The sequence below is a fragment of the Streptomyces sp. NPDC059695 genome (genome assembly GCF_042733785.1).
Classification (GTDB): domain Bacteria; phylum Actinomycetota; class Actinomycetes; order Streptomycetales; family Streptomycetaceae; genus Streptomyces.
In genome coordinates this window covers 31,443-87,590 of the sequence record NZ_JBHWFF010000020.1, presented here as the reverse complement: position 1 = coordinate 87,590, position 56,148 = coordinate 31,443, and the positions used below count along the sequence as shown (strand labels likewise).

Here is a 56,148-nt window from a genome sequence, read left to right as displayed (position 1 = left end):
GCCCCCTCCCCGTCGGGGAGGGGGCAGCGCCCTTCGGTGTGGTGCTCCGTGCGCTCCGGGTCAGCGCGCGAACTTCTTGCTGACCATCTCGTGCACGGCCTTGCCGCCGCGCCCCAGCTGCGGTCCGGCGAGCCAGCCGTTGCCGCCGGCCGGGCCGATCGACGTGTTCGACACCAGCGCCGTCTTGCCGTTCGGGAGCACGCGGAACCAGCCGCCGCCCGAGGAACCGCCGGTCATCGTGCAGCCGATCCGGTACATCGTCGGCGTGGCCGCGGCCGTGGTGAGCCGCGTCGGCCGGTCGAGGCACTTGTGCATGATCATGCCGTTGTACGGCGGCGCCGCCGGGTAGCCCCAGGCGCCCATCGTCCCGGACTGGGCGGCCGTCGGCGCGGAGAAGTCGACCGGCAGGGCCGCGCCGACGGTCTCCTCCAGGGACTTCCCGCCGCGCTCCGGCTGCACGTGCAGCACGGCGTAGTCGTACGGCCAGGCCTGGTTGGTGCCGCCCTGGTTGATCCACTCGCCCGAGGTCACGGCCCAGTCGGCCCAGAACTGGCCGTACGGGTACACCTCGTGCGGCTGCGCGTTCTGCAGCGCGGCGGGGGACTTGCCCAGGTCGTTGAAGGCCGGGACGAAGGTGATGTTGCGGTACCAGCCGCCCTTCTTGCCGGCGTGGACGCAGTGGCCGGCCGTCCAGACCAGGTTCGACTTGCCGGGACGCCGCGGGTCCTTCACGATCGTGCCGGAGCAGACCATGGAGCCCTGGGGCGAGTCGAAGAAGATCTTGCCGACCGGGGCTGCGTAGTTGTGGTACGGCGTCTTCTCGCGCTGCGCCTTGACGGGACGGGGCGTCGGGTCGGTGCCGCCGGCGCCGGCCTGCGCGGTGATCGTCTGGTCCGGGCTCTTCGCCGACTGCATGCGGGCGGGGTCCCAGAGGCCCTCGATCACGGGGTTGACGAAGTCCTGGGCCTCACGGAGCCAGGTGTCCTGGTCCCAGTTCTTCCACTCGCCGTTCTTCCACTTGTCCAGGTCGACGCCGTGCTTCTTGAGCTTGTCGGCGAGGTCCTTGGTGAGGTCGGCGCCGGCGTCGCCGCCGGTGTCCGAGGAGCTGCTCGCTCCGGCGGACGGCTTGGCGTCGCCCGCAGGGGTCTCGGTGGGGCCGCAGGCCGTGGTGGTCAGCGCGAGCGCGGTGACCAGGCCGAGGGCGGCGGGTATGAGTCGTACGGAACGCATGGATGTATTCCCCGTTGGTGTTGCCATGGACGTGTCATGAGCGGTGCACAGTATGCCGGTCGTGCCGGGCGCGGGGGGAGGCAGGACCCGATGGTCCCGCCTCCGTTCGGTGCCGCGCCCAGGGGCCGGCGTACTGCGCGTTGAGCGGTGCCGCGCCCTGGGGGCCGGCGTATGTCGCGCTGAGCGGTGCCGTTCCCCTAGGGGGCCGGCGTAGATCGAGCTGGGCGGTGCCGTGCCTGTGGGCCGGCCTGCTCCGCGCCCGGCGGTGCCGTGCCTACTGGCCGGCGTACTTCGCGCTGACCTCGTCGTAGATGGCCTTGGCCTCGGGGCCGAAGCGCGGGCCCGCGAGCCAGCCGGCCGTCGACGGGCCGATCGAGGTGTTCGACACCAGCGCCGGCTTGCCGTCGGCGCCCTTGGCGACCCAGCCGCCACCGGACGAACCGCCGGTCATCGTGCAGCCGATCCGGTACATCGTCGGCTGCTCGGCCTTCAGGGACAGCCGGCCCGGCTTGTCCTGGCACTGGAACGCCTTCTGGCCGTCGAACGGCGGCGCCGCCGGGTAACCGGTCGCCGTCATGCCCGCGATCTTCGGCACGGCGGGGGCGTTGAAGTCCACCGGGAGCGCCGAACCGACCGTCTCCTCCAGCGACTTGCCCGAAGAGCCCTTCTCCGGGGTCACCTTGATGACCGCGAAGTCGTAAGGAGCGCCGGCACCACCGGTGGACGCGCCCTCGGAGATCCACTGGTCGGAGGTCTTGACCCAGTCCGCCCACCACACGCCGTACGGGGCGATCTGCTCCCGCGTCGCCTTCTCCAGCTGGGCGGTCTCCATCGCGGCGTCGTTGTACGAGGGGACGAAGGCGATGTTGCGGTACCAGCCGCCCTGCTTGCCCTTGTGGACGCAGTGCCCGGCCGTCCAGACCAGGTTCGACTTGCCCGGGTGCGCCGGGTCCTGCACGACGGTGGCCGAGCAGACCATCGAGCCCTCGGGGCTGTCGAAGAAGACCTTGCCGGACTCGGGCACGCTGTCGTGGTACTTCGCCGCGACGGCCTTCGCCTTCACCGGCTCCGGCGTCGGGTCGGTGACACCCTTGTCACCCGAGATGTCCTCCTCCTCGACCGGCTTGTCGGGCCGCTCGGCCTCGCGCATCCGGTCCGGGTCCCAGAGGTCCTCGATGATCGGGTTGACGAAGTCCTTGGCCTCACGAAGCCACTTGTCGCGGTCCCAGTTCTTCCACTCGCCGTTCCGCCACTTGTCGAGGTCGATCCCGTGTTCCTTCAGGCGCTCCTTCAGGTCCTCCGGAATCTTGATCTTGTCCGGGTCCAGGCTGACGGGCGCGACGGGCTTGTCCCCTCCCGCGTTCTCCTCGCTCGGACCGCAGGCAGTGACGGTGAGCGTCAGCGCCGCGACGGCGGAAGCCGCCATCAGCAGCGGACGAATCGATCGCATCTCGTGATCCCCCTGGGACTACGTCTACTTGTGCATCTTCTTGTGCATCTTCTTGCCGGGACGAACAGCGGCCGGGCCCTCGCGGACACGACCGACGGCCCCCACTATGCCGGTGCCGGAGGGGACGGTACGCGCCCCGTCCACGGTTCCGGGCATCGATCAGCCGTTGCCGTGCCGTGATCCGGGACACGCCAACTTCCTGCCTCCCGGCCCGTGATCCCCGGCAGTTCCCGTCGTTGGTACGTACGGGGGACACAACGGCGGCGATCTGGACGGCCCTTGAGGCGGCTCCACGACGCCCCGATGTGCAACGCAACTGTTACAGCGGGAGGACACCGAGCCGTGGCCGTGACCGAACCAGCTCCGGCCGTCCCACCGGCCGCGCGCACGCAGACCCGGCCGACGGATCAGCGCGACCAGGGGGGCGGGACGGACCCGAGGGACCGGCAGGACGAACAGCACCTGCGGGGCCGGAAGAGCGGCGACCACGAGGGGATCCTGCGCCGCCAGGCCCAGCGCGAGTCCGCCGCACGCACCTATGCCCGCTCGCTGCCGATCGTCCCCGTGCGGGCCCGGGGGCTGACCATCGAGGGCGCCGACGGCCGCCGCTACCTGGACTGTCTGTCCGGTGCGGGGTCCCTCGCCCTCGGCCACAACCATCCCGTGGTCCTGGAAGCCATCAGGAAGGTCCTCGACTCGGGGGCACCCCTCCACGTCCTCGACCTCGCCACCCCCCTCAAGGACGCCTTCACCACCGAGCTGTTCGCCACCCTCCCCGGCGCGCTCGCGGACGACGCCCGCATCCAGTTCTGCGGACCGGCGGGCACGGACGCGGTCGAGGCGGCCCTCAAACTCGTCCGGACGGCCACCGGCCGGAGCGGGCTCCTCGCCTTCACCGGCGCCTACCACGGCATGACGGCCGGAGCCCTCGACGCCTCCGGCGGCGCGACGGACGTCCGTGTGACCCGGCTGCCCTACCCCCAGCAGTACCGCTGCCCCTTCGGCGTCGGCGGCGAGCGCGGCGCCGAACTGGCGGCCCGCTGGACCGAGAACCTCCTCGACGACCCCAAGAGCGGGGTCACCACCCCCGCCGGGATGATCGTCGAGGCCGTCCAGGGCGAGGGCGGGGTCATCCCCGCGCCCGACGCGTGGATGCGCCGGATGCGCCGCATCACCGCCGAGCGCTCCGTCCCCCTGATCGTCGACGAGGTCCAGACCGGCGTCGGCCGCACCGGCGCCTTCTGGGCCGTCGAGCACAGCGGCGTCGTCCCCGACGTGATGGTCCTCTCCAAGGCCATCGGCGGTTCCCTCCCGCTCGCGGTCATCGTCTACAGGTCGGAGCTCGACGCCTGGGAACCCGGCGCCCACGCCGGCACCTTCCGCGGCAACCAGCTCGCCATGGCCGCGGGAACGGCCACCCTCGCGTACGTCCGCGAGAACAGGCTCGCCGAGCGGGCCGGCACCCTCGGCGCCCGCATCCTCGGCCGGCTCCAGGACCTCGCCGCCGCCCACCCCTGCGTCGGCGACGTCCGCGGCCGGGGCCTGATGCTCGGCGTCGAACTCGTCGACCCCGAAGCGGCCGGACCGGACGACCCCGTCCCGCCCCCCGCCCCCGCCCTGGCCCTCGCCGTGCAGCAGGAGTGCCTGGCCCGCGGACTCATCGTCGAACTCGGCGGCCGGCACTCCGCCGTGGTCCGGCTCCTGCCCCCGCTCACCCTCACCGACGAGCAGGCATCCGCCGTGCTGGACCGCTTCGCCGACGCCCTGGCCGCGGCCGAACGGGCCCACACCCCCCACCTGTCCGCCTCCCACCGGGCCATGGCCCCCCGGAACGCCTCCGGACCGTCCCTCTGACCCCGGACCGCCCCGGCCCCCACCCCCAAGGAAGCCCCCGTGAACGCCACCCCCACCACTCCGACCCCCACGACCGAACCCCCCCACCCCGGACACCCCCACACCCTGACCCCCCACCACCCGGAGTCCCTGCACGGCGAGACGCTCCGCCCGAAGGCCCTCCACGCCGAGCGGCGGAACACCCAGGCGGCCCTCCCGGGAACGCTCAGGTCCGGGGCGCTCGGTACGGCGCCGCTCGGCGCCGATGCCTTCGGGCAGGCACCGTTCGGCGTCGAGGAGCCCGGAGCGGATCCGTTCGGCCCCGTGGAGCCCGGAGCGGATCCGTGCGGCCCCGTGGAGCCGACCGTCCCGCACCAGCACGCCCGGCCGCACGAGCCCCGGCCCCAGCGCCCGGCCGGAACGCCCGACCCGCTGGACGACCCCGACCCGCAGCGCGCCGCCGACGCCGCCGCCGTCGAGAACCTCCTCCGCTGCTGGGTCCGGGAGAAGAACCTCCCGGACCCCGGATCCACCACCCTGCGCATTCCCCTCGACGCCAGCGGCACCGCCCTCCTCGTTCCCGTCCGCTACTGGTCCCCCACCGGCTGGCACCGCTTCGGCGCCCCCGTCCTCGAAGGGCTCCCGGCCTCGGCGCCGGCCGCCGACGCCGTCACGGTGGCCGCCCTGCTCAGCCGGGAGAGCGGCCGCTCCGAGGGCACCGACCTGGTCGGCCGCGTCGCCGACTCCGCCCGCCGCACCGCCGACTTCCTCACCGAGCGCCGCCGCCGTCCCGAGCCGCACCCGGACGCCGACCTCTTCCTCGCCGCCGAGCAGTCCCTGCTGCTCGGACACCCCCTCCACCCCACCCCCAAGAGCCGCGAAGGACTCTCCGAGGCCGAGAGCCGGCTCTACTCACCCGAACTGCACGGCGCCTTCCCCCTCCACTGGATCGCCGTCGACCACACCCTCCTCGCCACCGACTCCGCCTGGACCGAACAGGGCCGGCCCGTCACCGCCGAACAACTCGCCTCCGGCCTCGCCGAAGGACTCACCCTCCCCACCGGCACGGCACCGCTGCCCGTGCACCCCTGGCAGGCCCGCGAGCTCCTGCACCGCCCCGACGTCCGGGCCCTCCTGGACGCGGGCCTCCTCCACGACCTGGGCCTCCACGGCAGTCCCTGGCACCCCACCTCCTCCGTCCGTACCGTGCACCGCCCCGGCGCACGGGCGATGCTCAAGCTCTCCCTCGGCCTGCGCATCACCAACTCCCGCCGCGAGAACCTCCGCAAGGAACTCCACCGCGGTGTCGAGGTCCACCGGCTGCTCCGCACCGGCCTCGTCGACGAGTGGCAGGCCTCCCACCCCGGGTTCGACATCGTCCGCGACCCCGCCTGGCTCGCCGTCGACGCCCCGGACGGCACCCCCGTCCCCGGCCTCGACGTCATGGTCCGCCACAACCCCTTCGGCCCCGGCGACGACGCCGTCTGCATCGCCTCCCTCACGGCGCCCCGCCCCTGGCCCGGTGCCACCGCCATGCGCTCCCGGCTCGCCGACGTCGTCGGACGGCTCTCCGCCCGCACCGGCCGCCCCGTGACCGCCGTATCCGCCGAATGGTTCCTCCGCTACCTCGACCAGGTCGTCCGCCCGGTCCTCTGGCTCGACGGCCACGCCGGCATCGCCCTGGAGGCCCACCAGCAGAACACCCTGGTGCTCCTGGACCCGGACGGCTGGCCCGTCGGCGGCCGCTACCGCGACAACCAGGGCTACTACTTCCGCGAGTCCCACCGCGGCGAACTGGAGAGCCGCCTCCCCGGCATCGGAGACGACAGCGACACCTTCGTCTCCGACCAGGTCACCGACGAGCGCTTCGCCTACTACCTCGGCATCAACAACGTCCTCGGCCTGATCGGCGCCTTCGGTGCCCAGCACCTCGCCGACGAGCGCGTCCTGCTCGCCGCCTTCCGCAGCTTCCTCACCTCCGCCACCAGCCTGGGCTCGCCCCTCCCGCACCGGCTCCTCGAAGCGTCGACCCTGCGCAGCAAGGCCAATCTCCTCACCCGCCTGCACGGCCTGGACGAGCTCGTCGGACCCGTCGACACCCAGTCCGTCTACGTCACCGTCACCAACCCCCTCCGTACCTGAACCCGCCGGAGCCCCGCACCCGACCACACCGCCGAGAGGAGAGCGACCGTGTCACCCACCCGCCCACCGGCCGACCCGCCCGGGGACGACACCCTGGACCTGAGGGTCGACGACCTCGTCGCCCTCCTCGACGGCGACCTGCTGGACTCCGTCGCCGCCTGGAGCCCCGCCGACACCACCGTCGGCTCCTTCCGCCTCGTACCCGTACGACTCGAACGGGACCTGCCGCTGATCACCGGATGGATGAACGACCCCGCGGTCGCCGCCTTCTGGGAGCTCGCGGGACCGGACACCGTCACCGCCGAGCACGTCCGCGCCCAGCTCGAAGGCGACGGCCGGAGCGTCCCCTGCCTCGGCGTCCTCGACGGCACGCCCATGAGCTACTTCGAGATCTACCGCGCCGATCTCGACCCGCTCGCCCGGTACTACCCGGCACTGCCGCACGACACGGGCGTCCACCTGCTGATCGGAGGCGTCGGCGACCGGGGCCGGGGCGTCGGCACCACGCTTCTGCGCGCCGTCGCCGATCTCGTCCTCGACCACCGTCCCCGCTGCACCCGCGTCCTCGCCGAACCCGACATCCGCAACACCCCCTCCGTCTCCGCGTTCCTCAGCGGCGGCTTCCGCTACGCGGCGGAAGTCGACCTCTCCGACAAAAAAGCCGCGCTCATGATCCGTGACCGGGCCCTCCGTCACGTTCTGTGAACACCTCTGTCTTGCCTGCACCCGCTCGCCCCACAGCGGTTCCCACCCCGAGGAGTCCTCGTGTCGACGTCCCCTGCACCTCACGACTCCGCACCACCCAGCCTCCCCGCTCCGACCCCCGGCACCGTCCCCGCCGCACCCCCCGGGCCGCCCGCACCCCCCGTGCCGTCAGCCTTCCCAGGGCCCTCGGCGCCCCCCGAGCTGCTCGCCCCGCCCGAGCTGAACGCCGCGGCCTGGACCCGGGCGTCCGCCCGGCTCCTCGCCAAGGCCCTCTCCGAGTTCGCCTACGAGGAGATCGTCGAACCCGTCCCCGCGCCCGGCGGCGAGCCCGACCGTCACGCCCTGCGGCTCGACGACGGCACCACGCTCAGCTTCCGTGCCCGCCGGGGCGCCTACGGCAGCTGGCACGTCACCGCCGGCTCGGTCACCCATGAGGGCCGCCCCTTCTCCGACCCCCTCGACTTCCTGGTCCGCGCCCGCCACCTCCTCCGGCTCGACGGCGCCACCCTGGGCCACCTCATCCGCGAGATGTCCGCCACCCTCGCCGCCGACACCCGCCTCGACCACACCGCTCTCGGTGCCGCCCGCCTCGCCGAGCTCTCCTACGCGGAACTCGAAGGCCACCAGACCGGCCACCCGTGGCTCGTCCTCAACAAGGGCCGCATCGGCTTCTCCGCGACCGACGCCGCCCGCTGGGCCCCCGAGGCCCGCCGCGCGACCCGGCTGCCCTGGATCGCCGTCAGCAACCGGCTCGCCGCCTACCGGGGCGTGCCCGGCCTCGACACCCCCGGCCTGCTGTACGCCCGCGAACTCGACCCCGAGGCGCACTCCTCCTTCCGTGCCGCTCTGACCGCCCGCGGCCACGAACCCGACGACTACCTCCTGCTGCCCGTCCACCCCTGGCAGTGGGACGAGGTCCTCCTGCCGCTCTACGCCCCGGCCATCGCCGCCGGGACCGTCGTCCCCCTCCCCGCGGACGGCGACCTCCGTCTGCCGCAGCAGTCCGTGCGCACCTTCCTCAACACCAGCCGCCCCGACCGGCACACCGTCAAACTGCCGCTGTCCGTGCTCAACACCCTGGTCTGGCGCGGACTGCCCACGGAGCGGACCCTCGCCGCGCCGGCCGTGACCGCCTGGGTCCAGGGCCTGCGCGACGCCGATTCCTTCCTTCGGGACGAGTGCGGGGTGATCCTCCTCGGCGAGGTCGCCTCCGTCACGGTCGAGCATCCGCTGTACGACCGGCTGCCCGAAGTCCCGTACCAGTACAAGGAACTCCTCGGCGCGATCTGGCGCGAACCGCTGCGACTGCCCCCGGGCGAGCGGGCCCGCACCCTCGCCTCGCTCCTCCACACCGACCCGGACGGGCGGGCCTTCGTCGCCGAACTGGTCGAGCGCTCGGGGCTCGCCCCCACCGTCTGGCTCCAGCGCCTGTTCACCGCTCTGCTCCCCCCGCTGCTGCACTTCCTCTACCGGTACGGCACCGTCTTCTCGCCCCACGGAGAGAACGCCATCGTCGTGTACGACGGCGACGACGTCCCGGTCCGGCTGGCGATCAAGGACTTCGTCGACGATGTGAACATCAGTGCCCAGCCGCTACCCGAACACGCCACCCTTCCGGATGACGTCCGTGACGTTCTGTTGACAGAAGAGCCCGGATTCCTGATCCAGTTCATCCACTCGGGGCTCTTCGTCGGCGTCTTCCGCTACCTGGCACCGCTCTGCGAGGAACAACTCGGCGTGCCGGAGGAGGCCTTCTGGGGGCTCGTCCGGGCGGAGATCCTGCGGCACCAGGCCCGCTTCCCCGAGCTGAAGGAACGCTTCGAGCTCTTCGACCTCCTCACCCCACGCATCGCGCGTCTCTGTCTCAACCGCAACCGTCTGCACCTGGACGGCTACCGGGACCGGCCCGAACGTCCGCACGCGGCCGTCCACGGGACGGTCCCCAACCCGCTCGCGTGACCCGGCTGTCAGTGCCGACCCGTAGGGTGGAAGCGCTATGACGAAGCCATCCCTCCCCGACCTCCTGCACGCCGCCGTCTCCGCCGTCGGCGGCACGGAGCGGCCCGGCCAGGTCACCATGGCCGAGGCCGTGGCCGAGGCCATCGACGACAACTCCCACCTCCTCGTCCAGGCCGGCACCGGCACGGGCAAGTCGCTCGGCTACCTCGTGCCGGCGCTGGCCCAGGGCGAGCGGGTGGTGGTGGCCACGGCCACCCTGGCGCTGCAGCGCCAGCTCGTCGAGCGCGATCTTCCCCGGACGGTCGACGCGCTGCATCCGCAGCTGCGCCGCCGCCCGCAGTTCGCCATGCTCAAGGGCCGGTCGAACTACCTCTGCCTGCACCGGCTGCACGAAGGCGTCCCGCAGGACGAGGAGGACGGCCTCTTCGACCCCTTCGAGGCGGCGGCGCCCACGAGCAAGCTCGGCCAGGACCTGCTGCGGCTCCGGGACTGGTCGGACGAGACGGAGACCGGCGACCGGGACGACCTGACGCCGGGCGTCTCCGACAAGGCCTGGGCCCAGGTCTCCGTCTCCTCCCGCGAGTGCCTGGGCGCGAGCAAGTGCGCGTACGGGCCGGAGTGCTTCGCCGAGGCGGCGCGCGAGCGCGCAAAGCTCGCGGACGTCGTCGTCACCAACCACGCCCTGCTCGCCATCGACGCCATCGAGGGCGCCCCGGTGCTCCCGCAGCACGAGGTGCTGATCGTCGACGAGGCCCATGAGCTGGTCTCCCGGGTCACGGGTGTCGCCACCGGCGAGCTCACGCCGGGCCAGGTCAACCGTGCCGTGCGGCGCGCCGCGAAGCTCGTGGACGAGAAGACGGCAGACCAGCTGCAGACCGCCGCGGAGGGCTTCGAGCGGGTCATGGAGCTGGCGCTCCCGGGCCGCCTGGAGGAGATCCCGGAGGACCTCGCGTACGCGCTGATGGCGCTAAGGGACGCGGCCCGCGCGGTGATCACGGCCCTGGGCAACACCCGGGACCGGGCCGTGCAGGACGAGGACGCGGTACGCAAGCAGGCCATGGCCTCGGTGGAGACCGTGCACGGCGTGGCGGAGCGGATCACGCACGGTTCCGAGTACGACGTCGTCTGGTACGAGCGCCACGACCGTTTCGGGGCCTCGCTGAGGGTCGCGCCGATGTCCGTCTCGGGCCTCCTCCGCGAGAAGCTGTTCACGGAGCGGTCCGTGGTGCTCGCCTCGGCCACGCTCAAGCTGGGCGGCGACTTCAACGGCGTCGGGGCCTCCCTCGGGCTGGCCCCCGAGGGCACCAGGGGGGACGACCTGCCCGTCTGGAAGGGCATCGACGTCGGCTCCCCGTTCGACTACCCGAAGCAGGGCATCCTCTACGTCGCCAAGCACCTCTCGCGCCCGGCGCGCGACGGGGAGCGGGGGGACATGCTCGACGAGCTCACCGAACTGATGCAGGCGGCCGGAGGGCGGACCCTCGGGCTGTTCTCCTCCATGAGGGCCGCGCAGCAGGCGGCGGAGGAGCTGCGCACCCGGATCCCCGAGCTGCCGATCCTGCTCCAGGGCGAGGACACCCTCGGCGAGCTGATCAAGAACTTCGCGGCCGATCCCAGGACCTGCCTCTTCGGCACGCTCTCGCTCTGGCAGGGCGTGGACGTCCCTGGGCCCAGCTGCCAGCTGGTCGTCATGGACAAGATCCCGTTCCCGCGCCCGGACGACCCGCTGATGAGCGCGCGGCAGAAGGCCGTGGAGGAGGCCGGGGGGAACGGCTTCATGGCGGTCGCGGCGACCCACGCGGCCCTACTGATGGCCCAGGGCGCCGGCCGGCTGGTGCGGGCCACGGGTGACCGGGGCGTCGTGGCCGTCCTCGACCCCCGGCTGGCCACCGCCCGGTACGGCAGCTACCTGAAGGCCTCGCTGCCCGACTTCTGGTACACCACCGACCGCAACCAGGTGCGCAAGTCGCTCGCGGCGATCGACGCCGCTTCGAAGACGGCCGACGCCTAGCGGGTGTCCTGTCGGTCAGGCAGTGCACGCGGCGCGATCGACAGGACACCCCTGGGGCGCGGGGACCGTGTCCTGACGGGCGGGAGAGCCCGGCCCGTCAGGACACGGCAGGGCCCCGGGACCGGCGCAGAGGGTCCCGGGGCCCGGTCAGAGCCGGCGGGGTGTGTCACACCCGCCGCAGTACCGCCACGACCTTGCCGAGGATGGTGGCCTCGTCGCCGGGGATGGGCTGGTACGCCGCGTTGTGCGGGAGCAGCCAGACGTGGCCGTCCTCCCGCTTGAAGCGCTTCACGGTGGCCTCGCCGTCGAGCATCGCGGCGACGATGTCGCCGTTCTCCGCGACGGGCTGGCGGCGGACGGTGACCCAGTCGCCGTCACAGATGGCGGCCTCGATCATCGAGTCGCCGACGACCTTCAGGACGAACAGCTCGCCGTCGCCGACCAGCTGGCGGGGGAGCGGGAAGACGTCCTCGACGGACTCCTCGGCGAGGATCGGACCGCCGGCCGCGATGCGGCCGACCAGCGGGACGTACGACGCGGCCGGCTTGCCGGTGGTGTCGGTCGGCTGGGTGCTCGGCTGGTCGGAGCCGCGGACCTCGTAGGCGCGGGGGCGGTGCGGGTCGCGCCGGAGGAAGCCCTTGCGCTCCAGCGCCATGAGCTGGTGCGCCACCGAGGAGGTGCTGGAAAGGCCGACCGCCTGCCCGATCTCGCGCATCGACGGCGGGTAGCCGCGCCGCTGGACCGAGTCGCGGATGACTTCGATGACCCTGCGCTGCCGGTCGGTGAGTCCGGAGCTGTCGGCGCGGATGCCTGGAGGTCGCCCGGGGAGGGCGCGGGCGGGTCGCCCGGGCTCCTCGCCGTTCATGCTTGCGTCATTCATGGCGTGCACCGGCTCGAGTCGGCCCTGGGAGCGGTCCTGGGCGGTGATGGTGGCACTGTCTGCGGTGGTGGTCACGTCGTCGGCCCCTCTCGAATGGTCTCCCTGGCTGGCACAACGGTAGTGGCTTTCGAAAGGTTGCGCCAAACACACGTTCGAGTGAAAATTCGCAGATTGCCTTACGTGCGTATGTGCGGGGGTGTATGAGCGCGCTCACTCCGCCGCCCCGAATCAGCCGTTGCGGTAGCCTTCGCCGCTGGGTCGGGAGGGGTCGGTGCACTGCCCCAGTGTCGCACCCGAGCGCGTGGATCCCAGGGAGCGTCCGGGCCGCGACACGCGGAGGGCCTCGATTGGGCCACAACCCAAGATCTAGTGGTTGGATGGCATCGACTGCCCAGGGGTAGTGGTCCCCGGTCTGCCGGGGGTGCACGCATCGCCTATGCTGGTGGTCGCTTCGCAGGGCCTTGACGGGCCGGTGAGGCTTGTCAGACGTGTCGTGAGAAGGGTCGGAACCAATGCACTGCCCCTTCTGCAGGCACCCTGACAGCCGCGTCGTCGACAGTCGCACCACCGACGACGGGACGTCGATCCGACGTCGTCGCCAGTGCCCCGACTGCTCCCGTCGTTTCACGACGGTGGAGACCTGCTCGCTCATGGTGGTGAAGCGCTCCGGCGTCACCGAGCCCTTCAGCCGTAACAAGGTCATCTCCGGCGTGCGCAAGGCGTGCCAGGGGCGACCGGTCACCGAGGACGCCCTCGCCAAGCTCGGCCAGCGGGTCGAGGAGGCGGTGCGCGCCACCGGCAGTGCCGAGCTGACCACCCACGACGTGGGCCTGGCCATCCTCGGCCCCCTGCAGGAGCTCGACCTCGTCGCGTACCTGCGCTTCGCGTCCGTGTACAAGGCCTTCGACAGCCTCGAAGACTTCGAGGCCGCCATCGTGGAACTCCGCGTGCGGCCTCCCGCTGAGAACAGCGGGACCGGTGTGACCCCCGAGGTCCCCGTTCCCGCCACCCCCGCCGACTGATCGGCGGGCCGGGCCGACGCAGGCCCGGCGACCGGCCGCCGCGCGGCCCTGCAGACGTGCCCCGGGTGACCCCTGTGGTCCCCGTGGCAGCAGTACAGAAGTGCGTACAGAAGACGGTGCCCTGGGACTATCTGGGCGCCAAAGTGTGTTTTGCCCGTATATGGGAGGCGGCATGACAGAGACGGCGAGCGGCCCGGCACGTGGTTCCCGCACCAAGGGAGCCAAGTCGGCGAGCAAGGGCCTGCGTATCGAGCGCATCCACACCACCCCCGGCGTGCATCCGTACGACGAGGTGGCGTGGGAGCGCCGTGACGTCGTCATGACCAACTGGCGCGACGGCTCGATCAACTTCGAGCAGCGTGGCGTCGAGTTCCCCGACTTCTGGTCGGTGAACGCGGTCAACATCGTCACCAGCAAGTACTTCCGCGGGGCCGTCGGCACCCCGCAGCGCGAGACCGGTCTCAAGCAGCTCATCGACCGGATCGTGAAGACGTACACGAAGGCCGGCGAGGACTACGGCTACTTCGCCTCGCCCGCCGACGCCGAGATCTTCGAGCACGAGCTGGCCTACGCCCTCCTGCACCAGATCTTCAGCTTCAACTCGCCGGTCTGGTTCAACGTCGGCACCCCGCAGCCCCAGCAGGTCTCCGCCTGCTTCATCCTGTCCGTCGACGACTCCATGGAGTCCATCCTCGACTGGTACAAGGAAGAGGGCATGATCTTCAAGGGCGGCTCCGGCGCCGGCCTGAACCTCTCCCGCATCCGCTCCTCCAAGGAGCTGCTCTCCTCCGGCGGCAACGCCTCCGGCCCGGTCTCCTTCATGCGCGGCGCCGACGCCTCCGCGGGAACGATCAAGTCGGGCGGCGCCACCCGTCGCGCGGCCAAGATGGTCATCCTCGACGTCGACCACCCCGACATCGAGGACTTCATCGAGACCAAGGTCAAGGAGGAGGAGAAGATCCGCGCGCTGCGCGACGCGGGCTTCGACATGGACCTGGGCGGCGACGACATCACGTCCGTCCAGTACCAGAACGCCAACAACTCCGTCCGCGTGAACGACACGTTCATGAAGGCCGTCGAGTCCGGCGGGACGTTCGGCCTCACCTCGCGCATGACCGGCGAGGTCATCGAGGAGGTCGACGCCAAGTCGCTCTTCCGCAAGATGGCCGAGGCCGCGTGGGCCTGCGCCGACCCGGGCATCCAGTACGACGACACGATCAACCACTGGCACACCTGCCCCGAGTCCGGCCGCATCAACGGCTCGAACCCGTGCAGCGAGTACATGCACCTGGACAACACGTCCTGCAACCTCGCCTCGCTGAACCTGATGAAGTTCCTCAAGGACGACGGCAAGGGCAGCCAGTCCTTCGACGTCGAGCGCTTCGCCAAGGTCGTCGAGCTCGTCATCACCGCGATGGACATCTCCATCTGCTTCGCCGACTTCCCCACCCAGAAGATCGGTGAGAACACCCGCGCCTTCCGCCAGCTCGGCATCGGCTACGCCAACCTCGGCGCCCTGCTGATGGCGACCGGCCACGCGTACGACTCCGACGGCGGCCGCGCCCTCGCCGGTGCCATCACCTCCCTGATGACCGGCACCTCGTACAAGCGCTCCGCCGAGCTCGCCGCGGTCGTCGGCGCGTACGACGGCTACGCCCTCAACGCCGAGCCGCACCAGCGCGTCATGCAGCAGCACGCCGACGAGAACACCAAGGCCGTCCGCGTGGACGACCTGGACTCGCCGATCTGGGCCGCCGCCACGGAGGCCTGGCAGGACGTGATCCGCCTCGGCGCCAAGAACGGCTTCCGCAACGCCCAGGCCTCGGTCATCGCCCCCACCGGCACCATCGGTCTCGCGATGTCCTGCGACACCACCGGCCTCGAGCCCGACCTCGCCCTGGTCAAGTTCAAGAAGCTCGTCGGTGGCGGCTCGATGCAGATCGTCAACGGCACCGTCCCGCAGGCCCTGCGCCGCCTGGGCTACCAGGAGGAGCAGATCGAGGCGATCGTCGCCCACATCGCCGAGCACGGCAACGTGATCGACGCCCCCGGTCTGAAGACCGAGCACTACGAGGTCTTCGACTGCGCCATGGGCGAGCGCTCCATCTCCGCGATGGGCCACGTCCGCATGATGGCCGCCATCCAGCCGTGGATCTCGGGCGCCCTCTCCAAGACCGTGAACCTGCCGGAGACGGCCACGGTCGAGGACGTCGAGGAGGTCTACTTCGAGGCCTGGAAGATGGGCGTCAAGGCGCTCGCGATCTACCGCGACAACTGCAAGGTCGGCCAGCCGCTCTCCGCCAAGAAGAAGGAGGACGAGAAGGCCGAGGTCACCGCGAAGTCCGAGGCGACGATCCGCGAGGCCGTCGAGAAGGTCGTCGAGTACCGTCCGGTCCGCAAGCGTCTGCCCAAGGGCCGCCCGGGGATCACCACCTCCTTCACCGTCGGCGGCGCCGAGGGCTACATGACCGCCAACTCCTACCCGGACGACGGTCTCGGCGAGGTCTTCCTGAAGATGTCGAAGCAGGGTTCGACCCTCGCGGGCATGATGGACGCCTTCTCCATCGCCGTCTCCGTCGGTCTGCAGTACGGCGTCCCGCTGGAGACGTACGTCTCGAAGTTCACCAACATGCGCTTCGAGCCGGCCGGCATGACGGACGACCCGGACGTGCGGATGGCGCAGTCGATCGTCGACTACATCTTCCGCCGCCTGGCGCTCGACTTCCTGCCCTTCGAGACCCGCTCCGCCCTCGGCATCCACTCGGCCGAGGAGCGTCAGCGCCACCTCGACACCGGCTCGTACGAGCAGCCCGAGGACGTCGACGTCGAGTCCCTGGCCCAGTCCGCGCCCCGCACCCCGGAGCTGAAGGCCGTCGCGGTCCCGGCCCCGAAGATCGAGGTCCCGGCCCCGAAGCAGGCCCACACCTCCGCGGAGCTCGTCGAGATGCAGCTCGGCATCAGCGCCGACGCCCCGCTGTGCTTCTCCTGCGGCACGAAGATGCAGCGGGCCGGCTCCTGCTACATCTGCGAGGGCTGCGGCTCGACCAGCGGCTGCAGCTGACACCGCCCGGTGCGCTGAGCGGCGGAAGCCGCTGAGCGCACCGGAGCGCCCGTGAAGGGGCGCCGACCACCGGTCGGCGCCCCCTTCGCGTGGGCCGGTGGGCTCAGGACGGTGCGGAGCCCAGAAGCGTGCCGAAGGTCTGCGGATCGGCGTCGAAGCCGCGGCTGATCGCGCGGTACGACCAGCCGTCCGCTCCGTCACGGGTGAACTCGACGACCGTGGCCGAACGGGCCCCGGGGACGTCCGCGAAGTCATGGGTCAGCAGATCGGTGTAGCCCTCACGGACCCGAATGCCCGTGTTCACTATGTCGCCGAAGGTCAACGGCCCGCCGCCCTGCTGTATGGCCACGCCCACGACCACGCGCGCGTACCGCGCGTCCAGCCGGTCCAGCTCCAGGGTCATGGCCTCGTCGTAGCCGAATCCCTGCCCCGTGCGGCTGTCGCGGTGCAGCGTGATCGTGCCGTCCGGGGAACGGCTGCCGAAGTGCACCAGCTGGGCCGGCGCACCGTACGGATCGCCGGCGGGGAACACCCCGGCGACCAGATCCAGGTCATGGGCCGGAGCACCGGCCTGCGCGGGGTCCCACTTGAGCGTGACCTCGACACGTCCCACCCCTTTGTTGAGTCCGCTCATGGTGCTTCCCCTCTCCGCGCACGCCCCCGCGCACGCCTGGCCTCGTACCGTCGACCCGTTCGGAAGACCGTGGTCGTGGGCTGGTTGCTCATGGTGTCATGTGGCTACGACAGAGGGCCCGTTGCTGGAGGGGGAGAGCGGTTTGTGGAGTGGTGAGGAGCTGGATCTCGACGCATATCTGGCTCGAATCGGTTACGACATCGGACGCGACGGGGAACTCGCCCCCGACCTGAGCACGCTGACGGCCCTTCACCGGGCGCACGTCACGGCCATTCCGTTCGAGAACCTCGACGTCGCCCTCGGACGGGACATCCCCCTGGACCTGAAGAGCGTTCAGGCGAAGCTCGTCGGGCGGCGCAGGGGAGGCTACTGCTACGAGCAGAACTCCCTCTTCGCGGCGGCCCTCGAGCGGATCGGCTTCCACGTGGCCGGACGCGGCGCGCGCAACCGCTCGCGAGGCGCGACCCTGCCGCCGGTCACGCACGCACTGCTCGCCGTCACCGTCGAGGGCGAACAGTGGCTCGCCGACGTCGGGTTCGGCTGGCAGGGCCCGATGGAGCCCGTGCCGCTGCGGGACGGCGCACGCGTGGAGCAGAGCGGATGGACGTTCGGGATCGCCGTGGAGGACGAGGGCGTCCACGTGCTGCGCTCACTGCGGCCGGAGGGCTGGACCGATCTGTACGCGTTCTCGCCGCAGAGCCTCTACCCGGGGGACTTCCTCATCATGAACCACTACAGCTCCAGCCATCCCCTGTCCCGCTTCCTCGGACAGGTCCTGGTCCAGCAGCCGGGTGCGGACGTGCGCGCGTCCCTGCTGCGCGAGAGGCTGTCCACCCTGCACGTGGACGGCGGCACCGGGGAACGGAACGTCGGCGTGGCCGAGTTGGCGGAGGTCCTGGAGGCCGAGTTCGGGATCGAACTGGATGACGAGGAGCGCGCGGGACTGGAGCACGTGCACGCCGCGGGAGTCTGAAGGGGTCTGCCGGGGCGCTCTTCCGCCCCGTACGATGGCGCGGTGCTGGTCAAGTGGATTCGCTGCACCGTGGTGGACCGTCGAGGGTTCGAGCGGGGACAGCGGAAATGGGCGGGGCTGCTCGGTGAGCCGGGATTCCGGGGCCAGGGCGGCGGGTGGAGCCGGGGTCGCCCGGACGTCGCCCACGTCTTCGCGTTCTGGGAGAGCCGCGCCTTCTACGACTCGTTCATGGCGCGGTCGCACGACCGACTGGCGGCGTCCCAGGCGGGCACGTTCAAGGACATCCAGGTCAAGCTCTTCGACCACCGCTTCGACGTGAAGACGGGCTTCGAGCCGCGCTTCGCCGACGCCGACGTGGCGAGGGTGGCGCACTGCCGGGTCCACGAGGACCGTGCCGAGCACTTCGCGCTCATGCAGGAGAAGGTGTGGAACCCGGCCATGGCCGGGTCTCCCGGCATGCTGCGGGGCCTGTTCGGCGAGGCGCCCGGCAGCGAGTTCCTGGTGCTCTCGATGTGGCAGTCGGCCGCCGAGCACGGAAAGTACCGGGTCGAGCGGGTGGAGCGGCTCGGGCTGCGGGCCCGTACCGCGGCCGACGTGGCGGCGCTGAACGGGGACGTGGTGCAGCTCGAACCGGCCTGGACGGTCTGAGCCGGCCGTCGCCTCCCGCGTCCCGGCACCTCCCCCGGACGGCGTCCGGGCACGGCCTCGGCTGAGCCTGCCGCGGAGCGGCGTTCTAGGGTCGAGGTATGGCACGACCGCGGCGCATCGTCCTCGTACGGCACGGAGAGTCCGAGGGCAATGCCGATGACACGGTGTACGAGCGCGAGCCCGACCATGCCCTGAGGCTGACCGAGACGGGATGGCGGCAGGCCGAGGAGACGGGGGAGCGGCTGCGGGAGCTCTTCGGGGAGGAGCCGGTCAGCGTCTACGTCTCGCCGTACCGCCGCACCCATGAGACCCTCCGGGCCTTCCGGCTCCCCGCGGAGCAGGTCAGGGTGCGGGAGGAGCCGCGGCTGCGGGAGCAGGACTGGGGCAACTGGCAGGAACGGGAGGACGTCCGGTTGCAGAAGGCCTACCGGGACGCGTACGGGCACTTCTTCTACCGGTTCGCCCAGGGCGAGTCTGGTGCCGACGTGTACGACCGTGTCGGCGCGTTCCTGGAGAGTCTGTACCGCAGCTTCGAGGCGCCCGACCACCCGCCCAACGTCCTCCTCGTCACACACGGGCTGACCATGCGGCTGTTCTGCATGCGCTGGTTCCACTGGACGGTCGCGGACTTCGAGTCGCTGTCGAATCCCGGCAATGCCGAGACCCGCTCCCTCCTGCTCGGAACGGACGGCCGGTACCGGCTGGACCTGCCGTTCGAACGCTGGCGTACCCCGGAACCGTACGGCCCCACCGGATAGAGTGGCAGACCGATGACCGCTGACTCCGCACCCGACCGGCGCTTCGACCGCGCCCTGGCCAGCCTGCGCGGGCTGTCCGTGGGAGACGCCCTGGGCTCCCAGTTCTTCGTACCCGCCCACTACCCCCTGCTGAAGCGGCGCGAGCTGCCCGCCGGGCCCTGGCAGTGGACCGACGACACCGAGATGGCCTGCTCCGTCCTGGCCGTCCTCGTCCACCACGACCGGATCGACCAGGACGCCCTGGCCCTGTCCTTCGCACATCACCACGACTTCGACCGGGGCTACGGCCCCGCGGTCAACCGGATGCTCCGGCTCATCCGGGAGGGTGGCGACTGGCGGGAACTGGCCGCCGCGCTCTTCAAGGGCCAGGGGTCCTGGGGCAACGGCGCCGCGATGCGGATCGCCCCGCTGGGCGCCTGGTACGCCGACGACCCGGAGCAGGCGACGCACCAGGCCGAGATCTCCGCGTACACGACGCACCAGCACCGGGAGGCCGTGGTGGGCGCCATGGCCGTCGCCGCCGCGGCCGCCCTGGCCGCCGATCCCGCCGGACCGCCGACGCCCGAGGCTCTGCTCGACGGTGTCATCGCCCTGGTCCCGCGGAGCGCGGTCGGCGCGGGCCTGCGCAGGGCCCGGGACATGCTCGACTACGGCGACGCGAACACGGTCGCCGCGGTGCTCGGCAGCGGACGCCGCACGAGCGCGCACGACACGGTTCCCTTCGCGCTGTGGTCGGCCGCGCGCGGGCTCGGTGATTTCGAGCGGGTGTTCTGGACGACCGCGCAGGTCGGCGGCGACGTCGACACGACCTGTGCCATCGCCGGGGGTGTGGTCGCCTCCACGACGGCCGGTGCGCCGCCGGAGGGCTGGCTGCGGCAGACCGAGGAGCTTCCGGGGTGGGTCCCGGACGGCAAGGTCTGACGCGACGAGGCACCCCGAGGCGTGAGCGGGACGCCGTGCCCCCTGCCCCCTTCAGGGGCGCGGGGGACACGGCCGCGATCGGGCCCCGTGCGCTCTTGGGCCGGGTGCTCTCAGGCAGTGTGCTCTCAGGCCGCCGGATCGGCCGCCTGTGTTCTCAGGCCATCGGAACGGCGGTCTGTGTTCTCAGGCCATCGGAACGGCGGTCTGTGTTCTCAGGCCATCGGAACGGCGGTCTGTGTTCTCAGGCCATCCGAACGGCGGCCTGTGCTCTCAGGCCATCGGACCGGCCGCCTCAGCGCGGCCGCTCAGTGCCTCCAGGTCGCTCTTGCGGACCCGGATCACCAGGACGGCCGTGACCAGCGCGATCAGCACCATGCCGACGGCGGCCGTGAAGGCCGTGGAGATGCCCGAGGTGAGCACCTCGTGGCCCCAGGGCGCGGGCAGCTCCTTCGTCTTCAGCGCCTCGGCCTGCTGCTCGGGCGTGGAGTGCGCGAGGAAGTCCGGCAGCTGCTTCTCGCCCTCCTCGCGACTGGCGGTGCCGAAGACGGTGACCAGGATGGAGAGGCCGAGCGAGCCGCCGACCTGCTGGGTCGCGTTGAGCAGACCCGACGCGGCGCCCGCCTCGTGCTGGGCGACCCCCGAGACGGCGGTCAGCGTGAGCGTCACGAAGTTGAGACCCATGCCGACGCCGAACACGACCATCGGACCGAGTACCCCGCCGAGGTAGCTGCTGTCCGAGGAGATGAACGTCAGCCAGAAGAGGCCGACGCCGGTGAGCGTCGCTCCCGTCACCATGAACGGCTTGGGTCCGAGCACCGGCAGCAGCCGCTGGGCGAGCCCCGCACCGACGCCTATCGCGACGGTCACCGGAAGGAAGGCGAGGCCGGCCTCGACCGGGCTGTAGCCCAGGACGTTCTGCACCCACAGCACGATGAAGAAGAACATGCCGAACATGGCGGCCGACAGGCTGAGCATGATGACGTACGTGCCCGAGCGGTTGCGGTCCGCGAACATGCGCAGCGGGGTGATCGGTTCCCTGGCCCGCGACTCGACGACCGCGAACGCCACGAGAAGGATCACCGCGGCGGCGAACGAACCGATGGTCAGGCTGTCCTTCCAGCCTTCCTCGGAAGCCCGGATGAAGCCGTAGACCAGCGCCGCCATGCCCAGCGTCGACGTCGCGGCGCCCGCGATGTCGAACCGGCCCGGGTGACGCTCGGACTCCGCGATGTAGCGCGGGGTGAGGAAGGCGATCAGGAGGCCGATCGGCACGTTGACGAAGAAGACCCAGCGCCAGTCCAGCCACTCCGTGAGCGCTCCGCCGGCGAGCAGACCGATCGCGCCGCCACCGGCGGAGACCGCGGCGAACACGCCGAACGCCCGGTTGCGCTCGGGCCCTTCGGGGAACGTCGTGGTGATCAGCGCGAGCGAGGTGGGCGACGCGATCGCGCCGCCCGCGCCCTGCAGGGCGCGTGCCGCGAGCAGCTGCCAGGGCTCCTGGGCGAAGCCGCCGAGCAGCGAGGCGAACGTGAAGAGCAGGATTCCGGCGATGAACACCCGGCGGCGGCCCAGGATGTCGCCGGCGCGGCCGCCGAGGAGCAGGAGGCCGCCGAAGGTGAGCGTGTAGGCGCTGAGCACCCACGACAGGTCGGTGGTCGAGAAGGAGAGCGCGTCCTGGATGTGCGGCAGCGCGATGTTCACGATGGTGGCGTCGAGGACGACCATCAGCTGGCAGGCGGCGATGACGGTCAAGGCGATGCCCGGCCGACCTGCGGCGCGAGCCGGCTCGTCCTTGGTCTGTGTGTCCACCGGAGAAGTTGTCACTATGGATCCCCCACGGAAGAATTAGTGAACGCACCCGTTCACTTTTCGCCACGGTAGTGAGTCCCCCTCAGTGAACGCAACCGTTCACTGGGCGCTGCCGAAGAATCGAATCGCGTCAACGGAGAGATCCTGATGGTTACTTCGCGCTCCACGGCCGCCGCCCGGCCGGAGGGGGCGGCGCTGCGGCGCCGCGGCCCCGTGCTCGAGCGGGCGATCCTGGAGGCCGCGCTCGACCAGCTCAGCAGTGTCGGCTGGAGCGGCCTCACGATGGAGGGTGTCGCGGTCGGCGCGCAGACCGGCAAAGCCGCGGTGTACCGGCGGTGGCCGTCGAAGGAAGACCTCGTCGCGGACGCCCTCCAGGCAGGGCTTCCGAAGCTCGACGAGGCTCCGGACACCGGTCGCGTGCGCGAGGACCTGTACGAGCTCTGCCTCCGGGTCCGGGACGTGATGTACTCCAAGCCCGGCTTCGCCCTGCGCGCAGTGCTTCACGAATGCGATGCAGAGGCGGCCGCCCGCTTCCACGGCCTGATCGAGACGGGCGTCGTCCAGCCTTCGAAGAACCTCTTCCGGGAGGTGCTGCGGCGTGGAATCGGGCGAGGTGAGGTGCGTCATGACGCGATCGACGATCTTGTGCTCGATGTCATTCCGGCGATGATGATGTACCGATCCAAGGTGTGCGGAAGCGAATGGCCGGACAGTGAGATCGCCGACGTGATCGACCGGATCATGGTGCCGCTGCTGCGCGCCTGAGGCGGAACGGAGCATTTGGAGGCGCCGTAGCGGTCTTTCGGCGCGTACTGGCGGACCGTGCCGGCGGGCTCCGGCGCGTGCCGGCGGACCGTGCTTGGGGGCCCGGTCTTCCGGCCTTCGGCGGGTGGTCGCGCAGGCTTTCGGGCGGCTGGGGCGAATCCGGGTATCGCGGGTGGCGTCAGGCGGCGTAACCTGTCTGGCGCCATGCCGTACGAACCTCCCACCCACACTGTCGAGCGGTCGCTCCGAGCCACCACCGGCGCCAAGATCGTCGCCGGGGTCGACGAGGTCGGACGCGGGGCGTGGGCCGGCCCCGTCACGGTGTGCGCGGCCGTCACCGGCCTGCGCCGCCCCCCGGAGGGGCTCACCGACTCGAAACTGATCACCCCGAAGCGCCGTACCGCGCTGGCCGCCGAGCTGGAGGGCTGGGTCACCGCGTACGCGCTCGGCGACGCCTCCCCGCAGGAGATCGACGACCTCGGGATGACGGCGGCGCTGCGGCTCGCGGCGATCCGGGCGCTCGAAGGGCTTCCCGTGAGACCCGACGCGGTGATCCTGGACGGCAAGCACGACTACCTCGGCAGCCCCTGGAAGGTCCGTACGGTGATCAAGGGCGACCAGTCCTGCATCGCCGTCGCGGCCGCTTCCGTCATCGCCAAGGTCCGGCGCGACGCCCTCATGGCGGAGCTCGAGGGCGAAGGCGGTCCGTACGCCGCGTACTCCTTCGGCGCCAACGCGGGCTACCCTTCGCCGGTCCACAAAGCGGCGCTCGAAGAGCTGGGGCCCACCCCGTACCACCGACTCTCCTGGTCGTACCTGGACGCGCTGCCCCGGTGGCGCCACCTCAAAAAGGTCCGCCTCTCCGCCGAGGCGGCCGCGCTGGAAAGCGGGGGCCAACTCGGCTTCGACTTCTGAACTTCCGGTCGCGGGAGGCCTGTCCATCGGCCGCCCACGCGTCCGGGGTGCACATGTGTGCCCACCCGCCGGTGCCTCGCGCAGCGGCGTTTGATAGACATCCATTCATGCCTCTCATCCCCGAGGAGCCTCAGATTCACGAGAGCGCCCAGGGTCCCCGCGCCACCGCGGCCGCCGGCCGCCCCGCGTCGACCCCCCGTCCCGTACCCGGCCCGCGTTCCGCGGCCTCCCCGCGCCCCGTACGCCCCGTTCCCGGTCCGGCCGGGCCCGTGGCACCGGCGCCGCGCCCCGGTGCCGGGCAGTCTCCGGCCCAGCGCCCGGAGAATCGTTCCGACCAGCGATCCACCCCGCAGCTCCAGCTGATCCCGGCCCCGGTCGACGGCGCGCTCGACGCCGCCGAGGAGGCCCTGGACCTGCTCCTGGACAGCGGACGCGCGCCCGGCGAGATCCTGGTGCTCACCACCGGCGACCCGCACCCGTGGGCGGCTCACGAGCTGTCCTTCGGCGAGGCCGCCTACTGGGCCCAGCAGGACACCGGCGACGACGTGTTCTTCGCGGACGCCTCCGCCGCGGAGCGGGCCGCCGCCCGTCCCGTGGTGATCGTCGCCGTCAACGGCGGCGACGAGGAGACGGCCGCCCGGACCCTCCCGACGGCGATGGCCCGCGCGGGTGTGCTGCTCGTCGTCTGCGGTGACCCGCAGCGCGTCACGGCGCTCCTCGGAGCCGGCGCCGGCGTCTGACCGACCGCTCCTCCGCCGGACCCCACGGGGGCCGGCGGAGGCCTGGTGGTTCGGGATCGGCGAGGTGCCTCGCCGTGCCGGGCGCGTCGTGATCAGCAGGCTGCCCGGCGCGTGAGGGCCTTCGAGATCGCGGCGCGTGAGGGTCTTGGAGATCGGCTGGCCGTCCTGGCCGTGAGGTTTGCGATCGACGGGCCGCCCTGGCGCGTCGGGGTCGCGTGATCAGCGTGCGGCGGCCCGGCGCAGCGGTTCGGTCGCGCCGCTCGCCGTTCTCGGTGAGAGCAGGCCGAGCTCGGCCGGCCCGTCCCCCAGCGGCAGGGGGCGCGAGTCGGAGCTCGGCCGACGGCCGCCCCGGCCCTCACCGAGCACCTGCCAGCCCCCTCCGGTCAGCGTGATGTACGCGCCGCAGCGGAGCCCGTGCAGCGTGCAGGCGTCCCGGAGCCCCCACATCCAGGCCCCGTCCTCCTCCGTCCAGCGCTCGTCGCCCTCGCGGCAGTACAGCAGGACCGCGGTCCGCACCGGCGTCCGTCTCCGGAGGTCGTGCGGAATGACCCGTCGCAGATGCGCGAGCAGCGCGTTCCGGAACTCCCAACCGTCCGCCGCCCCGGGGGGGGGGGCGAACGAGGCCGGGGCCGCGGTGCGGTGCTCGTGGTCCAGGCAGGGGACGACCGGCGGGGCGGGCGTGGGCGCGTGGCGCGAGTGGAGGCCGCTGACGACCTCACGCGGGTTGCTCAGCAGGGGAATCCCCGCCGCGGCCCACTCGGACGGTTCCAGCATCCGAGCGAGGCGGCTGGTGGACTCGGACGGCGATCTGAGCGAGGCGGCTGTGGGCGGAGCGAATCCGAGGGTCACGGTCCTCCCTTCGGATACGCGCCCGCTGGGCGGGCAAGGTCGGGTGAGGGCGCACCACAGCACAGTCCTTCCGGACCGCTGACGGGCCGTGCGGGGCGGTTTCCCAATTCTTGCGGGCCCGTGCGCGGGCGGCAACGAGCAATTGAGGCCGCTGACTGGATTGAGTCGGTATGCCTCTCATATCCCTGCCCAGTTGCCCATTGTTCACTCCCCGTTCTCCTTCCGGCTTCACCCCTGGACGGCGAGCACCAGCGGAAACACCCCTTCCGCTCCGGCCCGGCGCAGCAGCCGCGCCGCCACCGCCAAGGTCCATCCGGTGTCAGAGAGATCGTCCACGAGGAGAACCGGCCCGCCCGCGTCCGCGAGCCGCCCGGCCAGCTCGGGAGGGACCGTCAGCGTGCGCTGCAGACCGACGACCCGCTGGGCGCTGTTGGTCCGCGAGAGCCGGAGTTCCTCCGCCTCGGGCGCGTACTCCACCATTCCGAGCAGGGGCATTCTGCCGATCTCGGCGATCCGCTGCCCGAGCGAACCGACCAGCCGCGGCTTCCGGTGCGAGGCGACGGTGACCACGCCGGCGGGCCGTGGCGGTGCGTCAGGTGCCCCGGAGGCCCATCCCCCGGGCCCCTTGGCCCAGTCCGCGAGCACGTGCACCACGGCCTGCACGACGTCGTCCGGCACGGGCCCGTCCGGCGCGCCGTCCGCCAGCAGCGGCCGCAGGCGGTTGCCCCAGCCGATGTCGGAGAGCCGTCCCAGCGCCCGGCCGCCGGACGACTGCTCACCGGCCGGAATGCGGCCCTTCAGGTCGACCCCGACCGCGGCGAGCCCGGTGGGCCACATCTTCCGGGGCTCGACCTCCACCCCGGGCCGTCCCAGCTCGCCCTTGGCTGCGTCCAGCGCGGCCACGGACACCTTCGGATCGAACCGGTTCCCCGCGCAGTTGTCGCAGCGGCCGCACGGAGCGGCCTCCTCGTCGTCCAACTGGCGCCGCAGGAACTCCATCCGGCACCCGGTCGCCGCCGCGTAGTCGCGCATCGCCTGCTGCTCGGCCGCCCGCTGCCGGGCCACCCAGGCGTACCGCTCGGTGTCGTACACCCACGGCTGCCCGGTGCTCTCCCAGCCGCCCTTCACCCGTCGCACCGCGCCGTCGACGTCCAGGACCTTGAGCATCGTCTCCAGCCGGGTCCTGCGCAGCTCGACCAGCGGCTCCAGGGCGGGCAGGGACAGGGGCCGCCCCGCCTGCGCGAGCACGTCGATCGTGCGGCGGACCTGCTCCTCGGGCGGAAAGGCCACCGAGGCGAAGTAGCGCCAGATCGCCTCGTCCTCCTGCCCGGGCAGCAGCAGCACCTCCGCGTGCTCCACCCCTCGCCCGGCCCGGCCGACCTGCTGGTAGTACGCGATGGGGGAGGACGGGGATCCGAGGTGCACCACGAAGCCCAGGTCCGGCTTGTCGAAGCCCATGCCGAGGGCCGAGGTCGCGACGAGGGCCTTGACGCGGTTGGCCTGCAGGTCGTCCTCCGCCTGCTGCCGGTCGGCGTTCTCCGTGCGACCGGTGTAGGAGGAGACGGTGTGCCCGCACTGGCGCAGATAGGCGGTGACCTCGTCGGCCGCGGCGACCGTCAGGGTGTAGATGATGCCGGAGCCGGGCAGCTCACCGAGGTGGTCGGCGAGCCAGGCCAGACGATGTGCCGCGTCCGGAAGCCGGACCACACCCAGGCTCAGGCTCTCCCGGTCGAGAGGGCCGCGCAGGACGAGGGCGTCCGTGCCCGCCCCGGTGCCGAGCTGCTCGGCCACGTCCGCGGTCACCCGCGCGTTCGCCGTCGCCGTGGTGGCCAGCACAGGGACGCCGGGCGGCAGGTCGGCCAGCATAGTCCGCAGCCGGCGGTAATCGGGCCGGAAATCGTGCCCCCAGTCCGAGATGCAGTGCGCCTCGTCGACCACGAGCAGTCCGGTGGCAGCGGCCAGCCGGGGGAGCACCTGGTCGCGGAAATCGGGGTTGTTGAGCCGCTCCGGGCTCACCAGGAGCACGTCCACCTCGCCGGCGGCGACCTCCTCCTGGACCGTGTCCCACTCCTCGGTGTTCGACGAGTTGATCGTCCGGGCGCGAATGCCCGCCCGGGCCGCCGCCTCCACCTGGTTGCGCATCAGCGCGAGCAGGGGGGAGACGATCACCGTCGGGCCGCTGCCTCGCTCACGGAGCAGCGAGGTCGCTACGAAGTACACGGCCGACTTGCCCCACCCGGTCCGCTGCACCACCAGCGCCCGGCGCCGGTCGGCGACCAGCGCCTCGATGGCCCGCCACTGGTCCTCGCGCAGTCTGGCCCTGCCCGTCGGGTCGGAGACGAGACGGGCGAGCACGGCATCGGCGGCGGCTCGGAGGGCGGTGCGGTCTTCCTGCGGGGCTGCTTGGGTCATGCCCCCATGCAACCCGATGCCTCGGACATCGCGCGAATGAGACGCCGAACCTGTGGACAACTCGGCAGGACGACGGATGCCGCGATCGGGGAGTTATCCACAGGGGTTTCGGATTTCGGGAGATCACGAGACCGTCCTGACCATGAACGCGAATCACCACGAATCCAATGGACCCTCCCGTGCCCAGCAGATCACGCTGCGCGGCCCGGCGGAGCTGGCCGACGCCCTGCCGTTCGTGCTGGGCTTCCATCCCACGGACTCCGTCGTCCTGGTCGCCCTCCACGGCGAGCACGGCCGCTTCGGGGGCCGGGTCAGGCTCGGGATCCCGCGCTCGCCCCGGGAGTGGGCGTCCACTGCGGACCATCTCGCCGAGTGCCTCGCGGAGGGAGGCGGCCGGTCCGGCGCCCGGCCGGACGGGATCGTCGTCTTCCTGTGCCAGGACCCCGCCCCCGGCGAGACGGGCCGCAGGGTCATGGAGCGGCTGCGGCCCTTCGCCCAGCGGCTGCGGACCGCCTGCGGCGCCCTCGACATCCCCGTCTACGAGGCCCTCTGCATCACCGACGGGCTCTACTTCTCGTACTGCTGCCCCGACCAGCGCTGCTGCCCGCCCGACGGCACCCCTCTCGCCCTCAGCGGCACCTCGGTCATGGCGGCGGCCGCGACGTACGCCGGCGTGCAGGTGCGGGGCACCCAGCGGGACATGGAGGCCCGGCTCAAGCCGCGCGGCGGGCCGGGCGACGAGGAGCAGCGGACCGCCCTCGACGCGGCCGCCGCCTCGATCGTCCCCCGCATCCTGGAAGGCGCCGAAGCGCAGGGGCGCCAAGAGGTGCGCGAGAGGACCCTGGGGCTCGCCCGTGAGATCCTCCGGCGTTTCGCCAACCCCGAGAGCCGGGGCGCGGACCGGCCGGGGGCCGCGAGCGGCCAGACCGCTGTGGCGGCGCCGCCGCGCACGGCGGGCCCGGTGCGGGCGGTCCTCCCGGGACGGCCCGCCGCTTCGACGGCCTCGGAAGACGCCGCCGACGACGCACTGATCAGCACCGAGGAGGCCGCGGCGCTGGTCCTCGGTCTCCAGGACCGCGTCACCCGGGACCGGGCCGCCGAATGGATGGAGGGCTGGGAGGGGACCGCCGCGCTGCGGCTGTGGCGCGTCCTGGCCAGGCGCTGCGTCACGCCCTACCAGGAGCACGCCGCCGCGCCCCTCACCCTCGCGGGCTGGACGGCCTGGTCCACGGGCGACGAGCCGACCGCCCGGGTCGCCCTCGGCCTCGCTCTCGACGCCGACCCCGAATACGTCTTCGCCCGGCTGCTGCACCAGGCGTGCAACGAAGGGCTGGACCCCGAGTCGCTCCGCTCCTGCCTGAGGGGCGAGCGGGACGCCCGGCAGGCCTCCGACCAGGAGGCTCCACCGCCCTCCCGCCGGATCCGGATGCGAGCCGCCCGCCGCCCGGGAACCCCGCCGACGCTCAGGAAGCCGGGACAGCGCACCGGCGGGAACGAGCGCCGGAAGACGGCGGGAGTCCGCCCCGGCGGACCCGCGAAGGGGAGGCCGGGGAGCGGGTCCCGGCGGCCCGGTGGCCCGCACGGTTCCAGGAGTGGCCGATGACGACCGTGACCCGGCCACCCGCCGAGGCGTTCAGCTCTCTGGCGGAGTCGTACGAACCGTCCCGCCGCCGCCCCGCCGGCCGCCCGGTTCGCACAGAGAGCAGCCCGTACCCGCCATGGCTCCCAGCCCCGTCCCGGCCTCCGGCCGCCCCACCGCCCTGCCCTCCGGTCCCGCGTCCGGACACACGTCCGGCGCCGGCATCGCGTTTCCGCGCGCCCCGCGTCCCGCGGAGCTCCCCTCGGTGCACGGAGCGCTCCTCTGCGTGGCCCTGCCCGCCCTCGCGGTCTGCGCCGAGCACGGCCAGCTCACCGGGGAGGGGCCCGAGGGGGTGTACGACGCGGGGCGACGGCTTCTGTCCCGCTGCGTCCTGCGGATCGCCGGCCGTGAACCCGTCGCGCTCCAGGGCCGCATGGCGAGCGCCGATCGGGCGGTGTTCCTCGGCGCCCTCCGCGTCCCCGGGGACGCCGGACCCGACCCCGCCCTCACGGTCGAACGCACGCGGAGCGCCGACGGAACCGAGCGGATCACCCTGCGCAGCGCCGCGGCACGGCCCCTCAGGGTCCCGATGGAAGTCGCTCTGGGCACGGATCTCGCGGACCTGGGCGCCGTGTCGTCGGGACGAACCGGCCCCGAACTCGCCGCCAGTGTCCACGGCACCGGACTGCGGTGGACCGCCGCCGACGGCCGATCCGTCGCCGTCACCGCGGATCCGCCGCCCATGGACTCCCTGGCGGCGGCGGGAGTGCTCCGCTGGGAAGCCGAGCTGGCACCCGGAGCGGCGTTCACGGTCAGGCTGCGGCTGCGGGGGGAGTCGGCGGGCCGCACCACCCCCTCCACGGGGGCGGGTTCCGGACGGCCCGGCGGTCACCTCCTCGCCGAAGCCTGCGCCGAGGGTGACGATCCGCGACCGGGAGACCTGCTCCGCAGCTCGGTCGAGGACCTGCGGGCCCTGCTCCAGCGCGATCCCGCCCGCCCCGCGGACGTCCACCTCGCGGCCGGCGTCCCCTGGCGCTGCGGACCGGTCACCGCCGAGGCGCTCTGGGCGGCCCGCATGGCCCTGCCCCTCGGCACCCGGCTCGCCACCACCACCCTGCGCGCCCTCGGACGCACCCAACTCTCCGGTGGAGGGCCCGAGTCCGGACGCCTTCAAGGGCCCCTCAGAGACGCGGGCCCGCACCTTCCGCCCCGCTGCACCGGCATCGAAGCCACCCTCGCGTTCCCCGCTGTGCTCGCCGAGGCCCGCCGGTGGGGGCTTCCCGCCACGGACCTGGAGGAGTTGCTTCCCGTGGCGGAGCGCTGCCTCGACTGGCTCCGGCGCACGGCCGGCCGGGACGGCTTCGTGCCGGACCCGGGGCCCACCGGGCCCTGGCGGGCCGAGACCCAGGCCCACGCGCACCGTGCCGCACTGCTCGGGGCCGACCTCCTCGACGGCTGCGGGCGCCCCGGAGGAGACGCTCTGCGCGAGGCGGCGCGGACCCTGCGCGAGCGGTTCCGGCGCGATTTCTGGCTCGACGACCCGGCGGGAGGACGCCCTGCCGTCGCCCGCGCCCCGGACGGCCGGACCTGGCCCCACCTGGGCGGCTGGGCGGCGCACCTGCTCGACACCGGGTTGCTGGGCGGCGGACGCTACGCGGCAGGCCTCCTGGACCGGACGGAGACCGAACAGGTGGCGAGGCTGCTCGGCACCCCGGCGCTCGACTCCGGCTGGGGGCTGCGCGGTCTCGGCACCAAGGAACCGGGCCACAACCCGTTCGGGCACCGGTCCGGTGCGGTCCGGGTGCACGAGACGGCGGTCGCCGTGGCGGGTCTCGCCGCCGCGGGTCACGAGAAGGAGGCCGCCTCCCTCCTCCGGGGGCTGCTCGACGCGGCGGCGGCCTTCGCGTACCGGCTCCCCGAGATGTACGCGGGCGAGCAGCGCACGACCGGTGGGCGTCCGGTGCCCCACCCGGCGGCGTGCCGGCCGGCGGCCGTCGCGGCCGCCGGAGCCGTCCACGCTCTGCTCGCCCTCGCGGGCATCAGACCCGATGCGCCGGGCCGGTCCGTGGCGGTGCACCCGCTGGCCTCTGCCCCGCTCGGCGCCATCAGGCTCTCGGGGCTCGTCGTCGCCGGCGAACCGTTCGCCGTGCGGGTCGGCAGGCTGGGTCTCGGTATGGTCGAGGAGGCCGCAGAGGGCCTTCAGCTGGGGGTGTGACGGGATGCCGGACACAGGGACGAGGGAAGTCTCGCAGGGCGGTGGGGAAGTCGCGGCCGATGCTTCCGCGGGGCGTGTTTATCGTCAGGAAGACGACTATGATCGCGGCATGCCTCCCTACGACCCGTCGGCCTTTCCTCCCTTCGCCGTGACCGTCGATCTGGTCGTGCTCACCGTGCGGCGTCACGCACTGTGCACCCTGGTCGTGCGGCGGGGAGAGCCGCCGTACCAGGGGCGTTGGGCGCTGCCCGGCGGTTTCGTGCAGGCGGAGGAGGACCTCGGAACCGCGGCCGCGCGCGAACTGGTCGAGGAGACGGGCCTCTGCGCGCACGATCCGGCCGCCCCGCCGCCCGTACCGAGCAACGGCGCCCACCTGGAGCAGCTGGCGACGTACGGGGCGCCCGACCGGGACCCGCGCATGCGAGTGGTGAGCGTCGCCCACCTGGCCCTGGCACCCGACCTTCCCGCGCCGCGCGCGGGCGGCGACGCGAACAGCGCCCGCTGGGCCCCGGTCGAGGAGCTCCTGGGCGAGGACGCGATGGCCAAGGCAGGGGACGGAGGGCCGGGGGCGCTCGCCTTCGACCACGCCCGGATCCTCGCCGACGGGGTGGAGCGCGCCCGCTCCAAGATCGAGTACTCCTCCCTGGCCACGGCCTTCTGCCCCCCGGAGTTCACGGTCGGCGAGCTGCGGCGGGTGTACGAGGCCGTCTGGGGCGTGTCCCTCGACCCGAGGAACTTCCACCGCAAGGTGACCGGCACGCCCGGCTTCCTGGTTCCGGCCGGAGGGACCACGACCCGTCAGGGAGGCCGCCCCGCGCAGCTCTTCCGGGCAGGTGGGGCCACTCTTCTCAACCCGCCGATGCTGCGCCCCGAGGTCTGAGAGCCGGGTGGATCCGGTGCCCCTGGGCGCCAACCCTGCGTGGAAAGTCCGAAATGTAGCGTTATCTTGCTGCGGAAGCGCCGCCCTGCCGCGGAGCGGTGTCATCTACCGCGAGAGAAGCGATGCTCCAGGCAATCGGACTGACCAGCACCCCCCGTCGCGACCGCCCGCCCGCCGTGGACGATCTCTCCTTCGAGGCGCGGCCGGGGACCGTGACCGCCCTGCTCGGCCCGCGGGGAGCCGGCAAGACCACCGCACTCCGGCTCATGCTCGAACTCGAGCCGGGCCGTGGGATCACCTACTTCCGCGGCCGGCCGCTGCACCGCATCGCCCACCCCCCGCGCGAAGTCGGCGTGCTCCTCGGCGACGTCCCCGGACACCCTTCCCGCACCCTCCGGGGCCAGCTCCGGATGCTCTGCGCCGCCACCGGGGTGCCCGCCGCGCGGGCCGAGGAGCTGGTCCGGACCGTGGGCCTCACCGGCCTGGAGCGCCGGCGGATCGGCACCCTGCCGATCGGCGCGGACCGTCGACTCGGGCTCGCGTCGGCCCTGTTGGGCACTCCCCACACCCTGCTGCTCGACGAACCGGCCGCAGGTCTCTCCGTATCCGAGAGCGCGTGGCTGTACGAGCGGCTGCGGGCGCACGCCGCCGAGGGGGGCACCGTGCTGTACACCACTGCGGACCCCAAGGACGCCGCCCGCAACGCCAACCGCGTCGTCACGCTCGGCGGCGGCCGGCTCGTCGCCGACCAGGACGCCGTCGAGTTCGCCCGTACCCGGCTGCGCCCCAGGGTCGTCGTCCGCACCCCCCATGCGGCGCGACTCGCCGCGGCGGTGACCCAGGAGGCCAGAGCCGCCCGCCGCCCGGTCGAGGTGGTCGCCGAGGACGGCAACCGGCTGTCCGTCTACGGCAGCGACTGCGCGGCCGTCGGAGACACGGCGTTCCGGCACGGTGTCCCCATTCACCGGCTCGCCGACGAGAGAGGAGGCGACGGAGACGCCTCCGGCCGCGGTCGTGCCGCGGGAGGAGAGGTCCGGCGGACGAAGGCGGGCGAGGACTCCGGGCCCGACGAGAACCGTCCGGCGGCCCGGAAGGGTGCCGCACGGCCCTCCGTGGCCGAGGGGGAGGCTTCGCGTCCCGGACGAGGTGCCGCGGTCTCGGGCTCCCGGCGGGGAGCGGAGGAGTCGGGCTCCGGGCGAGGCGCCGCGCGGAGGCCGGTGCGCTCTCCCCTGCGCCCGTTGAGGTACGAGCTCCACCGGCTCCTGGGCGTGCCCTCCACCCCGCTCGTCATGGCCGCGGTCCTGCTCGCCTCGCTGACGCTCGCCCTGCTCCTGGGGCGCAGCGGCCGGGCCGAGCTGCCCGCGGTCCTGACCGGCTGGCCCGCGCTCTCACCCCTGCCGCCGGCGGCTCTCGGCGCGGGGCTGATCGGAGCCTTCTCCTTCGGGGAGGAGTACCGCTATCCCGCGCTCACCACGGGGCGCGGGGCGGTGCCCCGCAGGCCGGGCCTGCTGTTCGCGAAGCTCGCCGTGGCGGCAGGCGTCGCCCTGGTGCTCGGGGTGCTCGTCGTGGCGGTGGACCTGGAGGCCCTGCGCTTCGTCCACGGGCGTGAGTTGATCCCCGTGCCGAAGAACTGGCCCGATCTCTGCGCGAGTTGGCTGGGTCTGGTCGTGGGGTGCGCGTGGGCCGGGGTGCTCGGTGCCGGGGTGTTCAGGGCGGCCGCCGCCGGACTGGCGGCGGTGCTCGCGGTACCGGTCGCCTTCGTGCCCGTGCTGCAGAAGCTGCTGACGGGACCGTCGGTGCGCTCGGCCGCCGGACTTCCGGCGAGGCTCCGGGAGTTCGCGGGACCGCAGTGGTCGCCGTCCCTCGACCGGTGGCTGGCGGGCGCTCTGAAAGTGCTCGCCCAGCCCGCGGGGGTGGCGCTTTCGCTGACGTTGACAGGGCTGCTCTGCGCCTATGTGTTCACCGGCCTTCGGCGCAGGGCCCGTTGGTGACCACCTTCGGATCAGAAGATTCCGGTTTTCCGCCAACTCCCCCGATTCCTGCCCGGAATGTCTGATTAATCGTCAATTGTGTAGGGGGTGCCGATCACCCTTTCGTGTGCTTTTCACCAAAGACCTCAAGGGTCACGGAGGCAACGCCGACAAAGGATGCGTGAGTACCCTTGCGCACACCATGATGACCGCCGCCCGCTCCGTCGACACCGGCCTCGGCGCCCCGGGCGATCTCGACCGCTACCCCTACGCGGAGGCGCCCGCCGCCGGCCGCGTGGGCCCGCCCTCCTGGGAGGGGGTGGACACCGATCTCGGTCGCGTCGGTCGACGGACCGCCGGCAACCGGGGGCGCGGGCTGCACGGGCAGCTCGTCCAGCAGCTTGGCCAGATGATCGTCTCCGGCGACCTCGGGGCCGACCGCCCGCTCGTTCCCGAGGAGATCGGTCAGCGCTTCGAGGTCTCGCGCACGGTGGTGCGCGAGTCACTGCGCGTACTGGAGGCGAAGGGGCTCGTCAGCGCCCGCCCGAACGTCGGGACGCGGGTCAGGCCCGTCAGCGACTGGAACCTCCTCGACCCCGACATCATCGAATGGCGCGCCTTCGGCCCGCAGCGCGACGATCAGCGCCGCGAGCTGAACGAGCTGCGGTGGACCATCGAGCCCCTCGCTGCCCGCCTCGCCGCCGGGCACGGCCGTGAGGACGTACAGCAGCGCCTCGCCGACATGGTCGAGATCATGGGGCACGCGTTCGCCCAGGGTGACGGCATCACCTTCTCGCGGGCCGACACGGAGTTCCACGCCCTCCTCATCCAGCTGGCCGGGAACCGCATGCTGGAGCACCTCTCCGGAATCGTGGCCGCCGCCCTGCAGGTCTCCGGGGGCCCTGTCACCGGCTGTGACCGCCCGAGCGAGGCCTGCCTTGCGCACCACGCCCGGATCGTGGACGCCCTCGCCGCCGGGGACGCGCACGGTGCCGAGAGCGCGATGCGGCAGCTGCTCACGGTCCACCCCGAGGTGGAGCGTGTCGTCCCCGCCCCTCGCGAACACTGATCCGCGAGCCGTGGCCGGGAGCGCGGAGGTGCACGCACCGCGTGCCGCCGGGTCCGAGCGCCACCCGGGGGGGCGGCAGGCTCTCCCCGGGTGACGCCCGGGTTCCGGCGGCACAATGTGTAGTGATCGGCCTCTCTGGCTGTTTCGTCGCAAATGAGGTGTGACTCGGGCCACGAAGATTGGGCGTAACACTCCTCCGAGCCGTGCGATGACCTAAGAGGTGACAGCCGAGGAAGGAATACAGCAGCCCGTGGAGGCGCTGTGCAGTTCCCCGGTCCAGCCCGCGCCGTCGACACATTCCCCGTCGGCGGTCGTCGGCTCCAGCCCGATCCAGGGCGGGGCCGGAAGCCGTTTCCATCGTTCCGAGAGGTTGTTCGTGTCGGCCAGCACATCCCGTACGCTCCCGCCGGAGATCGCCGAGTCCGAGTCTGTGATGGCGCTCATCGAGCGGGGAAAGGCTGATGGGCAGATCGCCGGCGATGACGTGCGTCGGGCCTTCGAAGCTGACCAGATTCCGCCAACCCAGTGGAAGAATGTTCTGCGCAGCCTCAATCAGATCCTCGAGGAAGAGGGTGTGACGCTGATGGTCAGTGCAGCGGAGTCGCCGAAGCGCGCCCGCAAGAGCGTCGCAGCGAAGAGCCCGGCCAAGCGCACCGCCACCAAGACCGTCACCGCCAGGACGACCGTGACGAAGACCACGGTCTCGGCCTCCACGGCCCCCGCGGCCGAGGGCACCGACCCGGCCGACGAGGCCGGCTCGCCCGCCAAGAAGGCGGCCGCGAAGAAGACCGTCGCGAAGAAGACGGTCGCGAAGAAGACCGTCGCCAAGAAAACGGCGGCCAAGAAGACCACGTCCAAGAAGGACGACGAGCTCGTCGAGGGCGAGGAGCTCCTCGAGGACGTGGCGCCCGGCAAGGGTGAGGAAGAGGAGACCGAGGGCGAGAGCAAGGGCTTCGTCCTGTCCGACGAGGACGAGGACGACGCTCCGGCGCAGCAGGTCGCCGTCGCCGGTGCCACCGCCGACCCGGTCAAGGACTACCTCAAGCAGATCGGCAAGGTCCCGCTGCTCAACGCCGAGCAGGAGGTCGAGCTCGCCAAGCGCATCGAGGCCGGTCTGTTCGCCGAGGACAAGCTCGCGAACTCCGACAAGCTCGCCCCGAAGCTCAAGCGCGAGCTGGAGATCATCGCCGAGGACGGCCGCCGGGCCAAGAACCACCTCCTGGAGGCCAACCTCCGTCTGGTGGTCTCGCTGGCCAAGCGCTACACCGGCCGCGGCATGCTCTTCCTGGACCTGATCCAGGAGGGCAACCTGGGTCTGATCCGCGCCGTCGAGAAGTTCGACTACACCAAGGGCTACAAGTTCTCCACGTACGCCACCTGGTGGATCCGTCAGGCGATCACCCGCGCCATGGCCGACCAGGCCCGCACCATCCGTATCCCGGTGCACATGGTCGAGGTCATCAACAAGCTCGCGCGCGTCCAGCGCCAGATGCTCCAGGACCTGGGCCGTGAGCCCACGCCGGAGGAGCTGGCCAAGGAACTCGACATGACCCCCGAGAAGGTCATCGAGGTCCAGAAGTACGGCCGTGAGCCGATCTCCCTCCACACCCCGCTGGGTGAGGACGGCGACAGCGAGTTCGGCGACCTCATCGAGGACTCCGAGGCGGTCGTGCCGGCCGACGCGGTCAGCTTCACCCTGCTCCAGGAGCAGCTGCACTCCGTTCTCGACACGCTCTCCGAGCGTGAGGCGGGCGTCGTCTCCATGCGCTTCGGCCTCACCGACGGCCAGCCGAAGACGCTGGACGAGATCGGCAAGGTCTACGGCGTGACGCGAGAGCGGATCCGCCAGATCGAGTCGAAGACGATGTCGAAGCTGCGCCACCCGTCGCGCTCGCAGGTCCTGCGCGACTACCTCGACTGATCCGTACGAGGTACGCATCGGTACACGGAAGGGCCCGGTTCCCCGAGAGGGGGAACCGGGCCCTCCGGCTTTTGCGCGGGTGCACGCCCGGGACTCGTGCTGGACGCTGGGTGAACCGACATCACCGGAGAGTCAGGAGGCTCCATGCGTGGTTCTCTCACCCGAGCATTGACGGGTGCTCTGGGCCTGATCACCGCAGCGGCTGGACAGCTCGCCACAGCCGGTCCCGTGGCCGCCGACAGCGTCGTGGTGGGCGGCCGGCCGGCCCAGATCACGGACGCGCCGTGGGTGGTGGCGCTGTCCAGCCGTGACCGGTTCGGGGGTACGCGCGCGGGGCAGTTCTGCGGGGGCGTGGTCGTTGCGCCGACCAAGGTGCTCACGGCGGCCCACTGCCTGGGCCGTGAGGTGCTCGGGGGCGAGCCGTGGGAGGTCCGCGACTTCGTGGTCATCGCGGGCCGTGCCGCGCTGGGCGGACAGGAGGGCCAGGAGGTCAGGATCTCGGACACCTGGGTCAACCCGGACTACGACCCGACCACCAACTCGGGCGATCTGGCCGTGCTGACGCTCGTGAGCGCGCTGCCGCAGTCGTACGTGATCGGCGTCGCCCGCTCGGGAGACGCGGCGTACGCGGAGGGGACGGAGGCCGACGTCTACGGCTGGGGCGACACCACCGGCAACGGGGCCTATGCCTCCACGCTGCGGACGGCACGCGTCCAGGTGCTGCCGGACACGGCGTGCGAGCGGGCGTACCCGGGCGGTTTCGGAGTCCGCTACCAGCGCGGGACGATGCTGTGCGCCGGCGACCCGCAGGGCGGGAAGGACGCGTGCCAGGGCGACAGCGGAGGGCCGCTGGTGGCCCAGGGGCTGCTCGTCGGCCTGGTCTCGTGGGGCAGCGGCTGCGGGCAGGCAGAGAACCCGGGCGTCTACACGCGGGTCTCCGAGGTGCTTCCGGCGCGGTACTGAGCCGGACATGAGGAGTCCGAGCGGGTACTGAGCCGGACGCGAAGAGCCCGAGCGGTACTGAACCGGGCATGAGGAGCCCGATACGGAATGGCCGGGGGAGGAGTCGGCCACCGAGGAGCCGGGTACGAGAACGGGCGGTCACCCCGCGAGGGGGCGACCGCCCGCAGTCCGATCAATGACCGGCCCTGGGCTCGTCGTGGATGGCGCGTCAGGCGTGGTCCTCGCCCATCGTGCGGGCCGGCACGTCGGTCAGCCGGTCCGTCTCATCCTGTATCTCAACGGCGATCTTCTTGAGTTCCGGCTCGAACTTGCGTCCGTGGTGGGCGCAGAAGAGCAAGTCACCTCCGCTGGTCAGGACGACACGCAGGTATGCCTGGGCGCCGCAGCGGTCGCAGCGGTCAGCGGCCGTCAGGGGGCTCGCGGGGGTCAGAACAGTAGTCACGTCGCCTCTTCTCTAGCTCGACGAGCTGTCGTACCAGGGTCAACATCCAACCAGGCCGAAAACGTTCCCGCTCGTGGCTTTTCCTTGAAACTTCTTCCCAAGGTGGCTGTCTGCTGCCGGTTGGCGGCGAATGAGCCGTATTGCGTAGCTCTACGGATTTCGCGTTGCTTGTATCGGTTGGCCCTCCCGGCGGTTGCCGGTTGTTGATGAGGACGTGCCCGGAGCCTAAATGGTTCATGCCTGGAAGGGAACGTGATGTTCACGTCACCCCATCGAGGGATCGAACATCCATGCGAGGCTGGACTAGCATGAGGAATCGGGGAGGGTGGCGTGACAACGGCTCTACCAGGCATCGGTACCCTCTGTGCGGTGACCGAAGCCGGGCCTTACCCCACCGGGCCAGATTTCAAATTCAGCGAGGAGCGAACCGCGTGACCGCCGAGACGTCCGTGCCGTCCAGTGCGCTGCTGACCGCAGACCGTGACGGTTCCAACTACACCGCGCGGCACCTGCTCGTACTGGAAGGGCTCGAAGCGGTCCGCAAGCGCCCCGGTATGTACATCGGGTCCACCGACAGCCGCGGCCTGATGCACTGCATCTGGGAGATCATCGACAACTCGGTCGACGAGGCCCTCGGTGGCTACTGCGACCACATCGAGGTCATCCTCCACGACGACGCCTCCGTCGAGGTCAGGGACAACGGCCGTGGCATCCCGGTCGACGTCGAGCCGAAGACCGGACTCTCCGGTGTCGAGGTCGTGATGACCAAGCTGCACGCCGGCGGAAAGTTCGGCGGCGGTTCGTACGCGGCGTCCGGCGGTCTGCACGGCGTCGGCGCCTCCGTGGTGAACGCCCTGTCGGCCCGCCTCGACGTCGAGGTCGACCGGAACAGCGCGACGCACTCGATCTCCTTCCGCCGGGGTGTCCCCGGCATCTTCACCGAGCAGGGCCCCGACAGCCCCTTCGATCCGGGCAACGGCCTGATCAAGGGCAAGCGCGTCCCCAAGACCCGCACCGGCACCCGTGTCCGCTACTGGGCGGACCGGCAGATCTTCCTCAAGGACGCCAAGCTCTCCCTGGAGACGCTCCACCAGCGCGCCCGGCAGACCGCCTTCCTCGTCCCCGGTCTCACCATCGTCGTCCGCGACGAGCGTGACCTGGCCGGCGTCGGCAAGAGCGAGGAGACGTTCCGCTTCGACGGCGGCATCAGCGAGTTCTGCGAGTACCTCGCGCAGGACAAGGCCGTCTGCGACATCCAGCGCCTCACCGGACAGGGCACCTTCAAGGAGACCGTCCCGGTCCTCGACGAGCGCGGCCACATGACCCCGACCGAGGTCACCCGCGAACTCGCCGTCGACGTCGCCCTGCGTTGGGGCACGGGCTACGACACCACGGTCAAGTCCTTCGTCAACATCATCGCCACCCCCAAGGGCGGCACCCACGTGTCCGGCTTCGAGCAGGCGATCACCAAGACGGTGAACGAGGTGCTGCGCTCGGCCAAGATGCTGCGCGTCGCCGAGGACGACGTCGTCAAGGACGACGCCCTGGAGGGGCTCACGGCCGTCGTGACGGTCCGCCTCGCCGAGCCGCAGTTCGAGGGGCAGACCAAGGAGGTCCTCGGTACCTCCGCCGCTCGCAGGATCGTGGCGAACGTGGTGGCCAAGGAGCTCAAGGCCTTCCTCACCTCCACCAAGCGGGACGCCAAGGCCCAGGCGCGCGCCGTCCTCGAGAAGGCCGTCGCGGCGGCGCGGACCCGGATCGCGGCCCGTCAGCACAAGGAGGCGCAGCGCAGGAAGACCGCGCTCGAGTCCTCCTCGCTGCCGGCCAAGCTCGCGGACTGCCGCAGCGACGACGTGGAGCGCAGCGAGCTCTTCATCGTCGAGGGGGACTCGGCCCTCGGTACGGCCAAGCTCGCCCGGAACAGCGAGTTCCAGGCGCTGCTCCCGATCCGAGGGAAGATCCTCAACGTCCAGAAGTCGTCCGTCTCGGACATGCTCAAGAACGCCGAGTGCGGGGCGATCATCCAGGTCATAGGAGCGGGCTCGGGCCGCACCTTCGACATCGACGCCGCCCGCTACGGCAAGATCGTCCTCCTGGTCGACGCCGACGTCGACGGTGCCCACATCCGATGCCTGCTCCTGACGCTCTTCCAGCGGTACATGCGGCCCATGGTCGAGTCCGGCCGGGTCTTCGCCGCGGTGCCGCCGCTGCATCGGATCGAGCTCGTCCAGCCCAAGAAGGGCCAGGACAAGTACGTCTACACGTACTCGGACAACGAGCTGCGTCAGACCCTCCTGGAGTTCCAGCGCAAGGGGGTCCGCTACAAGGACTCCATCCAGCGCTACAAGGGTCTGGGCGAGATGGACGCCGACCAGCTCGCGGAGACCACCATGGACCCGCGCCACCGCACCCTGCGCCGGATCAACATCGGCGACCTGGACGCGGCGGAGCAGGTCTTCGACCTCCTCATGGGCAACGACGTGGCGCCCCGCAAGGAGTTCATCACCGGCTCGGCGGCGACCCTCGACCGGTCACGCATCGACGCCTGACGGCCTCCACCCGTGGGTGGAGCCACACGCTCCACCCACGGGCCGATCACACGGCCGGCGACTCTCCGTAACATCGAGGTGTCGGAGGGGGACAGACATGGGTGAGACGGGCGGCCGAGGCTTCTCGGCATCGGGATCGGGATCGGGATCAGCGGCGTCGGCGTCGGCGACATCGACCCGGGCTTCGGAGCCGGACGTGAGGGCGCGTACGGGTACGGCGACGGCGTCGAGGGCGACCGAGCAGCGGGCAGGGGCGGCGAGCGCGGTGGCGCACGGGCCCTCCTGGCGCTCCTGGCCCTCGCGGGAGGCGCTCACCCGGATCGGGGTGCCCCGGGGACGGATCGTCCTCGACTACACCATGATCGCGGGACTGAGCGTCCTGGTGGTGGCCGGCTGCTACACCTCGGGGGCCTTCGGCGGCTGGTTCGCGCCGTTGCCTCCGCTGGGGTTCGGGCTCTGCGTGGCGGCGGCGCTGCGCTAACACCACACGACCCTTGGCCACCGCCTGGCGTCCTCGCTGGGGCTCCTCGCGGCGATCGCGCTGTGCGGCCTCGGGGCCTACGCGGCAGGTGCCCCGACGCCCGCGACGGTGATCTGGATCGTCGTCTCGGTCATGGCGATGGAACGATCTGCGGATGCCCCGTTGCGACGGTGTCGAGGCCACGCGCAGGATCCGCGACCTGCACCCGGGGACGGAGGTCGTCGTGCTCACCACCTACGCCGACGACGACTCGCTGTTCCCGGCGCTGCGGGCCGGGGCTCGGGGATACCTCACCAAGGACGCCGGAGGGGAGGAGATCGAGCGGGCCGTGCGAGACGTGATCGACGGGCGGGCCGGTCTCTCACCCTCCGTGCAGCGACGGCTCCTTGAGCGGCTGATCGACCGGGATGGTCGGGATGGCCGGGGCGAGAGGGATGGTCGGGACGAGAGGGATGGTCGGGGCGACCGGGGCGACCGGGGCGACCGGGGCGACCGGGGCGACCGGGGCGACCGGGACGGCTGGGACGGCTGGGACGACGGGAGTCGGCGGGGTCGCGTGGCGCGTCTGGACCACCAGGAGCGAGGGGTCGGCTCGGACGGGGCGGCCGGGCCGGGCGCCGACGGTCTGACGGAGCGGGAGACGGAGGTTCTCGTGCTGGTCGCTGACGGGCTGTCGAACGCGGAGATCGCCAAGCGGCTCAGGATCTCCACGGCGACGGTGAAGACACACATCAACAATCTCTTCGCCAAGACGGGGGTTCGCGACCGGGCACAGGCCGTGCGGTACGCATATCAGCACGGTCTGGTCAGGGCACCTGGGAAAACAGTCACCTGATGGGGTGAAGTGAGGGGGGAGAAGAGTCCGGGATCTTCCCGCTCTGTCCATCCTTGGGCACGCGGCCGAAAAGGTTCGCTGACAAGGAGAGTTGGCCGGTGGAGCAGGTGGACAAGCAGGAGGGGCGTGACGCCGCGGCAATCGCGGTCGACGACCCCTGGTACGACGCGACGGTCTCCGGCGGGGGTGAGGCGGCGGCGCGTGCGCCCGGCGGCAGCCGCCCCGGCGACGGCCGGCCCGACGCGGTGCCGCGGCAGCGGGTCCACAGCGCGGCGGAGATCTATCTCGAAGTGCAGCGGAGTCCCGCGTTCCAGGAAGTCCGCCGCCGCTACCGCCGGTTCGTCTTCCCCGCCACCCTGGCGTTCCTCGCCTGGTACCTCGCCTACGTGGTGGCGGCGACCGCAGCGCCCGGGCTCATGGCCCGGCCGGTGGCCGGAGCGGTGAACGTGGCGATGGTCGCGGGGCTCGGACAGTTCCTCACCACCTTCCTGCTGACCTGGGCGTACGCGCGCCACGCGCGGCTGCGGAGGGACCGGGCCGCACTCGAACTGCGCTGGGACACGCAGGAGATGACCCGAGGGGTGGCGCAGCCGTGACCGGAGACCACCAGACCCTGGCGCTCGTGCTGTTCAGCGTGTTCGTCGCCGTGACCCTGGGGATCACGACCTGGGTGAGCCGGCACCGGCAGGGTTCGGCAGAGGAGTTCTACGCCGGAGGGCGGCTGTTCTCGCCTCTGGAGAACGGGTTCGCCATCGCCGGGGACTACATGTCCGCGGCCTCGTTCCTCGGCATCTCCGGGCTGATCGCGCTGTACGGCTACGACGGCATGCTGTACTCGGTCGGCTTCCTCGTCGCCTGGCTGGTCGTGCTCCTGCTGATCGCCGAACTGGTGCGGAACTGCGGGCGGTTCACGCTGGCCGACGTCGTCGCCGCGCGCATGGCGGAGCGGCCGGTGCGGATCGCCGCCGGGACGTCCTCGGTGGCCGTCTCCGTGCTGTACCTCGTGGCCCAGATGGTGGGGGCCGGGAGCCTGGTGGCGCTGCTGCTCGGGGGCTCCAGCGAGGCGGCGCGCTCGTGGACGGTGATCGGAGTGGGCGCCCTGATGGTGATCTACGTGTCGCTCGGCGGCATGCGGGCCACCACCTGGATCCAGATCGTCAAGGCGGTCCTGCTCATGGCGGGGACGATCGCGCTCACTGTCCTGGTCCTGCTGCGGTTCCACGGCGACGTGAACAGCCTGCTCTCCACCGCGGCCGAGCGCAGCGGGCACGGTCTGGGCTTCCTGGCGCCCGGGCTGCGCTACGGCGGGGACTGGACGGCCCGTCTCGACTTCATCAGCCTCGGCCTCGCCCTGGTCCTGGGCACCGCGGGACTGCCGCACATCCTGTCGCGCTTCTACACGGTGCCGACGGCCCGCGCCGCCCGCCGCTCCGTCGTCTGGTCCATCGGACTCATCGGCAGCTTCTATCTGATGACCATCGTGCTCGGCTTCGGCGCGGCCGCGCTGATCGGCCCCGACGAGGTCCGCGCTTCCAACGCCTCGGGAAACACCGCGGTACCGCTGCTCGCCCTCGACCTCGGGGGTGGCGCGGGCTCCACCGGCGGCACGGTGCTCTTCGCGGTCGTCGCGGCCGTCGCCTTCGCGACCATCCTCGCCGTCGTCGCGGGGATCACGCTGGCGTCCTCGGCCTCCGTCGCCCACGACCTCTACAGCTCGCTGCGCCGCCGGCACGCGAAGCAGTACAGCGAGGTGGCCGTGGCACGGGTCGCCGCCGCCGGGATCGGCGCGGCAGCCATCGGCCTGGGACTGCTCGCCCGCGACCTGAACGTGGCGTTCCTCGTGGGGCTGGCCTTCGCGGTCGCCGCCTCGGCCAACCTGCCGGTGCTGCTCTACTCGCTGTTCTGGCGGAAGTTCACCACCCGGGGCGCGGTCTGGTCGGTGTACGGCGGCCTGATTCCCGCCGTGCTGCTCGTGCTGGTCTCCCCGGTCGTCTCCGGCAGCCCGGAATCGCTCTTCCCCGGCGTCGACTTCCAGCTCTTCCCGCTGCAGAACCCGGGAGCGGTGTCCATCCCGCTCGGCTTCCTCGCCGGCTGGATCGGTACGGTCACCTCGCCCGAGCCACCCGACGAGGCCCGGCACGCGGAGACCGAGGTGCGCGCACTGACGGGTGCGGGAGCCGTCTGACCGGGCCCGGACCTGCTCCCGTGCCCGAGTGCGGGAGCCGTCCGGCCGGGCCTGGACCTGCTCCCGTGCCCGCGTGCGGGTCCGGGCCTCCCGTGTCGTGCCTCAGCCGGCGGACGGTGAGCTCGCCCACGCGTACCGGTGCTCGGGGCGGCCCGTCTCCCCGTACCGGAGGGAGAGCCGCACCCGGCCGGTGCGTTCCAGGAGCTTCAGATAGCGCTGCGCGGTCTGGCGGCTGACACCGGCCCGCTCGGCGATCTCCTGCGCGGAGAGCGGGCCGTCGGCCGCGAGGAGGACCTGCCGGACCAGTTCGGCCGTGGTGGGGGAGTGTCCCTTGGGCAGGTCGGGGGCGACGGCGCCCGCCGACAGGACCCCGAAGATCCGGTCCACCTCGGCCTGCTCCGCCTCGCCGCCGCTCTCCAGGGTGCGGCGGAGCGTCGCGTACGCCTCCAGCTTGGCGCGCAGCCCGGCGAAGTTGAAGGGCTTGACCAGGTACTGGAGCGCGCCGTGGCGCATCGCCGACTGCACGGTGGCGACGTCGCGGGCCGCGGTCACCATGATCACGTCGCACTGGTGGCCGCGCGCGCGGAGCTCCCGTACCGCCGCGAGCCCGTTCTCGTCGGGCAGGTAGTGGTCCAGGAGGATCAGGTCCACCGGCTGTCCGTCCAGGGCGGCGAGCGCTTCGGCGGTCGAGTGGGCGGTGGCGACGACCCGGAAGCCGGGCACCTTGGCGACGTAGGCGGCGTTGATCCGCGCCACACGCGTGTCGTCGTCGACCACGAGCACGTCGATCATCGCGTCGCCTCCTCGGCGGTGTCCGCGAGCGTCGCGGGCACGTCCGTCGCGGGCTCCGGATCCGTCAGGGCGTCCGGGAGGACGACCGTGAACACGGCGCCGCCCCCGGGACCGTCGGAGACCCCGGCGGTGCCGCCCCGGCGCTCGGCGAGCCGGCGGACCAGGGCGAGGCCGAGCCCGCGCTTCCCGTGGGACGGCAGCGCCTTCGTGGTCCAGCCCTCGGTGAAGATCAGCTCGCGTCGGTCCTCGGGGACGCCGGGGCCGCTGTCCGAGACCCGCAGCACCACCGTACGGTCCTCGGCGCGGAAGGAGACGTCGACGCGGGCGCCGGGGGTGCCCGCGACGGCGTCCAGGGCGTTGTCGACCAGGTTGCCGACGACGGTGACCAGCTCGCGCGGGTCGACCAGCCGGTCCGGGAGCAGGGAGTCGGGTGCGAGCCGCAGAGAGACACCGCGCTCGGCGGCGACGGTCGCCTTCCCGACCAGCAGCGCGGCGAGGAGCGGGTCGTGGACCTTCTCGGTGACCTGCTCGGCGGTGGCCCGGTGCACGCCGACGACCTCCGTGACGAACTCGACCGCCTCCTCGTGCATCTCCAGTTCCAGCAGACCGAGCAGGGTGTGCAGGCGGTTGGCGTGCTCGTGGTCCTGGGCGCGGAGCGCGTCGATCAGGCCGCGGGTGGAGTCGAGCTCGCGGCCGAGACGCTCCAGCTCGGTGCGGTCGCGGAGGGTCGCGACGGCGCCGCCGTCGTCCGTGGGCATCCGGTTGGCGATCAGAACCCGGTGGCCCCGGACGGTGAGCAGGTCCTCGCCGGTGACCCGGCCGGTGAGGACGTCGGCGGTACGGCCGCCGCCGAGCACCTCGTCCAGGGGCCGGCCCGCCGCCTCGGGGCCGACGCCGAGGAGCCGCTGCGCCTCGTCGTTCATGAGCCGTACCGAGCCGTGGCGGTCGAGGGCCACGACGCCCTCGCGGATGCCGTGGAGCATGGCCTCGCGTTCGGCGAGCAGCGCCGAGATGTCGGAGAAGGCCAGGTCGTGGGTCTGCCGCTGGAGTCGCCGGGAGATCAGGTACGCGGCGAGCGCCCCGGCGGCGAGCGCGCCGCCCGCGTACGCCAGGAGGCCGGGGATGGCGGCGAGGAGCCGGTCGCGGACGCTGTCGTACTCGATGCCGACGGACACCGCGCCGACGATCCGCCCGTCGGCGTCCCGCAGCGGGGCCTTGCCGCGCGCGGAGCGGCCGAGCGTGCCGCTGTCGATCTCCATGACCTCCTTCCCGGCGAGGACGGCGCTCGGGTCGGTCGAGACGACCCGGCCGATCTGCGCGGGGTCGGTGTGCGACCAGCGCACCCCTCGGGTGTCCATGACCACGACGTACTCGGCGCCCGTCGAGGTCCTGATCCGTTCCGCCTCCGCCTGCACCGGGCCGCGCGCGGACGGCCGGCTGCCGGTGAGGTCCGCGGCGAGCCGGGGCGAGGCGCTGGTCCCGGCGATGGCCAGGGCGCGCCGCATGGCCTGGTCGTCGAGCTGGGCGCTCAGCGGGGCGAGGAAGAGTCCGGTGGCGAGGACGGTCACACCGGTCGCGATGGCCAGCTGCATCAGCAGGACCTGCGAGAACACCCGCTGTGGCCACCCGAACCGCCGACGGCGCGCGCGGGGGCGCGGCGGGCTGCTCTGTGCGGGGCTCATGCCCGAAAAGGTAGACGGCCGTGCGCCGTGACCGGAAATGGTGACGGACCGGGCGCCTATTCTGGGGGTTTCCCACGGCCGTGGGCCCCAAGGAACCGGAGGCATGTCCCGTGACGCAGCAGATCCCCGTCGTCGTCCTGACCGGGTTTCTCGGGGCGGGGAAGACCACGCTCCTCAATCACCTGCTGCGCAGCGCCCGGGGCACCCGGATCGGGGTCATGGTCAACGACTTCGGTGACATCGGCATCGACGCGATGACCGTGGCCGGCCAGGTCGGCTCCACGGTCTCCCTCGGCAACGGCTGCCTGTGCTGCGCCGTCGACGCCGGAGAGCTCGACACCTACCTGGAGGTCCTGACCCGGCCCGAGTCCCGGCTCGACGTGATCGTGATCGAGGCGAGCGGGCTCGCGGAGCCGGAGGAGCTGGTGCGCATGGTGCTCGCCAGCGAGAACGAGCGGGTCGTGTACGGGGGACTCGTCCAGGTCGTCGACGCGTCCGAGTTCGCCGCCACCCGGCGGCGCCATCCGGGGACCGACCGGCACCTCGCCCTCGCCGACCTCGTCGTCGTCAACAAGGCGGACCGGGTGGCCGCGGACGAGCTGAGGGGCGTACGGGAGGCGGTGGCCGCCCTCGCCGGTCGCGCCGCCGTGGTCGAGGCCACCCGCGGGCGCGTCGATCCGGAGCTGCTCTTCGACCGGGTCGTGCCGGAGGGCGAGATCGAGGGCCAGATGTCGATCGAGGACCTCCTGTACGGCTCCGGGGACGAGGGCCACGACCATCCGCACGCGGCCTACGAGAGCCTCTCCGTGACGGCCTCGACGCCGCTGCACCCGCGCCGTCTGATGGCCTTCCTCGACTCGCGCCCCGAGGGCCTCTACCGGATCAAGGGCTTCGTCGACCTCGGCGCCGCCGACCCGGCCAACCGCTACACGGTGCACGCCGTCGGCCGCTTCCTGCGCTTCTACCCCGAGCCCTGGCCCGCCGGTGGCGAACGGCTCACCCAGCTCGTCCTGATCGGCTCCGGCGTCGACACGGCCGCACTGCGCAAGGAACTGGCCGCCTGCGCACTGAACGGCCCGCAGGACGCCCCCGACGAGCACAGCATGTGGGGCGTCCTGCGGTACGTGCAGCGGTCCGAGGAGGAACCGGACGAGGGCTAGGGCCTGTCGCCGTACTCCCGTCTGCCCCGCGGGCGACGACAGGAGTACGGCGGCGACACGCCCTAGCTCGCCGGGCCCGCCACCACCTCGACCGTCTGGGGGAGCGGGGTGCCCGAGCCGTCGCGGCGGGGGTCGGGGGCCGGGAGGGAGACCGGGGCGCCGGTCTTCTGGGCCGCGCGGGCCGGGGTGGCGCCCGCCCAGGCCAGGAGCAGGACGTCCTCGCCCTTCAGGAAGCGCTGGCACCGGACGCCGCCGGTCGCGCGGCCCTTGCGCGGGTACTGGTCGAAGGGCGTCAGCTTCGCCGACGTACCCGTCGAGGAGTCCAGGGTGCCGGTGGAGCCCGCGATGGTGAAGACGACGGCCTCCGCCGCCGGGTCCACCGCCGTGAAGGAGATCACCTCGGCGCCCGCGGTGAGCTTGATGCCCGCCATGCCGCCCGCCGGCCGGCCCTGGGGCCGTACCTGCGAGGCCTGGTAGCGCAGCAGCTGGGCGTCGGAGGTGATGAAGACCAGGTCCTCGTCGCCGGTCCGCAGCTCCGTGCCGCCGACGATCCGGTCACCGTCCTTGAGGGTGATGACCTCCAGCTCGTCCTTGTTCGCCGGATAGTCCGGCACCACGCGCTTGACCACGCCCTGCAGCGTGCCGAGGGCGAGGCCGGGCGAGGACTCGTCGAGCGTGGTCAGGCAGACGACCGTCTCGTCCCCCTCCAGGGAGAGGAACTCGGACAGCGGCGCGCCGCCCGCCAGGTTCGGGGCGGTCGCGGTGTCCGGGAGCTGCGGCAGGTCGATCACGGCGATCCGCAGCAGCCGGCCGGACGAGGTCACCGCGCCCACGTCACCGCGCTGGGTGGCCGCCACCGCCGACACGATCACGTCGTGCTTGGCGCGCGTCGCGTCCGGGTCGACCGCGGGCAGCTCCGCCGTCGCCGTACGGGCGAGGAGGCCGGTCGAGGAGAGCAGCACGCGGCACGGGTCGTCCGCGACTTCCAGGGACACGGCCGCGACGGGCGCGCCCGCCGACTCCAGCAGGACCGTCCGCCGGTCGGTGGCGAACTTCTTGGCGACGGCCGCCAGTTCCGCCGAGACCAGCTTGCGCAGCTCCGCGTCGGAGTCGAGGATCCCGGTGAGCTCGTCGATCTCGCCGTTCAGCCGGTCGCGCTCGCTCTCCAGTTCAAGGCGGTCGAACTTGGTGAGGCGGCGCAGCGGGGTGTCCAGGATGTACTGCGTCTGGATCTCGCTCAGCGAGAAGCGCTCCATCAGGCGCTCCTTGGCCTGGGCGGAGTTCTCGCTCTCCCGGATGAGCCGGATGACCTCGTCGATGTCGAGCAGCGCGACGAGAAGGCCGTCGACCAGGTGGAGGCGGTCGCGCTTCTTGGTGCGGCGGAACTCGGAGCGGCGCCGCACGACCTCGAAGCGGTGGTCGAGGTAGACCTCGAGCAGCTCCTTGAGGCCGAGGGTGAGCGGCTGTCCGTCGACCAGCGCCACGTTGTTGATGCCGAAGGACTCCTCCATCGGCGTCAGCTTGTAGAGCTGCTCCAGGACGGCCTCGGGCACGAAGCCGTTCTTGATCTCGATGACGAGACGCAGGCCGTGGCTGCGGTCGGTGAGGTCCTTGACGTCCGCGATGCCCTGGAGCTTCTTGGAGCCGACCAGGTCCTTGATCTTGGAGATGACCTTCTCGGGGCCGACCGTGAAGGGCAGCTCGGTCACGATGATGCCCTTGCGGCGGGCCGTCACCGTCTCCACGGTCGTGGTGGCGCGGATCTTGAAGGAGCCGCGGCCCGACTCGTACGCGTCCTTGATGCCGGACAGCCCGACGATCCGGCCGCCGGTCGGCAGGTCGGGGCCCGGCACGAACCGCATCAGCGTCTCGAGGTCGGCGTTCGGGTACCGGATCAGGTGGCGGGCGGCCGCGACGACCTCGCCGAGGTTGTGCGGGGGCATGTTCGTCGCCATGCCGACCGCGATCCCGGAAGCGCCGTTGACCAGCAGGTTCGGGTAGGCGGCGGGGAGGGCCACCGGCTCCTGCTCCTGGCCGTCGTAGTTCGGCGAGAAGTCGACCGTGTCCTCGTCGATGGACTCGGTCATCAGGAGCGCGGCCGGGGCCATCCGCGACTCGGTGTACCGCATGGCGGCCGGCGGGTCGTCGTTGCCCAGGGAGCCGAAGTTGCCGTGGCCGTCGACGAGGGGGAGCCGCATGGAGAAGGGCTGTGCCATGCGGACCATCGCGTCGTAGATCGAGGCGTCGCCGTGCGGGTGGAGCTTGCCCATCACCTCGCCGACGACACGGGCGCACTTGACGAAGCCGCGGTCGGGCCGGAGCCCCATCTCGCCCATCTGGTAGACGATGCGGCGCTGGACGGGCTTCATGCCGTCGCGGGCGTCGGGGAGGGCGCGCGAGTAGATCACCGAGTACGCGTACTCGAGGAAGGAGCCCTGCATCTCGTCGACCACGTCGATGTCGAGGATCCTCTCCTCGTACGCGTCGTCCGGCGGCGGTGTCTTCGTGCTGCGGCGGGCCATCGCGGCTGCGGCTCCTTCACCAACAAGGTTGATCTGACGCGGACCATTGTGGACCGTGCCACCGACAACGCCGACCGCGACCCGGAAGAGGGACATCACGAAGCCCCGGGAACTTCGCCAGGTGTCGGCGCGCTTGCATACAGTGGCAGGACTTTTTCACATCGCGATCGAAGGGACGTACATGCCCATGGGTCACACGGCCACGGCCGAGGCCGGCTCCGGCGGCCTGACAGCGACCGAGCACCGGTTGGCGAACGGCCTGCGCGTGGTGCTCTCGGAGGACCACCTGACCCCGGTCGCCGCGGTCTGCCTCTGGTACGACGTCGGCTCGCGCCACGAGGTCAAGGGCCGCACGGGCCTCGCCCACCTCTTCGAGCACCTGATGTTCCAGGGCTCGAAGCAGGTGCACGGCAACGGCCACTTCGAGCTGGTGCAGGGCGCCGGCGGCTCGCTCAACGGCACGACGAGCTTCGAGCGCACCAACTACTTCGAGACCATGCCCACGCACCAGCTGGAGCTCGCGCTCTGGCTGGAGGCCGACCGCATGGGCTCGCTGCTCGCCGCGCTGGACGACGAGTCCATGGAGAACCAGCGGGACGTCGTCAAGAACGAGCGCCGCCAGCGCTACGACAACGTGCCGTACGGCACGGCCTTCGAGAAGCTGACCGCCCTCGCCTACCCCGAGGGCCACCCGTACCACCACACGCCGATCGGCTCCATGGCCGACCTGGACGCGGCGACGCTGGAGGACGCGCGGAACTTCTTCCGCACGTACTACGCCCCGAACAACGCCGTGCTGTCCGTCGTCGGGGACATCGACCCGGTGCAGACGCTGGCCTGGGTGGAGAAGTACTTCGGCTCGATCCCCGCCCACGACGGCAAGCCCGCGCCGCGCTCCGGCGAGCTGCCCGAGGTCATCGGCGAGCAGCTCCGCGAGGTCGTCGAGGAGGAGGTCCCGGCCCGCGCGCTGATGGCCGCCTACCGGCTGCCGCACGACGGCACGCGCGCGTGCGACGCCGCCGACCTGGCCCTGACGGTCCTGGGCGGCGGGGAGTCCTCCCGCCTGCACAACCGCCTGGTCCGCCGTGACCGCACGGCCGTCGCCGCCGGCTTCGGCCTGCTGCGGCTCGCCGGAGCGCCCTCGCTGGGCTGGCTGGACGTCAAGACCTCCGGGGGCGTCGAGGTCCCGCAGATCGAGGCGGCCGTCGACGAGGAGCTCGCCCGGTTCGCCACCGAGGGCCCCACGCCCGAGGAGATGGAGCGCGCGCAGGCCCAGTTGGAGCGGGAGTGGCTGGACCGGCTCGGCACCGTCGCGGGCCGCGCGGACGAACTGTGCCGGTTCGCCGTGCTGTTCGGCGACCCGCAGCTCGCCCTGACCGCCGTCGACCGGGTCCTCGACATCACCGCCGAGGAGGTGCGCGAGGTCGCCGCGGCGAAGCTGCGCCCCGACAACCGCGCGGTGCTCGTCTACGAGCCCCTGGCGACCGAGCAGAGCGACAGCGCCGACGGCGAAGACGACGAAGAGGGAGCGGACCAGTGACGGACGCCGCCGTGTCCTTGACGAGCATGGACTTCCACCCGCAGCCGCAGCCGGGCACCGCGAAGCCGTGGGCCTTCCCGGCCCCGGACCGCGGGAAGCTGGACAACGGTCTGACGCTGCTCACCAGCCACCGCCCCGGCCAGCAGGTCGTCGCCGTGGAGATCTTCCTGCCCGCCCCGCTGGACGCCGAGCCGGCCGGTCTCGACGGTGTCGCCACCATCATGGCCCGCGCGCTGTCCGAGGGCACCGACCAGCGCAGTGCCGAGGAGTTCGCGGCCGAGCTGGAGCGCTGCGGCGCCACGCTCGACGCGCACGCCGACCACCCGGGCGTACGGGTCTCCCTGGAGGTCCCGGCCTCCCGGCTGCCCAAGGCGCTCGGGCTGCTCTCCGAGGCCCTGATCGCCCCGGCGTTCCTGGAGACCGAGGTCGAGCGCCTGGTGCGCAACCGTCTCGACGAGATCCCGCACGAGTCGGCCAATCCGGGCCGCCGCGCCGCCAAGCAGCTCTCGAAGGAGCTGTTCCCGGCCGAGTCCCGGATGTCCCGGCCGCGCCAGGGCACCGAGGAGACCGTGGCCGCGATCGACGCCGCCGCCGTCCGCGCCTTCTACGAGGCGTACGTCCGGCCCGGCACGGCCACCGCCGTGGTCGTCGGCGACCTGACCGGCGTCGACCTCGACAAGGTCCTCGCCGAGACGCTGGGCGCCTGGACCGGCGAGCCCGCCGAGCCGCTCCCGATGCCGCCGATCACCGCCGACGACACCGGACGGGTCGTCATCGTGGACCGCCCCGGCGCCGTGCAGACGCAGCTGCTCATCGGCCGGATCGGCGCCGACCGGCACGACCGCGTCTGGCCGGCCCAGGTCCTCGGCACGTACTGCCTCGGCGGCACCCTGACCTCGCGTCTGGACCGGGTCCTGCGCGAGGAGAAGGGCTACACGTACGGCGTGCGGGCCTTCGGCCAGGTGCTCCGCTCGGACGCCGGGGGGAACGGCGCCGCGATGCTCGCCATCAGCGGATCCTTCGACACCCCGAACACGGGTCCGGCGCTTGAGGACCTGTTCACGGTGCTGCGCACGCTCGCCGCGGAGGGTCTGACCGACGCCGAGCGCGAGACGGCCGTGCAGAACCTGGTGGGCGTGGCGCCCCTCAAGTACGAGACGGCCGCCTCCGTCGCCGGGACGCTCGCCGACCAGGTGGAGCAGCACCTCCCGGACGACTTCCAGGCGCAGTTGTACGCGCGCCTGGCCGAGACCGGCACGGTCGAGGCGACGGCCGCCGTGGTCAGCGCCTTCCCGGTGGACCGGCTCGTCACCGTGCTCGTCGGTGACGCGGCGCAGATCGCGGAGCCGGTGCGCGCGCTCGGGATCGGTGAAGTGACCGTCGTGACCGGCTGATTCCGGCCACCGCACGACAACGCGAGGACCCCGACGGCATGGTTCGTCGGGGTCCTCCGCTTTGTCCGTATTGAGGTCAAGATGATCGTTTGCCCTGTGGCATGTCTTACAAAAGACCTGTCTGGTTGGTGATTGAAAGACGATCCGCATAGCGTCAGGGCGGCTGTTCGTCAGTTGCACGTGCCGCAGCCGCGGCATCGGACAGTCATCGCCGAGTCCCCGTCAGGCGCGAGCCTGGGGAGCCGGGGACCCACACGTAGTCCCTGGGGTGAATCGGGTGCCTTCGTCTCGACGGAGGGGCCCGTAGGAGACCTTCCTGCTCCGAACCCGTCAGCTAACCCGGTAGGCGAGAAGGAAGGAAAGGATCAGCCCCTACATGGCGTTCACCCGTGCCACCGGGAAGCATCGTGGTCCGAGCCGGATGGCACGCCGCAGCGTGGGCATCGCCGGTGCCGCGACGCTCGCCACCACCGGCGTCATCGGAACCCTCGCCTCCCCGGCTCTCGCCGCGGACATCGACAACCGCTCCCCTGAGGACACCGGTCTCACCCAGGTGATCACCGAGGACTCCCTCGTGGACCGGATCAACGCCCAGGCCGCCGCCCAGGAGCGGGAGGCCTTCGAGGCCATCGCCAAGGCGAAGGCCGAGGCCGAGGCCAAGCGCAAGGCCGAGGCCCGGGCCAAGGAGATCCGGCTGGAGCGTGAGCGCGCCGCCCGCGAGGCCGAGCGCCGCCGCCTGGCCTCCTTCCAGCTCCCCGTCGGCGGCTCGTACGTCTCCACCGGCTACAAGACCGGCGGCTCCCTCTGGTCCTCCGGAAGCCACTCCGGCGTCGACTTCCACGCGGCCTACGGCACCCGGGTCGTCTCCGTGGGCTCCGGCACCGTCGTCGAGGCCGGCTGGGGCGGCGCGTACGGCAACAACATCGTCATCCGGATGAACGACGGCACGTACACCCAGTACGGGCACCTCTCCTCCATTGGGGTCTACGTCGGCCAGACCGTCGAGCCCGGCCAGCAGATAGGCGTCTCGGGCTCCTCCGGCAACTCCACGGGCCCGCACCTCCACTTCGAGGCGCGCACGAGCCCCGACTACGGCTCGGACATCAACCCGGTCGCGTACCTCCGCGCCCGCGGCGTCAACGTCTGACCGGACCGGACTCGCCCGGACCCGACCGGACTGGACCGGACAGGGTCGGGCCGGACCCGACCTGACCCGACCGGCCGTCGGCCCGGATCCCCGCGCACCGCATCGCAAAAGCCCCGGCTCGTACTGAGCCGGGGCTTTTCGCTGACCAAAAGAAGCCAAAGGCCGTCATGGATTCCGCTGGGGCATCGGAATTTCCGGCGGGCTGCAATAGAGTCGCAGACCGGGCGCAGAAAAGGCGCCGATCGAATGGACTCACGCGGACCAAGGCGGAGGTCGGACATGCGCATTCCCGCGCACTCGGTATGCACGGCGATCCGGGACGACATCGTCTCCGGCGTGTTCGAGCGGGGTGCCCGGCTGACCGAGGAGCAGCTCGCCCGCCGGTACGGGGTCTCCCGCGTCCCGGTCCGCGAGGCGCTGCGCACCCTGGAGTCCGAGGGCTTCGTCGTCACCCGGCGCCACGCCGGCGCCCATGTCGCCGAGCCGACCGAGCAGGAGGCGGCCGATCTGCTCGACATGCGGGCGCTGCTCGAACCGCTGGGGGCCGCGCGGGCCGCGCAGCGGCGCACGGAGGCCCACCTCAAGGTGCTGCGCGGCCTGGTCAGGCTGGGGCAGGAGCGGGCCAGGCGCGGTCAGGGCGAGGATCTGCGCTCGCTCGGCGGCTGGTTCCACGAGACGCTCGCGCAGGCGTCCGGGAGTCCGGCGCTGACGGCGCTGCTCACCCAGCTGCGGCACAAGATCGCCTGGACGTACGCGGTGGATCTGCCCGCCCTGCCCGTCGAGGCCTGGGCCGAGCACGGCGCGATCGTGGACGCCGTGGCGCGCGGCGACGCCGAGCGGGCGAGGGCGCTGACCGCGCTGCACGCGGAACGCTCCCTGCCGCTGCACCGGCTCAAGAGGCCGGAGCGCCGTGTGAGGGTTTCGCAACATGCAGTCAACACGACGAGCGCCCGGAATTAACACGCACGCCGTATACAAAGAACGGGAATTCCGCCCGGCATTCGTTCCGGCGATTCCGGGCTGCCCGGAATCGAAGCGGGGCCGCCCGGAATCGGGGCCGGGAAACGCGAACGGGGGGGGGGGGGGGGGCGGAGGGGGGGGGCGC

Annotated in this window: 42 protein-coding genes and 1 riboswitch; of the genes, 31 read left to right on the top strand and 11 right to left on the bottom strand. The window is 72.0% G+C overall.

The genetic code is table 11. From position 1 onward, the window contains the following. Window positions 1-60 precede the first annotated feature (60 nt). Window positions 61-1,230 (bottom strand): trypsin-like serine peptidase, encoded by a 1,170-nt coding sequence (locus ACFV2S_RS24380; protein WP_385562843.1) that lies wholly within the window; start codon window positions 1,228-1,230, stop codon window positions 61-63. A 274-nt stretch (window positions 1,231-1,504) separates the two neighbouring features. Then, on the bottom strand, window positions 1,505-2,680 hold the full coding sequence (locus ACFV2S_RS24375; RefSeq protein ID WP_385562840.1) for a trypsin-like serine peptidase: 1,176 nt from the start codon (window positions 2,678-2,680) through the stop codon (window positions 1,505-1,507). Between the two features lie 342 nt (window positions 2,681-3,022). Between ACFV2S_RS24375 and ACFV2S_RS24370 the strand changes: the two genes are divergently transcribed. The 5 genes from ACFV2S_RS24370 to ACFV2S_RS24350 all read left to right on the top strand — a co-directional run bounded on the left by ACFV2S_RS24370 (window position 3,023) and on the right by ACFV2S_RS24350 (window position 11,330). Then, window positions 3,023-4,534, top strand: coding sequence for a diaminobutyrate--2-oxoglutarate transaminase family protein (locus ACFV2S_RS24370; protein ID WP_385562837.1), 1,512 nt, complete (start codon window positions 3,023-3,025; stop codon window positions 4,532-4,534). 303 nt (window positions 4,535-4,837) lie between these two features. Then, window positions 4,838-6,655 carry an IucA/IucC family protein gene (locus ACFV2S_RS24365; RefSeq protein ID WP_385563021.1) on the top strand — a complete coding sequence of 606 codons (1,818 nt, stop codon included), beginning with the start codon at window positions 4,838-4,840 and terminating at the stop codon, window positions 6,653-6,655. 48 nt (window positions 6,656-6,703) lie between these two features. Continuing rightward, complete coding sequence (locus ACFV2S_RS24360) at window positions 6,704-7,360, top strand: GNAT family N-acetyltransferase (RefSeq protein WP_385562834.1); 657 nt, start codon at window positions 6,704-6,706, stop codon at window positions 7,358-7,360. 162 nt (window positions 7,361-7,522) lie between these two features. Beyond that, window positions 7,523-9,319, top strand: a complete 1,797-nt coding sequence (locus ACFV2S_RS24355) for an IucA/IucC family protein (protein ID WP_385562831.1) — start codon at window positions 7,523-7,525, stop codon at window positions 9,317-9,319. A 37-nt stretch (window positions 9,320-9,356) separates the two neighbouring features. After that, complete coding sequence (locus ACFV2S_RS24350) at window positions 9,357-11,330, top strand: ATP-dependent DNA helicase (protein ID WP_385562828.1); 1,974 nt, start codon at window positions 9,357-9,359, stop codon at window positions 11,328-11,330. A gap of 166 nt (window positions 11,331-11,496) precedes the next feature. On the opposite strand, the gene lexA is transcribed toward ACFV2S_RS24350, so the two are convergent. Continuing rightward, the gene (lexA, locus tag ACFV2S_RS24345) at window positions 11,497-12,285 is read right to left on the bottom strand and encodes a transcriptional repressor LexA (RefSeq protein WP_015036661.1); all 789 of its coding nucleotides are present in this window, start codon (window positions 12,283-12,285) and stop codon (window positions 11,497-11,499) included. Window positions 12,286-12,722: 437 nt separating this feature from the next. Here lexA and nrdR point away from each other — a divergent pair, with 437 nt between their 5' ends. Both nrdR and ACFV2S_RS24335 read left to right on the top strand, forming a co-directional pair. After that, window positions 12,723-13,232 carry a transcriptional regulator NrdR gene (gene nrdR, locus ACFV2S_RS24340; protein WP_385562825.1) on the top strand — a complete coding sequence of 170 codons (510 nt, stop codon included), beginning with the start codon at window positions 12,723-12,725 and terminating at the stop codon, window positions 13,230-13,232. A 172-nt stretch (window positions 13,233-13,404) separates the two neighbouring features. Next, a complete protein-coding gene (locus ACFV2S_RS24335; RefSeq protein WP_383801246.1) occupies window positions 13,405-16,293 on the top strand; it encodes a vitamin B12-dependent ribonucleotide reductase in 2,889 nt (962 codons plus the stop codon). 103 nt (window positions 16,294-16,396) lie between these two features. Here the strand turns inward: ACFV2S_RS24335 and ACFV2S_RS24330 are convergent, their stop codons facing one another. After that, window positions 16,397-16,927 carry a TerD family protein gene (locus ACFV2S_RS24330; protein WP_385562821.1) on the bottom strand — a complete coding sequence of 177 codons (531 nt, stop codon included), beginning with the start codon at window positions 16,925-16,927 and terminating at the stop codon, window positions 16,397-16,399. 142 nt (window positions 16,928-17,069) lie between these two features. Here ACFV2S_RS24330 and ACFV2S_RS24325 point away from each other — a divergent pair, with 142 nt between their 5' ends. The 4 genes from ACFV2S_RS24325 to ACFV2S_RS24310 all read left to right on the top strand — a co-directional run bounded on the left by ACFV2S_RS24325 (window position 17,070) and on the right by ACFV2S_RS24310 (window position 20,227). After that, complete coding sequence (locus ACFV2S_RS24325) at window positions 17,070-17,900, top strand: arylamine N-acetyltransferase (protein WP_385562818.1); 831 nt, start codon at window positions 17,070-17,072, stop codon at window positions 17,898-17,900. Between the two features lie 42 nt (window positions 17,901-17,942). Beyond that, window positions 17,943-18,548: a YdbC family protein gene (locus ACFV2S_RS24320; RefSeq protein WP_383795223.1), complete on the top strand. Its 606-nt coding sequence runs from the start codon at window positions 17,943-17,945 to the stop codon at window positions 18,546-18,548. Window positions 18,549-18,646: 98 nt separating this feature from the next. Beyond that, window positions 18,647-19,306, top strand: coding sequence for a histidine phosphatase family protein (locus ACFV2S_RS24315; protein ID WP_385562815.1), 660 nt, complete (start codon window positions 18,647-18,649; stop codon window positions 19,304-19,306). Between the two features lie 12 nt (window positions 19,307-19,318). Next, window positions 19,319-20,227 (top strand): ADP-ribosylglycohydrolase family protein, encoded by a 909-nt coding sequence (locus ACFV2S_RS24310; protein ID WP_385562812.1) that lies wholly within the window; start codon window positions 19,319-19,321, stop codon window positions 20,225-20,227. Window positions 20,228-20,497: 270 nt separating this feature from the next. Here ACFV2S_RS24310 and ACFV2S_RS24305 read toward each other — a convergent pair whose 3' ends face one another. Further along, complete coding sequence (locus tag ACFV2S_RS24305; RefSeq protein ID WP_385562809.1) at window positions 20,498-22,051, bottom strand: MFS transporter; 1,554 nt, start codon at window positions 22,049-22,051, stop codon at window positions 20,498-20,500. A gap of 132 nt (window positions 22,052-22,183) precedes the next feature. On the opposite strand from ACFV2S_RS24305, the gene ACFV2S_RS24300 reads away from it, so the two are divergent. The 3 genes from ACFV2S_RS24300 to ACFV2S_RS24290 all read left to right on the top strand — a co-directional run bounded on the left by ACFV2S_RS24300 (window position 22,184) and on the right by ACFV2S_RS24290 (window position 24,456). Further along, window positions 22,184-22,801, top strand: coding sequence for a TetR/AcrR family transcriptional regulator (locus ACFV2S_RS24300; RefSeq protein WP_385562806.1), 618 nt, complete (start codon window positions 22,184-22,186; stop codon window positions 22,799-22,801). Between the two features lie 204 nt (window positions 22,802-23,005). Beyond that, complete coding sequence (locus ACFV2S_RS24295) at window positions 23,006-23,716, top strand: ribonuclease HII (RefSeq protein WP_385562803.1); 711 nt, start codon at window positions 23,006-23,008, stop codon at window positions 23,714-23,716. Between the two features lie 107 nt (window positions 23,717-23,823). Beyond that, window positions 23,824-24,456 (top strand): hypothetical protein, encoded by a 633-nt coding sequence (locus ACFV2S_RS24290; RefSeq protein WP_385562800.1) that lies wholly within the window; start codon window positions 23,824-23,826, stop codon window positions 24,454-24,456. A gap of 219 nt (window positions 24,457-24,675) precedes the next feature. Here the strand turns inward: ACFV2S_RS24290 and ACFV2S_RS24285 are convergent, their stop codons facing one another. Then, window positions 24,676-25,305, bottom strand: coding sequence for a hypothetical protein (locus ACFV2S_RS24285; RefSeq protein WP_385562797.1), 630 nt, complete (start codon window positions 25,303-25,305; stop codon window positions 24,676-24,678). 228 nt (window positions 25,306-25,533) lie between these two features. After that, window positions 25,534-27,717, bottom strand: a complete 2,184-nt coding sequence (locus tag ACFV2S_RS24280) for a RecQ family ATP-dependent DNA helicase (RefSeq protein ID WP_385562795.1) — start codon at window positions 27,715-27,717, stop codon at window positions 25,534-25,536. Between the two features lie 142 nt (window positions 27,718-27,859). On the opposite strand from ACFV2S_RS24280, the gene ACFV2S_RS24275 reads away from it, so the two are divergent. The 7 genes from ACFV2S_RS24275 (at window position 27,860) to ACFV2S_RS24245 (ending at window position 38,314) form a co-directional block, all read left to right on the top strand. Continuing rightward, a complete protein-coding gene (locus tag ACFV2S_RS24275) occupies window positions 27,860-29,320 on the top strand; it encodes a DUF4192 domain-containing protein (protein ID WP_385562792.1) in 1,461 nt (486 codons plus the stop codon). 115 nt (window positions 29,321-29,435) lie between these two features. Continuing rightward, entirely contained in the window at window positions 29,436-31,511 is a 2,076-nt protein-coding gene (locus ACFV2S_RS24270) for a glycogen debranching N-terminal domain-containing protein (protein ID WP_385562789.1), read from the top strand. 109 nt (window positions 31,512-31,620) lie between these two features. Then, on the top strand, window positions 31,621-32,391 hold the full coding sequence (locus ACFV2S_RS24265; RefSeq protein ID WP_385562786.1) for an NUDIX domain-containing protein: 771 nt from the start codon (window positions 31,621-31,623) through the stop codon (window positions 32,389-32,391). Window positions 32,392-32,513: 122 nt separating this feature from the next. After that, complete coding sequence (locus tag ACFV2S_RS24260; RefSeq protein WP_385562784.1) at window positions 32,514-34,382, top strand: ATP-binding cassette domain-containing protein; 1,869 nt, start codon at window positions 32,514-32,516, stop codon at window positions 34,380-34,382. Window positions 34,383-34,542: 160 nt separating this feature from the next. Beyond that, on the top strand, window positions 34,543-35,430 hold the full coding sequence (locus ACFV2S_RS24255) for a FadR/GntR family transcriptional regulator (protein ID WP_385562780.1): 888 nt from the start codon (window positions 34,543-34,545) through the stop codon (window positions 35,428-35,430). A gap of 376 nt (window positions 35,431-35,806) precedes the next feature. Next, a complete protein-coding gene (locus tag ACFV2S_RS24250) occupies window positions 35,807-37,351 on the top strand; it encodes an RNA polymerase sigma factor (protein WP_385562778.1) in 1,545 nt (514 codons plus the stop codon). A gap of 144 nt (window positions 37,352-37,495) precedes the next feature. Then, complete coding sequence (locus ACFV2S_RS24245) at window positions 37,496-38,314, top strand: S1 family serine peptidase (RefSeq protein ID WP_385562776.1); 819 nt, start codon at window positions 37,496-37,498, stop codon at window positions 38,312-38,314. A gap of 208 nt (window positions 38,315-38,522) precedes the next feature. Here ACFV2S_RS24245 and ACFV2S_RS24240 read toward each other — a convergent pair whose 3' ends face one another. Next, window positions 38,523-38,756, bottom strand: a complete 234-nt coding sequence (locus ACFV2S_RS24240; RefSeq protein ID WP_030687247.1) for a hypothetical protein — start codon at window positions 38,754-38,756, stop codon at window positions 38,523-38,525. A gap of 431 nt (window positions 38,757-39,187) precedes the next feature. On the opposite strand from ACFV2S_RS24240, the gene ACFV2S_RS24235 reads away from it, so the two are divergent. The 5 genes from ACFV2S_RS24235 to ACFV2S_RS24215 all read left to right on the top strand — a co-directional run bounded on the left by ACFV2S_RS24235 (window position 39,188) and on the right by ACFV2S_RS24215 (window position 44,806). Next, window positions 39,188-41,305, top strand: coding sequence for a type IIA DNA topoisomerase subunit B (locus ACFV2S_RS24235; protein ID WP_385562773.1), 2,118 nt, complete (start codon window positions 39,188-39,190; stop codon window positions 41,303-41,305). A 196-nt stretch (window positions 41,306-41,501) separates the two neighbouring features. Continuing rightward, window positions 41,502-41,786 carry a hypothetical protein gene (locus tag ACFV2S_RS24230; RefSeq protein ID WP_385562770.1) on the top strand — a complete coding sequence of 95 codons (285 nt, stop codon included), beginning with the start codon at window positions 41,502-41,504 and terminating at the stop codon, window positions 41,784-41,786. Window positions 41,787-41,940: 154 nt separating this feature from the next. Then, window positions 41,941-42,621, top strand: coding sequence for a LuxR C-terminal-related transcriptional regulator (locus tag ACFV2S_RS24225; protein WP_385562767.1), 681 nt, complete (start codon window positions 41,941-41,943; stop codon window positions 42,619-42,621). Window positions 42,622-42,719: 98 nt separating this feature from the next. After that, window positions 42,720-43,217, top strand: coding sequence for a DUF485 domain-containing protein (locus tag ACFV2S_RS24220; protein ID WP_385562764.1), 498 nt, complete (start codon window positions 42,720-42,722; stop codon window positions 43,215-43,217). Continuing rightward, window positions 43,214-44,806, top strand: a complete 1,593-nt coding sequence (locus ACFV2S_RS24215; RefSeq protein WP_385562761.1) for a cation acetate symporter — start codon at window positions 43,214-43,216, stop codon at window positions 44,804-44,806. Before ACFV2S_RS24220 ends, ACFV2S_RS24215 begins: the two co-directional genes overlap by 4 nt. A 102-nt stretch (window positions 44,807-44,908) precedes the next feature. Here ACFV2S_RS24215 and ACFV2S_RS24210 read toward each other — a convergent pair whose 3' ends face one another. Continuing rightward, a complete protein-coding gene (locus ACFV2S_RS24210; RefSeq protein ID WP_382868219.1) occupies window positions 44,909-45,598 on the bottom strand; it encodes a response regulator in 690 nt (229 codons plus the stop codon). Then, window positions 45,595-47,280: an ATP-binding protein gene (locus tag ACFV2S_RS24205; protein WP_385562757.1), complete on the bottom strand. Its 1,686-nt coding sequence runs from the start codon at window positions 47,278-47,280 to the stop codon at window positions 45,595-45,597. The genes ACFV2S_RS24210 and ACFV2S_RS24205 overlap by 4 nt, the downstream gene beginning before the upstream one ends. Before the next feature lie 110 nt (window positions 47,281-47,390). Here ACFV2S_RS24205 and ACFV2S_RS24200 point away from each other — a divergent pair, with 110 nt between their 5' ends. Continuing rightward, window positions 47,391-48,440, top strand: coding sequence for a CobW family GTP-binding protein (locus tag ACFV2S_RS24200; protein WP_385562754.1), 1,050 nt, complete (start codon window positions 47,391-47,393; stop codon window positions 48,438-48,440). 62 nt (window positions 48,441-48,502) lie between these two features. On the opposite strand, the gene ACFV2S_RS24195 is transcribed toward ACFV2S_RS24200, so the two are convergent. Beyond that, on the bottom strand, window positions 48,503-50,962 hold the full coding sequence (locus ACFV2S_RS24195) for a DNA topoisomerase (ATP-hydrolyzing) subunit A (protein ID WP_385562751.1): 2,460 nt from the start codon (window positions 50,960-50,962) through the stop codon (window positions 48,503-48,505). 181 nt (window positions 50,963-51,143) lie between these two features. On the opposite strand from ACFV2S_RS24195, the gene ACFV2S_RS24190 reads away from it, so the two are divergent. From ACFV2S_RS24190 to ACFV2S_RS24175, 4 genes are all read left to right on the top strand, one after another. Beyond that, window positions 51,144-52,502 carry a M16 family metallopeptidase gene (locus ACFV2S_RS24190; protein WP_385562748.1) on the top strand — a complete coding sequence of 453 codons (1,359 nt, stop codon included), beginning with the start codon at window positions 51,144-51,146 and terminating at the stop codon, window positions 52,500-52,502. 26 nt (window positions 52,503-52,528) lie between these two features. Next, window positions 52,529-53,896, top strand: coding sequence for a M16 family metallopeptidase (locus ACFV2S_RS24185; RefSeq protein ID WP_385563018.1), 1,368 nt, complete (start codon window positions 52,529-52,531; stop codon window positions 53,894-53,896). Window positions 53,897-54,095: 199 nt separating this feature from the next. After that, a riboswitch (cyclic di-AMP (ydaO/yuaA leader) is annotated at window positions 54,096-54,260 on the top strand. Between the two features lie 12 nt (window positions 54,261-54,272). Continuing rightward, the gene (locus ACFV2S_RS24180; protein WP_385562746.1) at window positions 54,273-55,043 is read left to right on the top strand and encodes a M23 family metallopeptidase; all 771 of its coding nucleotides are present in this window, start codon (window positions 54,273-54,275) and stop codon (window positions 55,041-55,043) included. 279 nt (window positions 55,044-55,322) lie between these two features. Next, window positions 55,323-56,003: a GntR family transcriptional regulator gene (locus tag ACFV2S_RS24175; RefSeq protein ID WP_385562743.1), complete on the top strand. Its 681-nt coding sequence runs from the start codon at window positions 55,323-55,325 to the stop codon at window positions 56,001-56,003. Window positions 56,004-56,148 lie beyond the last annotated feature (145 nt).

Excerpts from the sequence above, each read along its gene's own strand:
- ACFV2S_RS24190 (WP_385562748.1), top strand. The coding sequence starts at position 51,144 with ATGCCCATGGGTCACACGGCCACGGCCGAGGCCGGCTCCGGCGGCCTG.
- ACFV2S_RS24290 (WP_385562800.1), top strand. The coding sequence starts at position 23,824 with ATGCCTCTCATCCCCGAGGAGCCTCAGATTCACGAGAGCGCCCAGGGT.
- ACFV2S_RS24270 (WP_385562789.1), top strand. The coding sequence starts at position 29,436 with ATGGCTCCCAGCCCCGTCCCGGCCTCCGGCCGCCCCACCGCCCTGCCC.
- ACFV2S_RS24315 (WP_385562815.1), top strand. The coding sequence starts at position 18,647 with ATGGCACGACCGCGGCGCATCGTCCTCGTACGGCACGGAGAGTCCGAG.
- ACFV2S_RS24280 (WP_385562795.1), bottom strand. The coding sequence starts at position 27,717 with ATGACCCAAGCAGCCCCGCAGGAAGACCGCACCGCCCTCCGAGCCGCC.
- nrdR (WP_385562825.1), top strand. The coding sequence starts at position 12,723 with ATGCACTGCCCCTTCTGCAGGCACCCTGACAGCCGCGTCGTCGACAGT.
- ACFV2S_RS24265 (WP_385562786.1), top strand. The coding sequence starts at position 31,621 with ATGCCTCCCTACGACCCGTCGGCCTTTCCTCCCTTCGCCGTGACCGTC.
- ACFV2S_RS24295 (WP_385562803.1), top strand. The coding sequence starts at position 23,006 with ATGCCGTACGAACCTCCCACCCACACTGTCGAGCGGTCGCTCCGAGCC.
- ACFV2S_RS24300 (WP_385562806.1), top strand. The coding sequence starts at position 22,184 with ATGGTTACTTCGCGCTCCACGGCCGCCGCCCGGCCGGAGGGGGCGGCG.
- ACFV2S_RS24260 (WP_385562784.1), top strand. The coding sequence starts at position 32,514 with ATGCTCCAGGCAATCGGACTGACCAGCACCCCCCGTCGCGACCGCCCG.
- ACFV2S_RS24310 (WP_385562812.1), top strand. The coding sequence starts at position 19,319 with ATGACCGCTGACTCCGCACCCGACCGGCGCTTCGACCGCGCCCTGGCC.
- ACFV2S_RS24245 (WP_385562776.1), top strand. The coding sequence starts at position 37,496 with ATGCGTGGTTCTCTCACCCGAGCATTGACGGGTGCTCTGGGCCTGATC.
- ACFV2S_RS24210 (WP_382868219.1), bottom strand. The coding sequence starts at position 45,598 with ATGATCGACGTGCTCGTGGTCGACGACGACACGCGTGTGGCGCGGATC.
- ACFV2S_RS24350 (WP_385562828.1), top strand. The coding sequence starts at position 9,357 with ATGACGAAGCCATCCCTCCCCGACCTCCTGCACGCCGCCGTCTCCGCC.
- ACFV2S_RS24375 (WP_385562840.1), bottom strand. The coding sequence starts at position 2,680 with ATGCGATCGATTCGTCCGCTGCTGATGGCGGCTTCCGCCGTCGCGGCG.
- ACFV2S_RS24335 (WP_383801246.1), top strand. The coding sequence starts at position 13,405 with ATGACAGAGACGGCGAGCGGCCCGGCACGTGGTTCCCGCACCAAGGGA.
- ACFV2S_RS24175 (WP_385562743.1), top strand. The coding sequence starts at position 55,323 with ATGCGCATTCCCGCGCACTCGGTATGCACGGCGATCCGGGACGACATC.
- ACFV2S_RS24185 (WP_385563018.1), top strand. The coding sequence starts at position 52,529 with ATGGACTTCCACCCGCAGCCGCAGCCGGGCACCGCGAAGCCGTGGGCC.
- ACFV2S_RS24205 (WP_385562757.1), bottom strand. The coding sequence starts at position 47,280 with ATGAGCCCCGCACAGAGCAGCCCGCCGCGCCCCCGCGCGCGCCGTCGG.
- ACFV2S_RS24380 (WP_385562843.1), bottom strand. The coding sequence starts at position 1,230 with ATGCGTTCCGTACGACTCATACCCGCCGCCCTCGGCCTGGTCACCGCG.
- ACFV2S_RS24225 (WP_385562767.1), top strand. The coding sequence starts at position 41,941 with ATGCCCCGTTGCGACGGTGTCGAGGCCACGCGCAGGATCCGCGACCTG.
- ACFV2S_RS24180 (WP_385562746.1), top strand. The coding sequence starts at position 54,273 with ATGGCGTTCACCCGTGCCACCGGGAAGCATCGTGGTCCGAGCCGGATG.
- ACFV2S_RS24195 (WP_385562751.1), bottom strand. The coding sequence starts at position 50,962 with ATGGCCCGCCGCAGCACGAAGACACCGCCGCCGGACGACGCGTACGAG.
- ACFV2S_RS24330 (WP_385562821.1), bottom strand. The coding sequence starts at position 16,927 with ATGAGCGGACTCAACAAAGGGGTGGGACGTGTCGAGGTCACGCTCAAG.
- ACFV2S_RS24275 (WP_385562792.1), top strand. The coding sequence starts at position 27,860 with ATGAACGCGAATCACCACGAATCCAATGGACCCTCCCGTGCCCAGCAG.